57 protein-coding genes (2 of these 57 only partly in view) are annotated in these 55,573 nt (G+C 64.6%); 41 read left to right on the top strand and 16 right to left on the bottom strand.

The window, feature by feature from the left end; translation table 11 throughout:
• Window positions 1-563 carry the 3' portion of an inositol monophosphatase family protein gene (locus ACFOKF_RS01855; protein ID WP_380792618.1) on the top strand. The gene continues 259 nt to the left of window position 1, outside the view, so 563 of the gene's 822 nt are visible here — the last part of the coding sequence; its start codon lies off the left edge, out of view; it ends in the stop codon at window positions 561-563.
• Window positions 564-596: 33 nt separating this feature from the next.
• On the top strand, window positions 597-983 hold the full coding sequence (locus ACFOKF_RS01850; protein ID WP_380792615.1) for a hypothetical protein: 387 nt from the start codon (window positions 597-599) through the stop codon (window positions 981-983).
• Window positions 984-992: 9 nt separating this feature from the next.
• Here the strand turns inward: ACFOKF_RS01850 and ACFOKF_RS01845 are convergent, their stop codons facing one another.
• Window positions 993-1,406 carry a VOC family protein gene (locus tag ACFOKF_RS01845; protein ID WP_380792613.1) on the bottom strand — a complete coding sequence of 138 codons (414 nt, stop codon included), beginning with the start codon at window positions 1,404-1,406 and terminating at the stop codon, window positions 993-995.
• Between the two features lie 206 nt (window positions 1,407-1,612).
• Here ACFOKF_RS01845 and rpmI point away from each other — a divergent pair, with 206 nt between their 5' ends.
• The 3 genes from rpmI to ACFOKF_RS01830 all read left to right on the top strand — a co-directional run bounded on the left by rpmI (window position 1,613) and on the right by ACFOKF_RS01830 (window position 3,007).
• A complete protein-coding gene (rpmI, locus tag ACFOKF_RS01840; protein ID WP_009823219.1) occupies window positions 1,613-1,816 on the top strand; it encodes a 50S ribosomal protein L35 in 204 nt (67 codons plus the stop codon).
• 13 nt (window positions 1,817-1,829) lie between these two features.
• Complete coding sequence (gene rplT, locus ACFOKF_RS01835; RefSeq protein WP_056690489.1) at window positions 1,830-2,192, top strand: 50S ribosomal protein L20; 363 nt, start codon at window positions 1,830-1,832, stop codon at window positions 2,190-2,192.
• Window positions 2,193-2,389: 197 nt separating this feature from the next.
• Window positions 2,390-3,007, top strand: a complete 618-nt coding sequence (locus ACFOKF_RS01830) for a LysE family translocator (RefSeq protein WP_380792609.1) — start codon at window positions 2,390-2,392, stop codon at window positions 3,005-3,007.
• 394 nt (window positions 3,008-3,401) lie between these two features.
• On the opposite strand, the gene pspF is transcribed toward ACFOKF_RS01830, so the two are convergent.
• Window positions 3,402-4,427 carry a phage shock protein operon transcriptional activator gene (gene pspF, locus ACFOKF_RS01825; RefSeq protein ID WP_380792606.1) on the bottom strand — a complete coding sequence of 342 codons (1,026 nt, stop codon included), beginning with the start codon at window positions 4,425-4,427 and terminating at the stop codon, window positions 3,402-3,404.
• 185 nt (window positions 4,428-4,612) lie between these two features.
• Between pspF and ACFOKF_RS01820 the strand changes: the two genes are divergently transcribed.
• From ACFOKF_RS01820 to ACFOKF_RS01785, 8 genes are all read left to right on the top strand, one after another.
• Window positions 4,613-4,786 (top strand): hypothetical protein, encoded by a 174-nt coding sequence (locus ACFOKF_RS01820; protein ID WP_298399922.1) that lies wholly within the window; start codon window positions 4,613-4,615, stop codon window positions 4,784-4,786.
• Window positions 4,787-4,872: 86 nt separating this feature from the next.
• Entirely contained in the window at window positions 4,873-5,541 is a 669-nt protein-coding gene (pspA, locus tag ACFOKF_RS01815) for a phage shock protein PspA (protein WP_298399923.1), read from the top strand.
• 4 nt (window positions 5,542-5,545) lie between these two features.
• Window positions 5,546-5,815: an envelope stress response membrane protein PspB gene (gene pspB / locus ACFOKF_RS01810; RefSeq protein ID WP_298399924.1), complete on the top strand. Its 270-nt coding sequence runs from the start codon at window positions 5,546-5,548 to the stop codon at window positions 5,813-5,815.
• Window position 5,816: 1 nt separating this feature from the next.
• The gene (pspC, locus tag ACFOKF_RS01805) at window positions 5,817-6,197 is read left to right on the top strand and encodes an envelope stress response membrane protein PspC (RefSeq protein ID WP_298399925.1); all 381 of its coding nucleotides are present in this window, start codon (window positions 5,817-5,819) and stop codon (window positions 6,195-6,197) included.
• 36 nt (window positions 6,198-6,233) lie between these two features.
• Window positions 6,234-6,524, top strand: coding sequence for a hypothetical protein (locus ACFOKF_RS01800; RefSeq protein WP_380792601.1), 291 nt, complete (start codon window positions 6,234-6,236; stop codon window positions 6,522-6,524).
• Window positions 6,525-6,552: 28 nt separating this feature from the next.
• Window positions 6,553-6,864, top strand: coding sequence for a hypothetical protein (locus tag ACFOKF_RS01795; protein ID WP_380797610.1), 312 nt, complete (start codon window positions 6,553-6,555; stop codon window positions 6,862-6,864).
• Between the two features lie 54 nt (window positions 6,865-6,918).
• Window positions 6,919-7,170: a hypothetical protein gene (locus ACFOKF_RS01790; RefSeq protein ID WP_298399928.1), complete on the top strand. Its 252-nt coding sequence runs from the start codon at window positions 6,919-6,921 to the stop codon at window positions 7,168-7,170.
• Between the two features lie 28 nt (window positions 7,171-7,198).
• Window positions 7,199-7,438 (top strand): hypothetical protein, encoded by a 240-nt coding sequence (locus tag ACFOKF_RS01785; RefSeq protein WP_380792598.1) that lies wholly within the window; start codon window positions 7,199-7,201, stop codon window positions 7,436-7,438.
• A gap of 92 nt (window positions 7,439-7,530) precedes the next feature.
• Here the strand turns inward: ACFOKF_RS01785 and pheT are convergent, their stop codons facing one another.
• The 3 genes from pheT to ACFOKF_RS01770 form a co-directional block, all read right to left on the bottom strand.
• Window positions 7,531-9,948, bottom strand: coding sequence for a phenylalanine--tRNA ligase subunit beta (gene pheT / locus ACFOKF_RS01780; RefSeq protein ID WP_380792595.1), 2,418 nt, complete (start codon window positions 9,946-9,948; stop codon window positions 7,531-7,533).
• Window positions 9,945-11,036: a phenylalanine--tRNA ligase subunit alpha gene (gene pheS / locus ACFOKF_RS01775; RefSeq protein ID WP_380792592.1), complete on the bottom strand. Its 1,092-nt coding sequence runs from the start codon at window positions 11,034-11,036 to the stop codon at window positions 9,945-9,947. The genes pheT and pheS overlap by 4 nt, the downstream gene beginning before the upstream one ends.
• Before the next feature lie 228 nt (window positions 11,037-11,264).
• Complete coding sequence (locus ACFOKF_RS01770) at window positions 11,265-12,143, bottom strand: 3-hydroxybutyryl-CoA dehydrogenase (protein ID WP_380792589.1); 879 nt, start codon at window positions 12,141-12,143, stop codon at window positions 11,265-11,267.
• A 181-nt stretch (window positions 12,144-12,324) separates the two neighbouring features.
• Here ACFOKF_RS01770 and ACFOKF_RS01765 point away from each other — a divergent pair, with 181 nt between their 5' ends.
• From ACFOKF_RS01765 to ACFOKF_RS01735, 7 genes are all read left to right on the top strand, one after another.
• A complete protein-coding gene (locus ACFOKF_RS01765) occupies window positions 12,325-12,795 on the top strand; it encodes a YbgC/FadM family acyl-CoA thioesterase (protein WP_380792587.1) in 471 nt (156 codons plus the stop codon).
• Window positions 12,792-13,496 (top strand): protein TolQ, encoded by a 705-nt coding sequence (gene tolQ / locus ACFOKF_RS01760; RefSeq protein ID WP_380792585.1) that lies wholly within the window; start codon window positions 12,792-12,794, stop codon window positions 13,494-13,496. Before ACFOKF_RS01765 ends, tolQ begins: the two co-directional genes overlap by 4 nt.
• Before the next feature lie 34 nt (window positions 13,497-13,530).
• Window positions 13,531-14,001: a protein TolR gene (gene tolR / locus ACFOKF_RS01755; RefSeq protein ID WP_380792582.1), complete on the top strand. Its 471-nt coding sequence runs from the start codon at window positions 13,531-13,533 to the stop codon at window positions 13,999-14,001.
• 18 nt (window positions 14,002-14,019) lie between these two features.
• Window positions 14,020-15,036, top strand: a complete 1,017-nt coding sequence (locus ACFOKF_RS01750) for a cell envelope biogenesis protein TolA (protein ID WP_380792579.1) — start codon at window positions 14,020-14,022, stop codon at window positions 15,034-15,036.
• Window positions 15,033-16,367, top strand: a complete 1,335-nt coding sequence (gene tolB / locus ACFOKF_RS01745) for a Tol-Pal system beta propeller repeat protein TolB (protein ID WP_380792576.1) — start codon at window positions 15,033-15,035, stop codon at window positions 16,365-16,367. The genes ACFOKF_RS01750 and tolB overlap by 4 nt, the downstream gene beginning before the upstream one ends.
• A gap of 127 nt (window positions 16,368-16,494) precedes the next feature.
• On the top strand, window positions 16,495-17,007 hold the full coding sequence (pal, locus tag ACFOKF_RS01740; RefSeq protein WP_380792573.1) for a peptidoglycan-associated lipoprotein Pal: 513 nt from the start codon (window positions 16,495-16,497) through the stop codon (window positions 17,005-17,007).
• Window positions 17,008-17,168: 161 nt separating this feature from the next.
• A complete protein-coding gene (locus ACFOKF_RS01735) occupies window positions 17,169-17,957 on the top strand; it encodes an IclR family transcriptional regulator (RefSeq protein ID WP_380792570.1) in 789 nt (262 codons plus the stop codon).
• Between the two features lie 202 nt (window positions 17,958-18,159).
• Here ACFOKF_RS01735 and ACFOKF_RS01730 read toward each other — a convergent pair whose 3' ends face one another.
• Window positions 18,160-21,105 (bottom strand): TonB-dependent receptor, encoded by a 2,946-nt coding sequence (locus ACFOKF_RS01730; RefSeq protein WP_380792567.1) that lies wholly within the window; start codon window positions 21,103-21,105, stop codon window positions 18,160-18,162.
• 347 nt (window positions 21,106-21,452) lie between these two features.
• Between ACFOKF_RS01730 and ACFOKF_RS01725 the strand changes: the two genes are divergently transcribed.
• The 10 genes from ACFOKF_RS01725 to ACFOKF_RS01680 all read left to right on the top strand — a co-directional run bounded on the left by ACFOKF_RS01725 (window position 21,453) and on the right by ACFOKF_RS01680 (window position 36,095).
• Entirely contained in the window at window positions 21,453-22,661 is a 1,209-nt protein-coding gene (locus ACFOKF_RS01725) for a rhamnogalacturonan acetylesterase (RefSeq protein ID WP_380792565.1), read from the top strand.
• 5 nt (window positions 22,662-22,666) lie between these two features.
• Window positions 22,667-24,181, top strand: a complete 1,515-nt coding sequence (locus ACFOKF_RS01720; RefSeq protein ID WP_380792562.1) for a rhamnogalacturonidase — start codon at window positions 22,667-22,669, stop codon at window positions 24,179-24,181.
• Between the two features lie 68 nt (window positions 24,182-24,249).
• Entirely contained in the window at window positions 24,250-24,564 is a 315-nt protein-coding gene (locus tag ACFOKF_RS01715) for an L-rhamnose mutarotase (protein WP_380792559.1), read from the top strand.
• 11 nt (window positions 24,565-24,575) lie between these two features.
• Window positions 24,576-27,584: a beta-galactosidase gene (locus ACFOKF_RS01710; protein ID WP_380792556.1), complete on the top strand. Its 3,009-nt coding sequence runs from the start codon at window positions 24,576-24,578 to the stop codon at window positions 27,582-27,584.
• Window positions 27,585-28,700, top strand: a complete 1,116-nt coding sequence (bglB, locus tag ACFOKF_RS01705) for a beta-galactosidase BglB (protein ID WP_380792553.1) — start codon at window positions 27,585-27,587, stop codon at window positions 28,698-28,700.
• 25 nt (window positions 28,701-28,725) lie between these two features.
• Window positions 28,726-31,218, top strand: coding sequence for a glycosyl hydrolase 115 family protein (locus ACFOKF_RS01700; RefSeq protein WP_380792550.1), 2,493 nt, complete (start codon window positions 28,726-28,728; stop codon window positions 31,216-31,218).
• Between the two features lie 94 nt (window positions 31,219-31,312).
• Window positions 31,313-32,818: an MFS transporter gene (locus tag ACFOKF_RS01695; RefSeq protein WP_380792548.1), complete on the top strand. Its 1,506-nt coding sequence runs from the start codon at window positions 31,313-31,315 to the stop codon at window positions 32,816-32,818.
• An 11-nt stretch (window positions 32,819-32,829) separates the two neighbouring features.
• Window positions 32,830-34,017, top strand: a complete 1,188-nt coding sequence (locus ACFOKF_RS01690; protein WP_380792546.1) for an SGNH/GDSL hydrolase family protein — start codon at window positions 32,830-32,832, stop codon at window positions 34,015-34,017.
• Window positions 34,014-34,994 carry a glycoside hydrolase family 43 gene (locus tag ACFOKF_RS01685; protein ID WP_380792544.1) on the top strand — a complete coding sequence of 327 codons (981 nt, stop codon included), beginning with the start codon at window positions 34,014-34,016 and terminating at the stop codon, window positions 34,992-34,994. The genes ACFOKF_RS01690 and ACFOKF_RS01685 overlap by 4 nt, the downstream gene beginning before the upstream one ends.
• 57 nt (window positions 34,995-35,051) lie before the next feature.
• On the top strand, window positions 35,052-36,095 hold the full coding sequence (locus ACFOKF_RS01680) for a LacI family DNA-binding transcriptional regulator (RefSeq protein ID WP_380792542.1): 1,044 nt from the start codon (window positions 35,052-35,054) through the stop codon (window positions 36,093-36,095).
• A gap of 118 nt (window positions 36,096-36,213) precedes the next feature.
• Here the strand turns inward: ACFOKF_RS01680 and rhaT are convergent, their stop codons facing one another.
• The 5 genes from rhaT to rhmD form a co-directional block, all read right to left on the bottom strand.
• Entirely contained in the window at window positions 36,214-37,278 is a 1,065-nt protein-coding gene (gene rhaT / locus ACFOKF_RS01675; RefSeq protein WP_380792540.1) for an L-rhamnose/proton symporter RhaT, read from the bottom strand.
• Window positions 37,275-38,177, bottom strand: a complete 903-nt coding sequence (locus ACFOKF_RS01670) for an amidohydrolase family protein (RefSeq protein ID WP_380792538.1) — start codon at window positions 38,175-38,177, stop codon at window positions 37,275-37,277. Before ACFOKF_RS01670 ends, rhaT begins: the two co-directional genes overlap by 4 nt.
• Window positions 38,178-38,363: 186 nt before the next feature.
• Window positions 38,364-39,116 carry an SDR family NAD(P)-dependent oxidoreductase gene (locus ACFOKF_RS01665; RefSeq protein ID WP_380792536.1) on the bottom strand — a complete coding sequence of 251 codons (753 nt, stop codon included), beginning with the start codon at window positions 39,114-39,116 and terminating at the stop codon, window positions 38,364-38,366.
• Window positions 39,113-39,970: a fumarylacetoacetate hydrolase family protein gene (locus tag ACFOKF_RS01660; RefSeq protein ID WP_380792534.1), complete on the bottom strand. Its 858-nt coding sequence runs from the start codon at window positions 39,968-39,970 to the stop codon at window positions 39,113-39,115. The genes ACFOKF_RS01665 and ACFOKF_RS01660 overlap by 4 nt, the downstream gene beginning before the upstream one ends.
• A gap of 21 nt (window positions 39,971-39,991) precedes the next feature.
• On the bottom strand, window positions 39,992-41,176 hold the full coding sequence (rhmD, locus tag ACFOKF_RS01655; RefSeq protein WP_380797609.1) for an L-rhamnonate dehydratase: 1,185 nt from the start codon (window positions 41,174-41,176) through the stop codon (window positions 39,992-39,994).
• A 190-nt stretch (window positions 41,177-41,366) separates the two neighbouring features.
• On the opposite strand from rhmD, the gene ACFOKF_RS01650 reads away from it, so the two are divergent.
• From ACFOKF_RS01650 to ACFOKF_RS01600, 11 genes are all read left to right on the top strand, one after another.
• Window positions 41,367-42,194 carry an IclR family transcriptional regulator gene (locus ACFOKF_RS01650; protein WP_380792532.1) on the top strand — a complete coding sequence of 276 codons (828 nt, stop codon included), beginning with the start codon at window positions 41,367-41,369 and terminating at the stop codon, window positions 42,192-42,194.
• A 19-nt stretch (window positions 42,195-42,213) separates the two neighbouring features.
• The gene (locus tag ACFOKF_RS01645; protein WP_380792529.1) at window positions 42,214-42,978 is read left to right on the top strand and encodes an SDR family NAD(P)-dependent oxidoreductase; all 765 of its coding nucleotides are present in this window, start codon (window positions 42,214-42,216) and stop codon (window positions 42,976-42,978) included.
• A 123-nt stretch (window positions 42,979-43,101) separates the two neighbouring features.
• Window positions 43,102-43,908 carry a rhamnogalacturonan acetylesterase gene (locus ACFOKF_RS01640; protein ID WP_380792526.1) on the top strand — a complete coding sequence of 269 codons (807 nt, stop codon included), beginning with the start codon at window positions 43,102-43,104 and terminating at the stop codon, window positions 43,906-43,908.
• Window positions 43,899-44,891 carry an alpha/beta hydrolase gene (locus ACFOKF_RS01635; RefSeq protein WP_380792523.1) on the top strand — a complete coding sequence of 331 codons (993 nt, stop codon included), beginning with the start codon at window positions 43,899-43,901 and terminating at the stop codon, window positions 44,889-44,891. Before ACFOKF_RS01640 ends, ACFOKF_RS01635 begins: the two co-directional genes overlap by 10 nt.
• The gene (locus ACFOKF_RS01630; protein WP_380792520.1) at window positions 44,888-45,643 is read left to right on the top strand and encodes a (Fe-S)-binding protein; all 756 of its coding nucleotides are present in this window, start codon (window positions 44,888-44,890) and stop codon (window positions 45,641-45,643) included. Before ACFOKF_RS01635 ends, ACFOKF_RS01630 begins: the two co-directional genes overlap by 4 nt.
• Window positions 45,640-47,034 carry a lactate utilization protein B gene (locus ACFOKF_RS01625; RefSeq protein WP_380792517.1) on the top strand — a complete coding sequence of 465 codons (1,395 nt, stop codon included), beginning with the start codon at window positions 45,640-45,642 and terminating at the stop codon, window positions 47,032-47,034. The genes ACFOKF_RS01630 and ACFOKF_RS01625 overlap by 4 nt, the downstream gene beginning before the upstream one ends.
• Window positions 47,031-47,642, top strand: a complete 612-nt coding sequence (locus tag ACFOKF_RS01620; RefSeq protein ID WP_380792514.1) for a LutC/YkgG family protein — start codon at window positions 47,031-47,033, stop codon at window positions 47,640-47,642. Before ACFOKF_RS01625 ends, ACFOKF_RS01620 begins: the two co-directional genes overlap by 4 nt.
• A gap of 99 nt (window positions 47,643-47,741) precedes the next feature.
• On the top strand, window positions 47,742-48,581 hold the full coding sequence (gene kduI, locus ACFOKF_RS01615) for a 5-dehydro-4-deoxy-D-glucuronate isomerase (protein ID WP_380792511.1): 840 nt from the start codon (window positions 47,742-47,744) through the stop codon (window positions 48,579-48,581).
• Between the two features lie 90 nt (window positions 48,582-48,671).
• The gene (gene kduD, locus ACFOKF_RS01610; RefSeq protein ID WP_380792508.1) at window positions 48,672-49,427 is read left to right on the top strand and encodes a 2-dehydro-3-deoxy-D-gluconate 5-dehydrogenase KduD; all 756 of its coding nucleotides are present in this window, start codon (window positions 48,672-48,674) and stop codon (window positions 49,425-49,427) included.
• A 193-nt stretch (window positions 49,428-49,620) separates the two neighbouring features.
• Window positions 49,621-50,826, top strand: a complete 1,206-nt coding sequence (locus ACFOKF_RS01605; RefSeq protein ID WP_380792505.1) for a glycosyl hydrolase 53 family protein — start codon at window positions 49,621-49,623, stop codon at window positions 50,824-50,826.
• A complete protein-coding gene (locus tag ACFOKF_RS01600) occupies window positions 50,823-51,767 on the top strand; it encodes a glycoside hydrolase family 43 protein (RefSeq protein ID WP_380792502.1) in 945 nt (314 codons plus the stop codon). The genes ACFOKF_RS01605 and ACFOKF_RS01600 overlap by 4 nt, the downstream gene beginning before the upstream one ends.
• 59 nt (window positions 51,768-51,826) lie before the next feature.
• Here the strand turns inward: ACFOKF_RS01600 and ACFOKF_RS01595 are convergent, their stop codons facing one another.
• The 5 genes from ACFOKF_RS01595 to ruvA all read right to left on the bottom strand — a co-directional run.
• The gene (locus tag ACFOKF_RS01595) at window positions 51,827-53,617 is read right to left on the bottom strand and encodes an AMP-dependent synthetase/ligase (RefSeq protein WP_380792499.1); all 1,791 of its coding nucleotides are present in this window, start codon (window positions 53,615-53,617) and stop codon (window positions 51,827-51,829) included.
• Between the two features lie 105 nt (window positions 53,618-53,722).
• Entirely contained in the window at window positions 53,723-54,742 is a 1,020-nt protein-coding gene (gene ruvB, locus ACFOKF_RS01590; RefSeq protein WP_380792496.1) for a Holliday junction branch migration DNA helicase RuvB, read from the bottom strand.
• A complete protein-coding gene (locus tag ACFOKF_RS01585; RefSeq protein ID WP_380792493.1) occupies window positions 54,739-55,041 on the bottom strand; it encodes a type II toxin-antitoxin system RelE/ParE family toxin in 303 nt (100 codons plus the stop codon). The genes ruvB and ACFOKF_RS01585 overlap by 4 nt, the downstream gene beginning before the upstream one ends.
• A complete protein-coding gene (locus tag ACFOKF_RS01580; RefSeq protein WP_380792490.1) occupies window positions 55,034-55,282 on the bottom strand; it encodes a type II toxin-antitoxin system ParD family antitoxin in 249 nt (82 codons plus the stop codon). Before ACFOKF_RS01580 ends, ACFOKF_RS01585 begins: the two co-directional genes overlap by 8 nt.
• Window positions 55,283-55,321: 39 nt before the next feature.
• Window positions 55,322-55,573: the 3' end of a Holliday junction branch migration protein RuvA gene (gene ruvA / locus ACFOKF_RS01575; RefSeq protein WP_380792487.1), read on the bottom strand. It continues 357 nt past the right edge of the window; 252 of the gene's 609 nt are visible here — the last part of the coding sequence; its start codon lies off the right edge, out of view; the stop codon is at window positions 55,322-55,324.

Here is a 55,573-nt window from a genome sequence, read left to right as displayed (position 1 = left end):
GGACGCGCAGTTTCATCGCCGGGCGGCCGATCTTCGGCACGCTGATCGCGCTGACGCAGGGCGGGTGGCCGACGATCGGCATCATCGACCAGCCGATCGCGCAGGAACGCTGGGCCGGGATGAGCGGACAGCCGACGACCTTCAACGGCAAGCCGGTGCGCACGCGGGCGTGCCGCGCGCTGGAGGGCGCCGGCATCGCCACCACCAGCCCGCATCTCTTCGCGGAAGGCGACGTATCCCATTATATGGCGCTGGTTGCCGCCGTCTCCGGCGGCGCCCCGCGACAGGGGCCGGTCTATGGCGGGGACTGCTATAATTATGGGCTGCTCTCGTCCGGCTTCCTCGACATCGTCATCGAATCGGGCCTGCAAAGCTATGATTTCGCCGCGCTGGTGCCGGTGGTGGAAGGCGCGGGCGGCCTGATGTGCGACTGGAATGGCGAGCCGCTGACGGCCGACAGCGAAGGCCATGTCCTTGCGCTGGGCGATCCCGCACGACTGGAAGATGTGCTGGAGGCGATTCACGGCGCGGGGCATGATCATGGGCATGATCATCACCATTGAGGCGTCCATCAGGTCATCAATAGGCGGTAGCCAATGTTCATCCGGTTCGTAATTGGTGCATTGGATGAAGACTCTGGCCGTCGCCAGGGGCTATTTCAGGCTGGCGAAGCGTTGATGGCGAGCGGCAGAATGGGTTCCGAAGACTTGGAATATCTGGAAGGTTTGTACGCCTGGTTCAAGACGCACTTGCCCGTTCCAAACCGCTTCTCCATTTCTTCAAAGCCTCATGCGAAAGCACTCGCCCTAAGCTGGTTTCGCGACACCGCTGTCGAACAGATTGAACAAATCCGAGAATATCAGCGCATTCTGGAAAATTACGGCCTGTCCGTCACGATGCTTCGCACCAAGCGCCCGGGCTATATTGTGTTTCAAGACACATTTCAGATCGTGGCGCACCCCTTCGCAGACACGCCTTGCTGAATGATCATATTAGCCCGTCATCGGCCCGCCGATCGACCAGACATGGCCGAAGGGGTCGGTCAGCTGGCCGTAACGCTGACCCCAGAATTGATTGTCGAGCGGGAAGCGGATGGTCGCGCCTGCCTCCAGCGCCCTGCTCCACGCCGCATCGGCGTCGTCTGTTTCCAGATGCAGCGTGACCGCTGCGGGGACCGCCGCCGGCGCGCCGCCGCACATTTCGGGGAAATGGTCGTTCAGCATCAACGCGCCGCCATGGATGGTGAGGTGCGCGTGCATGATGCGGGCGCCGTCTTCCTCCAGATGGCGGCTTTGTTCGGTCGCGCCGAATGCGGCCTTGTAAAAATCGATGGCGTCGGCGGCCTTGCCATCGCCGATGGTGAGATGCGGGGTGACGCCCGGCATGCTGGATACTGTATCGCTCATTGATCTTCTTCCTGATCCCCGAGTCGTGGACAAGGCAGGATAGAATGGCGCGCGCCCGGTCAGAAGAGGCGTTTATCGCGCCGAATCGCTTGCCTTTTGCGGCGCAGCCCACTAAGGGCCGCCCTTCGCGATATTCGGTAAGACCGCCCGGCTAACTAGGGCTGCCGTGGCTGTCTGTAATCGTCGCGCTGAACAAGGAGACGAAAATGCCCAAGATGAAGACCAAGAGCGGTGTGAAGAAGCGCTTCAAGTTCACCGCTACCGGCAAGGTCAAGCACGGCGTCGCTGGCAAGCGTCACCGCCTGATCAGCCATAACGCCAAATATATTCGCCAGAACCGCGGCACCAGCGTGCTGTCGGATTCGGATGCCGGTCACGTGCGCCTGTGGGCGCCGTACGGCCTGAAGTAAGGAGGCCTGACCCATGGCACGTGTCAAGCGTGGTGTAACCACGAAGGCGAAGCATAAGCGGATTCTGGATCAGGCGAAGGGCTATTATGGCCGTCGCAAGAATACGATCCGTGTCGCCCGTCAGGCTGTCGAAAAGGCCGGTCAATATGCGTATCGCGACCGTAAGGTTAAGAAGCGCACCTTCCGCGGCCTGTGGATTCAGCGCATCAACGCGGGTGTCCGCGCTGAAGGCCTGACCTATTCGCAGTTCATGCATGGCCTGAAGCTGGCCGGTGTCGAACTGGACCGCAAGGTTCTGGCCGACATTGCGATGCACGAAGGCGAAGCGTTCAGCGCCATCATCGCCCAGGCGAAGGCTGCGCTGCCCGCAGCCTGACGCTGATCGATCGCAAGATCGTCAAAGGGGCGCCGGGGCAGATGCCTTCGGCGCCCTTTTTGTTTTTCTGCCATTTCGATCCCGTTCGGGCTGAGCTTGTCGAAGCCCTGCACTTTCTTGAAGAGAAGAGCAGCCCTTCGACAGGCTCAGGGCGAACGGAATGTCTTTGTGAGCCTGCGACTTGAGGGGCCAATCCCATGTCGCTGCATCTCTGGTGGATTTACGTCACGGCGGTTTTCCTGATTTCGGCCACGCCGGGGCCGAACATGCTGCATGTGATGACGCAGAGCATCGCCCATGGCCCGCGCAAGGCGCTGAGCACGATGGCGGGACTGATGAGCGCGGTGCTGCTGTGCCTGATTGCCTCCGCACTGGGGCTGGGGGCGCTGCTGAAAGCGTCGCCGCGCCTGTTCGACGTGCTGCGCTATGCCGGCGTCGCCTATTTGCTCTGGCTGGGGATCAAGGCGTGGCGGGCGCCGGTGGGCGGTGACGCGGCGAGCGCGACCAACGCCCGGTCCGCCCGCGCCCTTTATGGCGCCGGCCTGCTGACCGGCCTGGCCAATCCCAAGCTGATCATCTTTGCCGCCGCCCTTTTCCCCCAGTTCATCGATCTGGAGCGCCCCTTCTGGCTGCAACTGTCGATCCTGATCGCTAGCTTCGTGGTGATCGAGAGCTTCTGGTATGGCGTCTATGCGCTGGGCGGCGCACGGCTGGCCCGCTGGCTGGCGCCGACCAACCGGCAGAGGCTGTTCAATCGCGGCACCGGCCTGCTGTTCATCGGCTTTGGCGGGGCGCTGCTGGGCGCGCGGGCCTAGAGCATAATCCGTTCATACTGAATCCGCCCCATCAAATGCCGGGACTAAACACTTAGAACCCGCCCTTCCGCTTGCAGCGATCCCTCGCTGTGCAGGATTTGGCAGACTCACGGCGAAGGGATCATGCGCAAAGCCTGACAGGCTCGATGCCTCCCAATATTCTGGCCGCATCCCGATCGCCTGGAATCTGGCGATAAAGCGACAAAAGCACCGCAAAATGCATGTGGAATTGTCGCCTTATGTCGCTTTTGCCATGCCAGCATGGCGTGATGTGCCGCGCATCTTTTACCGACAATCGAAAGAACCGGCCACACTATGGGAAAGGTCGATCCTGTAGGACAGACCATCACCAGATCACGCCGCCATGCGGGTCGCCAGCAAGTGTGCGAACCGCCTAACCCGCGCTCAGCCCGTGCTTCTTCATGCAGTGGCGCAACTGGTCGTAGGTGAGGCCCAGCCCCTTGGCGGTGGCGCGCTGGTTGTAGCGGAACCGGTCGAGAGCGGCGCGGATAATCGCCGCCTCATGCGCGTCCACCGCGGCGCGCAGGTCGCTGACGTCGGCATGAGCCGCTGACGGCGCAGCAGCGGCGGCAACCGGCGCATCGCACGGCGCGGTGTCCGCCCTGGGCATCATCGGCCGCGGCTTCCATGGCGAGGCGAAGGGGTCGAAGGTGAGGCGGCTGATCGGCCGCGCCGGTTCATCCCAGCGATACACGGCGCGCTCCACCACATTGCGCAGTTCACGCACATTGCCCGGCCAGCCATAGCCTTCCAGTTCCGCCTGCGTCGCGGCGGCGAAGCCGGGCCATTGCGGCCAGTTGAGTTCGGCCGCCATGCGCCGCCCGAAATGATCGGCCAGCACCGCCACATCCCCTTCGCGCGCGCGCAGCGGCGGCAAGGTGATGACCTCGAAACTCAATCGATCGAGCAGATCGGGTCGAAACCGCCCCGCCTCCGCCGCAGCGGGCAGATCCTCATTGGTCGCCGCGACGATGCGCACATCCACCGTCACCGGCCGCGATGCGCCGATCCGCGTCACCTCCCCATATTCGATCACGCGCAGCAGCCGTTCCTGCGCCGCCATCGACAGCGTGCCAAGTTCGTCCAGAAACAGCGTGCCGCCGTCGGCCTCCTCGAACCGGCCCGGCCGCGCCTTGGTCGCGCCGGTGAAGGCGCCCTGTTCATGGCCGAACAGCTCCGCCTCGATCAAGGTTTCAGGCAGCGCGGCGCAGTTCATGACGATCAGCGGTTCGCCCCAACGCGGCGACAGGCGGTGGAGACGCTCGGCAACCAGTTCCTTGCCGGTGCCGCGTTCGCCGATCACTAGGATCGGGCGGTTGAGTTCGGCCGCGCGCCCCGCCTGCTCGACTGCGTCGAGAAAAGCGAAGCTCTGGCCAACGAACTGCGTATTTTTCTCCATGCGCCAACTTATGGTGAAATTTCCCACCTCTTGGCAAGCAGGATATTGGCATGATGCATCTCAATGAACGGAAAAGGGCGGAAATCCGCCCTTTCTTCAAACTGGCACGCCTTCTGCAAAGCTAAAGGCAATCCGCAACGACATGCGGAACCCACATGAAGGCCAAGGTTCAGGGAGTGCATAATATGGAAAAGACCACCCACAGCGTTCGCGAAATCGGCCAGCTGATGTCGGTCGCCATCGTCGCCGTCCTGTTCGGATCGACCATGATCCTTTCGGCGGTCGGCCCGGCCCGCGCCAGCGAAGCCCCGATCCTCGCGACGCAGGACAGCCCCGCGACCTTGCGCTATCTTGCGTAAGGATCGCATGCCCCCGGCCGGGGCGGGAAGCCCCCTCTCGCCCGCCCCGGCACCTGAAACAAGATACGACCAGGAGTGACGTTAAAATGGGTATTTTCTCCCGCACCCGCGACATCATCGCCGCCAATGTGACCGACCTGCTCGACAAGGCGGAAGACCCCGCGAAGATGATCCGCATGATCATCCTCGAAATGGAGGAAACGCTGGTGGAGGTCCGCGCGTCGGCCGCCCGCACCATCGCCGACCAGAAGGAAATGCGCCGCCACATCGCCAAGCTGACCGCATTGCAGGACAGCTGGACCGAAAAGGCGCAGCTGGCGCTGAGCAAGGATCGCGAAGACCTGGCCAAGGCGGCTCTGGTCGAACGGCAGAAGGCGGCCGACATGGCCGAGCATCTCAATCATGAGATCGAGACGCTGGACGATGCGCTGCGCGCGTCGGAAGAAGACATCGCCAAGCTGCAAGGCAAGCTGCGCGAGGCGCGCACCCGCCAGAACAGCCTGGCCACGCGGATGCAGAGCGCCGAAAACCGCCTGCGGGTGCGCGAAGCCTATGCCGGCGAGAAGGTCAATGACGCCTTTGCCCGTTTCGACATGCTGGAACGCCGCGTGGACATGGCCGAAGGTCGCGCCGATGCGATGAGCCTGGGCAGCCAGCCCAAGACGCTGGAGGAAGAGATTGCCGAGCTGAAGTCCGCAGACAAGGTGGACGCCGAACTCGCCGCTCTGAAGGCCAGCATGAATAAGGGAGTCTGACGCCATGGAAGACGTCTTTCTGCCGATCATGGTCTGCGGCATGCTGTTCATCGGCATGCCCTGGCTGATCTTCCACTATGTCACCAAGTGGAAGCAGGCGCCCAAGATCACCGACGAGGATGAGAAGCTGCTGGACGAACTCCATCTTCTCGCCCGTCGCCTCGAAGAACGGCTCCAGACGGTCGAACGGATCGTCGCCGCCGACAACCCCGATTTCCGCCCGCAGCGCCCGGCCCAGGAGCCGGACGACTATAGCTTTGACCGGAGGAACTGACATGACCGCCCGCCGCACCAAATTCTACCTCGACAAGCAGAATGGCAAATGGATGGGCGTATGCGCCGGCATCGCCGACTATACCGGGATCGACGTGGTCTGGGTGCGGGTCGCCGCGGTGCTGATCACCCTGATGGGCGCATTCCCCTGGACGCTGGTCGCCTATTTCGCCGCCGTCTATTTCGCGGACAACAAGCCGTCGGGCCTCTATGCCGACCGCGACGACCAGAAATTCTGGCAGGGCGTGCGCACCAACCCGACCCGCTCCACCCGCGACGTCCGCTCCAAGTTCCGCGACATTGATCGCCGGCTGGCCGACATCGAAATCTACTATACCAGCCGCAACACGCGCCTGGCCGACGAGATTGACAGCCTGCGCTAAGCCGCGATCCGGGGCAGATAACAGGGAGAGACAATCATGCATTTCGCTGGTCCCACCTTCGTCCTCGCCATCATCGCCATGTCGACGCTGGGCTGGATGTTCACCACATGGATTCGCGCCCGCCATGGCTATCCGGTGGAAAATGAATGGTCGGGCGTCGCTCATCGAACCGACGCCGACGCCGGTCGAAAAATCGACCTCTTATCAAGCGAAAACGAAAAGCTGACGGGCCGTATCAGCCGCCTGGAGGAGCGCATCGCCGTGCTGGAGAGGATCGCCACCGATCCCGCCGCCCGCACTGCGCGCGCCATCGAGGAACTGCGCTGATGCGCGGCCGAGCAAGGGAGTAGAGATGATGTTTCCATTTGAAGCCTTTGCGCCGGTCGCGGCAGGACTGGGCATGCTGGCAATCGGCGGCTGGATTTTCACCACCTGGTTGCGGATCAAGAATGGCTATCCGCTGGAAAATAGCTGGGGGAAGGCGGTCTATCCGCAGAAGAATGAGGAAATGGTCGAGCGCATCAAGCTGCTGAGCCAGGAAAATGCCCAGCTGCGCGCCGAAATCGGATCGATGAAGGATCGGCTGGCCGTGGTCGAACGCATCGTCACCGACGAAAGCCATCAGCTCAATCGCGAAATCGAACGGCTGCGCAGCCCCGCCAACTGACACCCTTTCGGGAAAATCAGGGCCGGCCAGCGCGCCATCAGGGAGTGAGAGATTATGAACCCGTTTGAAATGGTCGTCGCCATCGTCGCGATCACCGCCATCGCCAGCGTGGTGCGCGCCAAATATGGCGTCGTGCGCCGGGGCAAGGGCGAAGACTTCATCCAGCGCGGCCCGGACCCGGAGGCCGAACGCCTCCGCGCCGAGGTGAAGGCGCTCAAGGATCGCGTGGCTGTGCTGGAACGGCTGGCGACGGACGGCTCCACCGCGCTGGAGCGGGAATTTGAAAAGCTGCGGGACCGCGATTGATCCGGTTTCGCCCGACAGGGAGGCTCTGATGCAAGACCCCTATCTTTACATGACCTTGGCGGCGACCAGCCTGGCCGGTCTGGCCATCATCGCGGTCGCCACACTGCGCGGCTGGAATGGCTGGCTGGAACTCAAGCGCGCCGAACTGGTGCGTTATGGCCAGAGCGACAGCGCGCCGCCGCCCAGCGCCGCCGCGCGGATCGAGGTCGCCGACCTCAAGGAACGCATCCGCAAGCTGGAAGCGATTGCGGCGGGCGTGGATTTGTAATCTGTATGCCGTTCGTTCCGAACGGGCGGAAGATACGAAAAAGGGCGCGGTGTTGATGCACCGCGCCCTTTTTCATGTTCATCGAAGGCGGATCAGCCGCGCAGCGACGCGCCCAGCTTCTGCGCGCCCTTGACCACGGCGGCGCTGATCGCCTCCAGCTCGTCCTGACTGAAGCTCTTGTCGCCCGGCTGGAGCGTCACTTCGATCGCCAGCGACTTATGGCCTTCCTCCACGCCCTGCCCGACGAAGACGTCGAACAGGCGGGCGTCGACGATCGCCTTCTTGTCCGCGCCCTTGACCGCGCGGACCAGCGCGTCGGCCTCGACCGTTTCGGGGACAAGGAAGGCGAAGTCGCGCTTCACCGCCTGTAGCGCGGGCGGCGCATAGGGCGCGCGCATGAAGCCGCTCTTGCGCTTGCCCGGAATGGCGTCGAGGAAGATTTCGCCCGCGACGACCGTGCCGCTCAACCCGAACTGCTTGGCCAGCGACGGGTGCAGTACGCCATATTCGGCCAGCACCGCCTTTGGCCCCAAGCGCAGCGTGCCCGATTGCCCCGGATGATAAGCGGCGGAGGCTTCCCCGAAATTCTGGAGATTGGCGACCGGCGCACCGGCGGCGGCCAGTAGCGCGATCACTTCGGCCTTGGCGTCGAACGCGTCGAAGAACTGCGCCTTGCCGCTCTGCCAGTTGCGGGCGATCTTTTCACCGGCCAGCACGAAGCCGACGGTGGCGCGTTCGCCCTGCTTGAAATAGCGACGGCCCAGTTCGAACAGACGAACGCTGGTGGCGCTGCGATCGACATTGCGCTTCGTCGCCGACAGCAGGCCGGGCAGCAGCGAAGGCCGCATGACCTTCAGATCCTCCGAGATCGGATTGGCCAGCGTCCAGTCGCCCCCGCCCACGGCAGCGGCTTCCTTTTCGGACAGAAAGGACCAGTTGATCGCTTCGGCCAGCCCCCGCGCGGCAGCGGTGCGGCGCACGCGGCGCTCCACCAGCTGTTCGGGCGTCGCGGTCGGGCGGGCGACGCCCGGCACGCGCGGCAAGGGGGTGGAGGGCACATGGTCGAGACCGACGATGCGCACCACTTCCTCGACAATGTCGGGCCAGCTGTCGACGTCACGGCGCCAGCTCGGCACGGTGATGGTCCAGCTGGCGGGGACAGAGACGGGCATGCCGTCCTGATATTCAACGCCGCCGCCGGTTGCGCTGACGACGAAGCCCAGACTTTCGAGGATGCGCTGCTGTTCATCAGCGGGCACATCCACGCCCGCCAGCGACAGGCACTGGTCGGGGGTATAGGCCACCATCTTCGGCGTGGAGGGCGGCGTGCCGGCGCGGGTGGCCTCGCTGGGGGTGCCGCCGCACAGGGTCATGACCAGACTGGTGGCGATCGACAGGCCATCGTCCAGGAAAGCGGGATCGACGCCGCGTTCGAACCGGCCACGCGCGTCCGACGTCAGGGTCAGCTTCTGGCCCGTCACGGCAATACGTTCCGGCGTGAAATAGGCGCATTCGATCAGCACGTCGGTCGTGCCATCCTGCGCGCCCGAATGTTCGCCGCCCATGATGCCGCCAATATCGTGCACGGCTTCGTCATCGGCGATGACGGTCATCGTCTCATCGACGGTGTAGGTCTTGCCGTTCAGCGCCAGCACCTGCTCGCCGGCCTTACCCTTGCGAGCGACGAGGCCACCCTTCAGCGTCGCCATGTCATAGACGTGCAGCGGTCGGCCAAGGTCGAACATGATATAGTTGGTGATGTCCACCAGAGCGCTGATCGGCTTTTGCCCGATCGCCTTCAGCCGGCGGGCCATCCATTCGGGCGACGTGCCGTTGGTGACGCCGCGCACGGTGCGCGCGAAGAAGGCGGGACAGCCATCCGCATCGTCCGTGCGCACATCCGGGCCGGGACCGACGCCCTCGATCTTGGGCGCGATGATGGCGTTGAGCGTGCCCAGGCCAGCGGCGGCGAGATCGCGCGCGATGCCGCGCACGCCCATGCAGTCCTGCCGGTTGGGCGTGATCGACACATCGATGACCGGATCGTTGAGGCCGGCATAATCGGCATAGACCTGCCCGACCGGCGCGTCCTGGGCCAGTTCTATGATCCCGTCATGATCCTCGCCCAGCTCCAGTTCGCGGAAGCTGCACATCATGCCGTTGGATTCGACGCCACGGATCGCGGTTTTCTTCAGCACCATGCCATTGACCGGCACCACCGCGCCTTCCGTGCCGAACACGCCGATCAGGCCAGCGCGCGCATTGGGGGCGCCGCACACGACCTGAAGCGGGTTTCCATCGCCATGATCGACGGTCAGCACCTGCAACTTGTCCGCCTGCGGATGGCGATCGGCGGTCAGCACCCTGGCGATCCTGAACGCGCCCAGCTTTTCGGCCGGGTTTTCGACATCCTCGACCTCCAGCCCGATGGCGTTCAGCGTTTTCAGGATCGTCGCAAGGTCGGCATCGGTGTCGAGATGCGTCTTGAGCCAGCTGAGAGTGAACTTCATGCGCCGACTCCTCCGCTCAGCGTGGGCACATCGAGCGCCGAGAATCCATAATGTTTCAGCCAGCGCAGATCGCCGTCGAAGAAGGCGCGCAAATCATTCATCCCATATTTGAGCATGGCGAGGCGATCGACGCCGGTGCCAAAGGCGAAGCCCTGCCATTCGTCGGGGTCAAGGCCGCACGCCTCGATCACGCGGCGGTTGACCATGCCGCTGCCCAGCACTTCCAGCCAGCCGCCGCCCGGTGCGTCGCCGTCGCCGCCGATCACGCGCTGGCCATTGGTCAGCGTGTAGCCGACGTCCACTTCAACCGAGGGTTCAGTGAAGGGGAAGTAGCTGGGGCGCAGGCGCAGGACGATGTCCTCGCGCTCGAAAAAAGCCTTGAGGAAGGTTTCCAGCGTCCATTTGAGATGGCCAAGGGTGATGCCCTTGTCGATCACCAGCCCTTCAATCTGGTGGAACATCGGCGTGTGGGTCGCATCGGAATCGCTGCGATAAACGCGGCCGGGCGCAATGATGCGGATCGGCGGCTCCTGCGTCATCATCGTACGAATCTGCACCGGCGATGTGTGGGTGCGCAGCAGCATCTTCTTCTGTCCCTCTTCATCGGGGAAATAGAAGGTGTCGTGCATCGCGCGCGCCGGATGGGTTTCGGGAATGTTGAGCGCGGTGAAATTATGCCAGTCGTCCTCGATCTCCGGCCCGGTGGCGACCGAAAAGCCCAGGTCCGCGAAGATTTCGGCCAGTTCGTCCATCACCTGAGACACGGCATGGACGCTGCCCTGCGCACCCGGATCGGCGGGCAAAGTCATGTCGACCTTTTCCGACGCCAGCTTTGCGTCTAGCGCCGCCTGTTCCAGCGCGGCCTTCCGGTCGGCCAGCGCTACGGTCACGCTTTCGCGCAAATCCTGGATCGGCGGGCCTTTTTCCAGCCGCTCGTCGGGCGACATGGCGCCCAGCGTCTTGAGCAGGCCGGTGACGACCCCGCTCTTGCCCATGGCGCCCACGCGGAGCGCTTCCAGCGCGGCCGGCGTGTCGGCGGCGTCGATGTCGGCGATCAGGCCGGCTTTCAGGGCGCTTATTTCGGTCATGCGTTCTGGTCCATCACTCTATCGTCTTTCCATCCGCCGGCATCCGGCCCGACGTGGATCGGCCCCGTTCCACACGCCCGATCCACGGAGGATGCGACAGGTGGTTCGGGCCAGATCCTTACGCCTGACGCCGTAGTCGTTGGGTTGGGCTTCGATCAAGCCGTTTCGACGCGATCGGACCATCTTCCCCGCCCAAACCACGGGGCAGGGAAGCGGAACGCGACCGGATCAGCGCGTGGGCACGGGTTCCGGCCCGCTATAGTCATAGAAGCCCCGGCCGGTCTTGCGGCCATACCAGCCCGCCTCGACATATTTGACCAGCAGCGGCGCAGGGCGATATTTGGGATCGCCAGTGGTGCTGAGGAAGATGTTGAGGATTTCCAGCGCGGTATCGAGCCCGACAAAATCGAGCAGGGTCAGCGGTCCCATCGGGTGGTTGAGGCCCAGCTTGCAGCCCTGATCGATGTCCGTAACGCTGCCCACGCCCTCGCCCAGCACAAACACCGCCTCGTTGAGCATCGGCAGCAGGATGCGGTTCACCACAAAGCCCGGCGCGTCGAAGGCATGGACGGTGGTCTTGCCCAGCTTGCTGGCGAAGGCTTCGACCGTGGCGACCGTTTCCGGGCTGGTGGCAAGGCCGCGAATGACCTCCACCAGCGCCATGACCGGGACCGGATTGAAGAAATGGACGCCCACAAAACGACCGGCATCCGGCGCTGCCTGCGCCAGACGGGTGATGGGAATGGAGGAAGTGTTGGTCGCCAGGATCGCGTCCGCCGCCAGAACCGCGCCGACATTGGCGAAGATGGCGCGCTTGATCTCTTCGCGCTCGGTCGCCGCCTCAATCACCAACTGCGCACCGGCGAGCGGCGCGATGTCGCCCACAGGGGTAATGCGGGCGAGCGTGGCGTCGGCTTCGGCGGCGCTGATCTTTTCCTTTTCCACCGCGCGGGCGAGCAGCTTGGCGATGCCGGCGACGCCCTTTTCGGCGCGGGCCTGGTCGATGTCCGAAAGAATGACGTCAAAGCCAGCCTGCGCCGCGACCTGGGCGATCCCCGCGCCCATCTGCCCCGCGCCAATCACGCCCACCGTGCGAATATCCGTCATGCTTCAAACTCTCCCTCTTGAATCATCGCCTCCCCCATAACCGGCGCTCCTGCCGACGGCCAGTGGCGACGCGCCGGAATATCGCCCGAACGACAAGTTGAGGCGGCAGGCAGGACATATTGCGCACCGCCCCCGCATTTCCGGCTTTGCGCGGCGCGGCGGCCATGGTTAAAAGCCCGCCATGCCTGTTCCCGATTTGATGCCAGCGCCGGCGACCGGACGCTTCGCCGCCGCCGCGCATCATTTTCCGCTGCGCATCTATTTTGAGGATACCGACCTGTCGGGGCTGGTCTATCACGCCAACTATCTACGCTATATGGAGCGCGCCCGATCCGACATGCTGCGCATCGCCGGCATCGATCAGCGCGCAAACCATGAAGGCGGCGCGGGCGTCTATGCCGTGACCGACCTCAATATCCGCTATCGCCGCCCGGCGCGACTGGACGATGATCTGCTGGTGGTCAGCCGCGTTGCCGATGTGCGCGCGGCCAGCTGCGTCATTCATCAGTCAGTCATGCGCGGCGAGGAAGAATTGACCAACGCCACCGTCACCGTCGCCTGGCTGACGGCGCAGGGCCGCCCCCAGCGGCAGCCCAAAGCCTGGACCGACATTTTCAATCGCCTGCTCCAAGGGGAAGACATCCACCCATGACGCTCAACCTGCCCGCCGGCGCGATGACCGACGCCGCGACCATCTCTCCCCTCACCCTGTTCCTTCAGGCCGACATCGTCGTCAAAGGGGTGATGATCGGCCTGTTGCTGGCCAGCATCTGGACCTGGGCGATGATCATCGGCTTCAGCGTTACGCTGCGCAAGGCGAGCAAGGAAAGCCGCAAGTTCGAAGCGGATTTCTGGAAGGCGGAGGATATTGACCGCTTCTATGAATCGCGCGGCAAGGTGGAATTCCCCGCCGCAAAGGTCATGGCGGCCGGCGTCACCGAATGGCGCCGCTCCACCGCGCAGCGAGTGATCGACCGCGACGGTACGCGCGATCGCCTGTCCACCGCCATGTCGAGCGCGATCGCGGCCGAGATTGATCGCCTGTCCGATCGGCTGAACATATTGGCGACAATCGGGTCTGTCGCCCCCTTCGTCGGCCTGTTCGGCACGGTGTGGGGCATCATGCGCGCCTTTACGTCGATCGCGGCGGAGCAGAATAGTTCGCTCGCCGTGGTTGCGCCGGGCATCGCCGAAGCTCTGTTCGCCACCGCCATCGGCCTGTTCGCGGCGATCCCGGCGGTCATCGCCTACAACCGCTTTTCGCATGGCATCAACCGTCTGGAATCGGGCCTGACGCGCTTTGCCGATGGTTTCTATTCGACGCTGAGCCGTGAACTGGAGGCGCAGCGATGAGCTTGCGCATGGCGGCAAAAGCGGGAGCGCGCTGATGGCGATGTCCGGTCCTCCCTCCGGCCGGCGCGGGCGCGGGCGCGCGCCCATGGCCGACATCAACGTGACGCCGCTGGTCGACGTCATGCTGGTGCTGCTGATCATCTTCATGGTCACGGCCCCGCTGCTGGTGACGGGCGTGCCGGTGAACCTGCCCGAAACCCGCGCCAAGGGGCTGGATCAGGACGCCAAGCCGACGGTGGTGTCGATCGACCGGGACGGCGGCTTGTTCATCAATGAGGATCAGGTCAGCGACGCCGACCTGCCCGATCGCTTTGCCGAAATCGCGTCGGCCCATGCCGGTCAGCCCGAACCGCCGCAAATCTTCCTGCGGGCGGACACCGCGCTGGATTATGGCCGGGTGATGCGGGTGATGGGCGAGCTTAATCGCGCGGGCCTGAACAAGGTATCGCTGGTCAGCACCGACGCCGGATCCGGCGACGGCGCGGACAGCCGCGGTTCACAATAGGGGCCATAGGTCAACCATATGAACCGTGCGGAAAAGATCGGCCTTGGCGTCGCGACGGCGGGACATGTCCTGCTGTTCGGACTGCTGTCGGCCGGTTTCCTGGCCACCCCCAACCCGCTGAAGCTGAAATCGCCGCCAATGGACGTCAGTCTGGTGGACGAGGTGGCGCTGCAATCGACCGCGCCGCAAGTTTCGACCCAGCCGCCCCCGCCCAGCGTTGCGCCGGAAGAAGGGCCGACGGAGGACGCCAAGCCTGCGCCCGAACCGGAGCCGCAGCCTGAACCCACGCCTGCGCCGCCCCAGCCGCAGCCCAGGCCGAAACCGACCCCTGCCCCGCCGCCCAAGCCGGTGGTGAAGGAGCAGCCGCCAAAGCCGAAGGACAAGCCGGCTCCGCCCAAGAAGGCGGTCGCCAAGACCCCGGCGAAGCCCAAGCCCGCCCCGGAAAAGCCCGCGCCCAAGGCGAAGCCCGCGCCGGAGAAGCCGGCGGCCAAGGCCAAGCCGACGCCCGAAAAGCCCAAGGCGGCCGCGACCGCGCCGTCCAAGCCGGCCAAGAGCGACGCCAAGGCGAAGACCAGCGCGCCCGCGCGGGCTTCGGGTCAGGGCAAGGCGGACAAGCCCAGGGGATCGTTGCTGGGCAAAGATTTCCTGAAAGGCATCGACACCAAGGCCGATGCGCCACGCACGCCTGCGCCGCCGCCGGCCGCCGCCATGGGTCCGCAGCAAAAGGCCGCGCTGGACGCCGAAATCCGGCGGCAGTTGAAACCCCATTGGCGCGCGCCGTCGGGCGCGGACGCGGACAAGCTGGTGACGTTGCTGGAGGTTCGGCTCGACAAGAATGGCGCGCTGATCGGCACGCCCGAAGTGATCGACCAGTTGGGCGTGACCGCCAGCAACCAGCCGCAGGCCAAGCTGCATGCGGAGCGCGCGATCCAGGCGGTGAAACTTGCAGCGCCCTTCAGGAATTTACCGCCCGAATATTATGACCAATGGAAGTGGCTGCGGCCGCTCCGCTTTGACGCGAGGCTGAACCGATGAAGACCACCCTCCTCCGCCGCCTGACGATGGCGACCGTTGCGCTGGCCGCCATCCTGTCGGCGCCGGCCATGGCGCAATTGTCGGTCGACGTGACCGGCGAAATCGACAGCAATCTGAAGATCGCCGTCCCCGCCCTCCCCGCGCAACAGGATGTCGCAACCCCCGCCGGCACCGCTAGCGAACTGGGCCGCAAGATCGCCGAAGTGATCGCGTCGGACCTCAAAGGGTCCGGCCTGTTCGATCCGTCCGGGCCGGACGGGATGCCGGCCATCGCCTTCCCCGAAGTGACCAACCCGGTCTATGACAAATGGAACGCCTATCAGGCGCTGGTGCAGGGTTTTGTCCGCACCACCGGCGGAGAGGCGGACATTACCGTGGGCTGCTACCTCTATGATGTGGCATTGCATCAGGAGCTGACGCGGCAGGGCTATGTCGTCGCCCCGCGCGACTGGCGGCGCGCCGCGCATAAATGCGCCGACGCCATCTATGCCCGGCTGTCGGGCGAAAGCCCCTTCTTCGACAGCCGCATCGCCTATATCGCCGAAAGCGGACCCAAGGGGAATCGCGTCAAGCGTCTGGCGATCATGGACAGCGACGGCGCCAATCACCGCTTCATCACCAATGGCCAGTCGATCGCGCTGACCCCGCGCTTCTCGCCCGATTACAAGTCGATCGTCTATGTGAGCTACCTCAACAGCCGGGTGCGCATCTATATCTACGACATCGGCAGCGGGCAGCAGAAGCTGGTGACGGAAAGCAATAATGCGACCTTCGCCCCGCGCTGGTCGCCCGATGGCCGCAACATCCTGTTTTCCATGGCGGTGGCGGGCAATACCGACATTTACCGCGTGTCGGCCAATGGCGGCGCGCCGGTGCGCCTGACCACATCGCCCGGCATTGACGTGGGCGGCAGCTATTCGCCCGACGGCCGGCAGATCGTGTTCGAAAGCGACCGGTCGGGCGGGCAACAAATCTATGTGATGAACGCCGACGGATCGAACCAGCGGCGCATCAGCCATGGCGGCGGCCGCTATGCCACGCCCGAATGGTCGCCGCGCGGCGACCTGATCGCCTTCACCAAGCTGTCGGGCGACTTCAAGGTCGCGGTGATGACGCCCAGCGGCGACAATGAGCGCATCCTGACCAATGGCTGGCAGGACGAACAGCCGACCTGGTCGCCCAATGGCCGCGTGCTGCAATTTTTCCGCACGACGCCCGGCAAGCAGGGCAGCAGCCAGGTGTGGCAGGTCGATCTGACGGGCGTGAACGAGCGGCGCATTCCCACGCCGCTCAGCGGTTCCGACCCGGCATGGGGACCGTTGCTGCCCTGAGCCCCGCCCCGATTCATCGTCAGGACAGGTTCAGGCAAGGGAACCTAATCGTCTTGACAGCGTAACGAACTTCACGGACCCTGTCGCCGTTCCTGCGAGCGACGCACAGCGCAAAAAGGAGACACCCATGAAATTGTCCCGGACCGTGGTCATGGCCACCGCCATCATCGCGCTTGCCGCCTGCTCGAAGAAGCCGCCGGCCGAACTGCCCCCCGCCCCCGGCGGCACCGGCACCACCGTGCCGACCGGCCCGACGACCCCCGCCGGCCCGCGCAAGGGCAGCCAGGAGGACTTCATGGCCTCCGTCGCGTCGGACCGCATCTTCTTTGGCCTCGACCAATATGATGTCGATGCGGAAGATCAGGCGACGCTCCAGAGCCAGGCCGCCTGGTTGCAGCAGAACCCGTCCGTGCGCGTGACGATCGAGGGTCATGCCGACGAACGCGGCACCCGCGACTATAATATCGCGCTGGGCGAACGCCGCGCCAATGCGGCGAAAAATTATCTGGCCTCGCTGGGCATCGATCCGGGCCGCATCACCACCGTCAGCTATGGCAAGGAACGCCCGGCTGCGCTGGGATCGGACGAAGCGGCATGGGCGCAGAACCGCCGCGCCGTGACCGTCACCATCCAATATTGAGGGTTATGCCCTGAAAGCTTTGAAAGGCCCGCCGGTTTAGCGACCGGCGGGCCTTTTTGCTGGTCGCAACAAAGAGGCTGACAAATGGTCCCATTGGGCCGATATGCTTTCCTCTATATGGAACGGCCCGACATAGGGGACGACAGCAGGGCGAGAGCAGCATGCAGAATAGCGACGAACGGCAGCAAAAGGACGGGCAGGATATGGTGAAGGGCACGCAGACGCTGATGCGCGCGCTCGACATCATGGACGAAGTGATTGACGGGCCGATCCGCGCTGCCGATCTGGCCCGCAAGCTGGGCATGAGCAAGACCACCGCCCATCGTCTGGTGCAGGCGCTCAAATCCCGCAGCTATCTGGCGGTGACGCGCGATGGGTTTGCGCTGGGGCCAAAGCTACTGCAACTGGGCGTGCTGGCGACCGAGCAGATCGATTATGTCCGCGTCGCCCGGCCGTTCATGGAATTGCTGTCGGAACGCACCGGCTTTTGCGTGTTCATCGGCAAGCGGGAAGGCGACTGGTCGCGCCATCTGGACCGGGTGACGGGCACGCAGCGGTTGCGCGTCGCGACCGCGCCGGGCGACCGGCGGCCGATCGCCGAAACGGGGCTGGGCAAGGCGCTGTTGCTGGATGAAGAGGAAGCCAACTGGGAGCGCCTCTATGTCGAGGCGAAGGACGGCAAGGCCACGCCCCAGCAGATCGGCGCCTATGTCGAGGAAATGCGCGGGCACAAGGCGCGGGGCGAAGTGCTGCACGACAGCGAACTGGGCGACGGCGTGCGGTCGATCGCGGTGCCGGTGCGCGACGCCAAGGGGCAGATCTGCGTCGCCATATCGATCGCCAGCGCGGCCCATTATCTGACCGACGACGTCCGCCCGGCGCTGGCCGAGCAGGTCATGCGATCGGCCGAACAGATCAGCGCCGCCGTGGGCTATGGCGGCCCGCGCTGATCGCGCGACACGGGCTTAACTTCGCATATTTCCCGCAAAACTGGACATTTTCAAACAAGGTTCGGACATTATCCTGCGCGGCAGGCCGGAGCCATGGCGCAAGCAACATCTTATGCCCATCCCCCCAAATAGGACAGGCTGACACAAAAAGGGCGCGGCTCCGGCGAGGAACCGCGCCCTTCAGTTGGGGGAGAAACTATCCTTACATCCGATAGGTCACGCCGAAGGTGAAGGTGCGGCCGATGCGCGTTTCGAACAGCGTGTCCTGCCGCGTGCTGTCGATATAGAGGCGGTTCTGCTCATCGGTCAGATTGGTCGCCTCCACGATGACCTTCAGCCGGTCGGTGATGTTATAGCTGGCCGACGCATCCATGAAGAAGGTCTTGGCATTGCCCTGAAGGTCGCTGCCGGGCGAAGCGGGGATGCCGCGGATGAACTTGTCGCGGAAATTGCCCGTGGTGCGGATGCTGAACTTTTCATCCTCATAGTAGAGCGTCGCCGACGCCGTATTCTTCGACAGGCCGACCAGATCCGCCGTGGTCGTGACGGTGGGCGTGCCGTTCACGCTGGCCAGGATATATTCGATCTTGGACGTGACATGGGTGAAGTTGGCCAGCAGGCCGAAATTGCCCAGAAAACCGTCGAAGAAGGTGAAGGGAATCTGGGCGTTGAGTTCGATGCCCTTGAGCGGGCCGCCGGGCGTGTTGAACGGCTGCGACACGGTGAACAGTTCATCAGGCGAGGTATTGCTGTTTTCCAGCAAGGCATTGGGCAGACCCAGCTGGTTGAACGGGATCTGGCTGTTCACGCTCTGGATGAAGCTCTTGATGTCCTTGTAGAAGAAAGCCGCCGAGAGCAGCGAGCCGGGGCGGAAATACCATTCCAGCGCGACGTCGAATGTCTTGGCCCGGATCGGATCGAGGAAGGGATTATTGACGTTCCCAACGCGCGTCACCGGATTGACCCCGCTGGTCGGGGTCAGCAGCCCCAGTTCGGGCCGCGCCAGCACCTTGGCGCCCGACAGGCGGAGCAGCACATTGTCGATCGGCTCCACCACGATATTCGCCGAGGGCAGCCAGTCGTCATAATTGTTGCGGGCGGCGGCGAACTGGCCGGTCAGGCCGGTCGGCGAAGCGGCGCTGGCGACCGCGATATAGCCCGAGGAGAGCATGTCGGTCTTGACGTAGCGCACGCCCACATCGCCGCGCACGCCAAAGCCGATCGCATTTTCTAGGTCGAAATTGGCCATCAGATAGGCGCTGGTGACTTCTTCCCGCACGCGGCTGCGACCGCCGCCACATTCGACGCCGCAATAGCGGACGGAATCGAAGCCGAAGGTGCTGGCCCATTTGTCGGGATCGATCGCCACCCAGCTGGACGGCGCGCCATTGCCCCACAATTTGTCCACGCCGCTGATCGTGCGGGTGATGTCGGCCAGCGTCGTGCCGGCCGGCAGCGCGCGCACGACCGTATCGGCATTATAGGGGCGCAGGAAGGTGGAGAGGAAATTGCTGCGCCGATACTGGCCGCCCGCCTTGATGGTCAGGGCATCGCTGAGCGTCCATTTGACATTGGCTTCGGCGGTCATGTTGTCGGTGGTGTTCTTCGACGGCTTGCCCTGGAAGCTGAAGCCGCCCAGCACCGTGCCGTCCGCCCGGCCGGGACCATAGTTGAAGCTGGCCGGATCATTGACGTCGACGCCGAAGCCCAGCACCGGGGTGGAGCCGCCGTCGCGATAATCGATCGAAAAGCCGTCGGTATCGATCGCATCCATGAAGGTCTGAAGCCGCTTCTTGCCATCCCAGACGGACTGGTTGAAGCCGACGATGCCGCTGATCTCCAGATTGTCGCTCAGCTGGCGCTTGAAGTTGAGGTTCGCCTGCTTGAAGGTCGACACGAAATGGTCGACCAGCCCTTCGGACCGCACATCGACGCCGTCGAACATGCCGTAGAGCAACGATCCATTGTCATCAAATTCGATGTCGCGCACCGATGTCATCGGCTGGCCATTATTGGCGGCCGAGCGGGCGAAGGAGACGGCGGCGATATAATTGTCGCGCCGGGTGACGTCGAACCGGGAATAGAGGAAGTCGAGCGAGATGTCGGTCGCATCGTCAGGCTTGAACTGCAAGGTCAGCGACCCGCCGATCCGTTCCTGATCCTGTTCGCTGTTGAGATAGCGGGGCAGGCGCGGCAGGAAAGCGCCGCTGCCCGCTACGCCGGCCAGATCGTCGCGGCGCAGATCCAGTATCTTCTGATAGGCGGCGGCATTGCTGGTGCGCGGATTGCCGGTGGAGCAGTTGAGCGCATCGGCCCCCTTTGCCGCATTGTCGGCCGGATTTTGCGGGGTGAAGCCGACGGGCGAGCAGAAGCCGCCATTGGTGTTGGCCGACAGGATGTCGACCGCCGAATAGCCGACTTCGCGAATGTGCCGCTTCTGATAGGCGACCGAGGCGAGGATGCCGAAGCCGCTGTCGCCAAACTGCTTGGAGATGAGCAGCGAGGCGCGCGGATCGACCTTCTTCGACAGTTCATTATAGACGCCGCGCGCGGTCATCGCGAGGACGAAGTCGTCCTTCTGATCCATCGGCTTGGGCGCGGACAGATCGACCGTGGCGCCGAGCGATCCTTCCTCCACATCGGCCGAGGGCGTCTTGCGCACCGACAGGGCGGAGAAGATTTCGGTCGGGAAGACGTTGAAGTCGAAGCTGCGGCCATTATTGCCCGCGCCGTAAATGTCGGACGATCCGGTCTGGGCCGTGCCCTCCATACCGTTGATGCGGACGCGGGTGAAGCCCGCGCCCAGGCCGCGGACCGAGATATTGCGCCCTTCGCCGCCGTCGCCGCGGGCCAGCGCCACGCCCGGCACGCGCTGCATCGATTCCGCCAGGTTGGAATCGGGGAATTTGCCAATGTCTTCCGCCACGATCGAATCGATGGCGGCGGCTTCCTGCCGCTTCATGCCCAGCGCGCTGTTGAGCGATGCGCGAAAGCCGGTGACGACAATGTCAGCGACACCCGGATCGGCGGGCTGATCGGCGGCGGCAACGGGCTGATCCTGCGCCAGAGCCGGCGCGGCGATCAGCAGCGTGGATGCGATCGCGATGGCCGAACTGCGACGGGCGAACGCGGAACGTACAGACACCATATATCCTCCCCTTTTTCCAGCCACGCCCCTTTGCGGGGATGGCCAACAGGTTCCACTATGTGAACTCTGGTGTCATTCTATATCCCTGGTCGGACAATTGAAAGAAAAATCATCATGTGATTTTTGATTTCACTATATGGAACATTTTGCGGAACGGTTCCACCCGCAGGACGCGGGCCAAGCTCTGACCGCCGACCGGATCGCGCATTGACGGCCAATTTATCCCGATATATGGATCAATAATCTATTTAACGGGATTTAATGTCGAACGCCTCTGCACGGGCGTCGATCTGGGGAGCGTTGCGACGCCGTGGCGCTCCCCTTTCTTCTACCCGATAGGATGTCCCATGCCGCTGACCGCCGCTCTTGCGCTGATGTTGACCCCCGCGCCGCTTTCCGTCCCCCGCAGCTTCGATCTGCGCGCCGGATCGGTTGATCGGCGGATCATCCGGGACGGATCAGACCATGGCGTGGAGCCGGGCAAAACCGGGCAGGGCTTTCTCTATTCGGTGACGCTGCCGGAAGGCGATTATCGCGTCACGCTGCGGCTGGGTGACGCCCGACAGGCCGGCGACACCAGTGTGAAGGCGGAAGCCCGGCGCCTGATGCTGAACCATGTCGCAACCCGGCCCGGCGAAACAATCGAGCGCCGCTTTCTGGTCACGATCCGCACGCCCGCGCTGCCGCCGCCGCCCGCCAATGCGCCGGGGGGCGCAGCGGTGCGGATCGACGCGCGCGATGCCCAGGAATTCACCTGGGACAACAAGCTGACGCTGGAATTTCTGGGCCGGCCAATGGTCCGGTCGATGCGGATCGAGCCGGTATCGGCGCCGACCGTCTTTTTGGCCGGCGATTCGACCGTGACCGATCAATATGCCGAACCGGCCGCCAGCTGGGGCCAGATGCTGCCGGCGATGCTGGACGACGGGGTGATCGTCGCCAACCACGCCAAGTCGGGCGCGACGCTCAAATCCTTCCTGACCGACCTGCGCTTCGACAAGCTGCTGGCGGCGGTGAAGCCGGGCGACTGGCTGTTCATCCAGTTCGGCCATAATGACCAGAAACAGGAATGGCCGCAGACCTATGCCGATGCGGCCTTCACCTACCCCGCCTATCTGCGCGCCTATATCGCCGAAGCGCGGCGGCGCGGCGCGCAGCCGGTGCTGGTGACGTCGCCCGAACGGCGCAATTTCGATGCGCAGGGCAGGATCCGGGAGACGCTGGGCGCCTATGCCGATGCGGTGCGCAAGGTGGCGGCGCAGGAGAAGGTCGCGCTGATCGACCTGCATGCCGACAGCCGGGCCATCTATGAGGCCTTGGGGCCGCAGGTTGCGCCGACCGCCTTCAATGACGGGGGCAGGGACAAGACCCATCATAATGATTATGGCGCCTGGCTGCTGGCGAGCGCCGTAGCCGAACGCGTACGCGCGCAGGTGCCGGATCTGGCGGCGCATGTGACGACGCCCGCCTTTGTCCCGGCCCGCCCGCCCGCCGCCAGCGCGGTCGCGATTGCCCCCAGCCTGATCCGCAGCGACCTGCGGCCGGCAGGCAATTGATGGAGATGAGCCGGCGAGACGCAGCCATGGGGCTGGGCGCTATGCTGCTGCTTCCCTTCCCGGCCCATGCCATGCGCCATTTCGATGTCCGCGATCATGGCGCACGGGGCGACGGCGTGGCGATCGACAGCGGCGCGATCAACGCCGCGATCATGGCGGCGTCGCGCGCGGGGGGCGGAACGGTCATCCTGCCGCGCGGTCGCTATCTGAGCTTTTCGATCCGGCTGAAGAGCCGCGTCACCCTGTTGCTGAGCGAAGGCGCGGTGATCGAGGCGGCCGACCCGGCGCGCCATGCCGGCCAATATGACCTGCCGGAAGCAGGCGTGGAGCAACTATATCAGGATTTCGGCCATAGCCATTGGCATAACAGCCTGATCTGGGGCGAGGATGTGGAGCAGGTCGCCATCATCGGGCGCGGCCTGATCCATGGCGTGGGCCTGACCCGCGACGGGCCGGGCGCGCGATGGAAGAAACAGGCGGGCGAGCGGCCCTTGTCGATGCAGGGCATGAGCGCGGCGGAGATCGGCCATCTGGAGCCGGACGCCGCCGCGATGCAGGGGCTGGGCAACAAGGCAATCGCGCTGAAGAACGGCCGTGACATCAGATTATCCGGCTTCACCATCCTGAAGGGCGGGCATTTCGCCATTCTGGCGACAGGCACGCGCGGGCTGCGGATCGAGGGGCTGACCATCGACACGGACCGCGACGGCATCGACCTGGACTGCGTGCGGGACGTGGTGGTGGAGCGTTGCCGGGTCAATTCGCCCAATGATGACGGCATCGTCGTCAAGAGCAGCCATGCGCTGGGCCGCGCGATCGCGGCGGAGGATATTCTGATCCGCGACTGCGATGTGTCAGGCTATGACATGGGATCGCTGGTCGAGGGGACGAAGCGGACGACCCAGGAGATCGCGCCGGACCGCGACCGGGTGACGGGGCGGATCAAGCTGGGCACCGAGAGCAATGGCGGTTATCGCAATGTGCGGATCGAGAATTGCCGTTTCACCCGATGCCGGGGACTGGCGCTGGAGACGGTGGACGGCGGCGTCATGGAGCATATCGTCGCGCGTGGACTGACCTTGCGAGACGTGACGACCGCGCCGCTGTTCCTGCGGCTGGGCGACCGGCGGAGAGGGCCGGAGGGGACCGGGATCGGCGCGATCCGCCATGTCGACATCAGCGAGGTGGATGCGCGCGGCATCGACCATCGTTTCCCCGCCACGATCGCCGGATTGCCGGGCCATCCGGTCCGCGATGTGACGCTGCGCGACATTCATCTGGCCTATCGCGGCGGGGGCAGCGCGGCGGATGCGGCGCGCACGCCGGCGGAACTGGCCGATGCCTATCCCGAACCCAGCATGTTCGGCGTGCTGCCGGCCTGGGCCTTGTGGGCGCGCCATGCAGAGCGGCTGACGATCGACCGCTTCCACGCCGAAACAGCGATGCCCGACGCGCGCCAGCCCATAGGGATGGAGGATGTGACCCAGCTTTCGGTGCGGGGCTGCCCGCTCTGGCGTTGACGATGTTTTGGGACAGTGCTACCAAATATCGGAAATAAGTTCCACAATATGGCCCATGAGGAGAGCGCATGTCCATCCACGCCTTCAAGATGCAGCTCAAACCCGGCGTGGTGGCGGAATATCGCAAGCGGCATGACGCAATATGGCCGGAATTGTCCGCGCTGCTGAGCGAGGCCGGCATCTTCGACTATTCGATCTTTCTGGACGAAGAGACGCTGAGCCTGTTCGCGGTGCTGAAGCTGCGCGACGACAATCGCCGTGACACGCTGCCCGACCATCCGGTGATGCAGCGCTGGTGGGACTATATGGCCCCGCTGATGGAGGTGCAGCCGGGCAACCAGCCCAGAGAATGGCCGCTCCCCCTGCTGTTCCACATGGATTGAGCCGGCACCCGATGCGCAGCTTCATCGCCGCCCTGACCATCGGCACCATGCTGGCCCCTCCTGCGCTCGCGCAGGAAGCCAGACCGACGGCCAACCTGTCCGCGCCGGTCAGGACGTTCGGCCGCGTGTCCTATGACGCGCGATCGCTGATGATCGATGGCAAGCGGATGGTGATCTGGTCGTCGGAATTTCATCATTTCCGCCTGCCCTCGCCCGATCTGTGGCGCGACATTCTCCAGAAGATGAAGGCCAGCGGCTTCAACAGCGTCGCCGTCTATTTCGACTGGGGATTCCACAGCCCGAAACAGGGCGTGTATGACTTTAGCGGCATCCGCGACATCGACCGGCTGCTGACGATGGCGGAGGAGGAAGGCCTCTATGTCATCACCCGCGCCGGTCCCTATGTGAATGCGGAACTGTCGCGCGGCGGCTTTCCCGGCTGGCTGGTCAACCAGCGCGCCCGCGCCCGCACTGACGATCCCGATTATCTGGCGGCGGCCGACGAATGGCTGAGCCGGATCAATGCGATCATTGCGAAGCATCAGATCAACAGCGACCCCAGACGCAAATATGGCGTCATCCTGCACCAGATCGAAAACGAACTGGCGATGACGACGCCGGCGCAGCGCCGCTATATGGACCATCTCCATGCCAAGGCGCGGGCCGACGGCATCACCGTGCCGCTGTTCCACAATGATCAGGGCCGCAATGGCTATTGGGCGCCGGAGAGCAGCAAGGTGGATAAGGTCGTCCATGGCCCGAACGACCTCTATGCGTTCGACGGCTATCCTGGCGGCACCTGCACCGTAGAGGGCCAGCCGACGCGCGGCGTCGCGGCGCCCGACTGGGGCTATTATGGTCCGGGCGGGGCCAAGGGCGGCGCATCCGCTTCACCCGATACGCCCGGATTCCTGGCCGAATTCGGTGGCGGCTGGTTCGACTATTGGGGATCGAACGGCGGCTATGAGTGCAACGCGGTCCAGCGCGGCAAGCGGTTCCAGCGGGTCTTTTACGGCACCAATCTGGCCAATGGCATCGGCATCCAGAGCTTCTACATGGGCTATGGCGGCACCAGCTGGGGCTGGCTGCCCGCGCCGGTGGTGTTCAGCAGCTATGATTATGGCGCCGCCATTTCCGAGCCGCGCGCGGTGCGCGAAAAGGCGCTGGAGATGAAGCAGTTGGGCGGGCTGATCGCCTCCGTCCCCGACATGGCGGGGATGGTTCCGGCCGGAACGCCGCAGATCAGTTCACCCAATATCCAGATTTATCATAATAAAAGCCCGGAAACGGACGCACGCTTCCTGATGGTGACGCACAGACCGTCCAATGGGCAGACGAACGACGCTTTCAGCTTTACCGCCGACCTGCCCGACGGCCGTTACACCGTGCCGATGCAGCTCAATGGCTTTGACGCCAAATGGCTGGTCGCGGGCGTGACGCTGGGCGGGCAGCGGCTGGTCTATTCGACATCCGAACTCCAGTCCGCGCAGCAGATCGACGGCCATGACCTGATCCTGCTCTATGGTCGCGCCGGGGAGCCGGGCGAGACGGTGCTGCGCTATATGTCCGCGCCGAAGGTGACAGTGCTGGAAGGCCAGGCGCGCATCGCCTTCGATGCGGCCAAGGGCGACCTGAAGCTCCGCTACACCCATCAGGGCCGCGCCGTGGTGCGGATCGAGGGCGGCGGGCGTCCGTCGCTGACCCTGATCCTGGCCGATGAGGCCGAGGGCGTACGCTACTGGCGCGTGCAGGACATGCTGGTGCGCGGGCCGGCACTGGTGCGCAGCGGCGTTGCCAGGGGCGGCGCGCTGATGCTGACGGGAGATACGGCTGAGGCCAGCCCGCTTGAAATCTGGGCGCCCAAGACTGTCCGATCCATCAGCTGGAACGGGGCGAAGGTGACGACCAAGGCAACCGCCATCGGCAGCATCGCAGCGGTGCAGTCCCTCGCCGGCCCGGCCGACATGACGCTGCCGGCGCTGACCGACTGGCGCATGGCGCAGGGTTCGCCGGAGGCGCAGCCGGGCTTTGACGATAATGGCTGGCAGGCGATCTACAATCGATCCTATGCCAGCATCACCGCCCGGCCGGATGGCCAGCCGAACATGAGCATGGACGCCTATGGCTTTCATGACGGCGATGTCTGGTATCGCGGCCGCTTCACCGGATCGCCCGAGGCGAAGGCGCTCTCGCTCTATTATGGGGCGGGCGGTTCGGGGCTGGTGCAGGCATGGGTCGACGGCGTGTTTCTGGGCGAAAGCGAAACGCCCGGCGGCCTGCCCCGGCCGATCACCACCGGCACGGCGCGCTTTGCCCTGCCGGAGCGAGCGCAGGCGGCGGGCGAGCATGTCGTCTCCGTCATGGTCCGCAACAATGGCCATAACTGGGATCTGGACAGCGACGATTTCCACAAGGAAGCGCGCGGCCTGATCTCCGCATCGCTGGAGGGCGGTCCGAGTGGACGCAGCTTTACAGCGCCGGTCCGCTGGAAAATCCAGGGCAAGCAGGGCGGCGAGGTTCTGCCTGATGTCGCCCGTGGCCCGGCGAATAATGGCGGCCTGTATGGCGAGCGGATGGGCTGGCACCTGCCCGGCTTCGACGACAGCGCATGGAGCAAGGGCAGCGTGCCCGCGACCCAGGCGGCGGCCGGCACCAGCTGGTATCGCACCCGCTTTGCCCTCAATGTCCCCAGGGGGCAGGACGCGACCATTGGCCTGAGCTTCGGCGATGCCGCCAAGCCGCGTTCGCCGGTCCGTTATCGGGTGCTGATCTTCGTCAATGGCTGGAACATGGGGCAGTTCATCGCCCATGTCGGGCCGCAGCGCACCTTCCCCATTCCCGAAGGCATCCTGAACCACAGGGGCCGGAACCATGTCGCGCTGGCCGTCACGTCCGACGGTCAGCCGGGCGATGCGCTCGAAAGCGTGCGCCTCGTCACCCTGCGCAATGTGAAAGGCGGTCTGCCGGTGCAGATGGTGACCGCGCCAAACGCACCTTCAGACCTCAAGGAGACCAAGTAAGTGGCCGCTCTCACTCATGATGTTCCGCGCCAGCAGGTCGTCGACTCCATCGACCGGCTGATGGACAATCTCGTCAATATCAAGGACGAGACGGGCGAATTCCTGCTCCATCTGGACGATGGCCGCATCATCGACACCAAGGGTTGGGCCGGATGGGAATGGACCCATGGCGTCGGCCTGTTCGGCATGTGGCGCTATTTCGAGCAGACCGGCGACAGCAAGGCGCTGACCATCATCAAGCAGTGGTTCGAGGATCGCTTTGCCGAAGGCACGCCGACCAAGAATATCAATACGATGGCCCCGTTCATCACGCTGGCCTATCTGTATGAATATGAGCCTGATCCGCGCTACATTCCCTATCTGGACGTCTGGGCCGAATGGCTGATGGCGGCCGACGGCCTGCCCAAGACGCAGGAAGGCGGGTTCCAGCATATCGTCTATAATGACGAGAATCCCGGCGAAATGTGGGACGACACGCTGATGATGTCAGTGCTGCCGCTGGCCAAGATCGGCCTGTTGCTGAACCGCCCGGCCTATGTCGAGGAAGCCAAGCGCCAGTTCCTGGTCCATATCAAATATCTCTATGATACCAAGACCGGCCTGTGGTTCCATGGCTGGGACTTTAACGGTCGCCATAATTTCGCCGGGGCGCTGTGGGCGCGCGGTAATTGCTGGGTGACGATCGCCATCCCCGAGATCATCGAGATTCTCGACCTGAAGGAAGGCGATTTCTTCCGCACCTTCCTGATCGACACCCTTGCCGCGCAGGTGAAGACGCTGGCGGAGACGCAGGACGCGGACACCGGCCTGTGGCACACGCTGATCGTCGATCCGAGCAGCTATCTGGAGGCATCGGCCACCGCCGGATTTGCCTATGGCATATTGAAGGCCGTGCGTAAGGGCTATCTGCCGCGCCATTATGAAGCGGTCGGCATCAAGGCGGTGCGCGGCGTGCTGGCCAATATCGACGAGGCGGGCGAGTTGCAGCAGGTGAGCTTCGGCACGGCGATGGGCGATACGATGCAGTTCTACAAGGACATCGCGCTCACCTCCATGCCCTATGGCCAGAGCCTGGCCATGTGCGCGCTCGGCGAATTTCTGCGCACCTATATCTGAGAGAGGCAGGACGGGAGGCGAGGAAATGGAAGGACTGCGCCTCTTGTCCCTGCTGACCAGACATGCCGCCGGCCTGATCGGGCTGGCGGCATTTTTGCTGGGCGCGCCGCCGGCATGGGCGGCGGACTGGGTGCGGTCGGTGGCGCAGCGGGGCGATTTCCCGCTGGTGGCGCGGGGGCAGGCGGCAAGGATCGTCACCGATCCGGGCGATGCAGCCGTGGTGCAGATCGCCGCCGACGACCTGAAGCGGGATATTGGCCGCGTTACCGGCGCGGCTGAGGGTGGCGCGGCGCAGGTCTGGATCGGCACGCTGGGGCATCATGCCGCGATCGACCGGCTGGTGGCGGACAGGCGGATCGACGTCGCGACGCTGAAGGGCGCGTGGGAGAGTTTCCTGATCCTGCCGGTCGAGCGCCCCGCGCCCGGCGTGGCGCGCACGCTGCTGATCATCGGCAGCGACCGGCGCGGCGCGGCTTACGGCGCCTATGAACTATCGCGCGCGATCGGCGTATCGCCCTGGCACTGGTGGGCGGATGTGACGCCATTGCACCGGGACGCGCTTTATGTGGCGAAGGATGCCCGGCGCTTCGGGCCGCCATCGGTCCAATATCGCGGCATATTTTTGAATGACGAGGATTGGGGGCTGGCGCCCTGGGCGGCAGGCACGCATGCGCCCGACGAAAAGCCGTTGGGACCGAAAACCTATGCGCAGGTGTTCGAGCTGCTGCTGCGGCTGAAGGCCAATCTGCTGTGGCCGGCGATGCACAAGGTTTCGACGCCGTTCAACGCCGATCCGGTCCATGCGGCGCTGGCCGACCGATACGCCATCATCATGGGATCCAGCCATGCCGAACCGATGCTGCGCAACAATGTGGGCGAATGGACCGCGCCGGCCGAAGATTTCGACTATCTGAAGAATCCCGATGGCGTGCGGCGCTATTGGCAGGAGCGGGTGCAGAGCAATGCCCGCTATGAAAGCATCTGGACGCTGGGGATGCGGGGCATCCATGATAGCGGCATGGTGGGGCCGAAAACGGTTGAGGAACGGCGCGCTACGTTGGAGCGGATCTTTGCCGACCAGCGGGCGATGCTGGCTGACGCGGGCATGCCGCAGGCGCCGCAGGTCTTCACCCCGTACAAGGAAGTGCTGGACGTCTATCGCGCGGGGCTGAAGGTGCCGGACGATGTGACGCTGATCTGGCCGGACGATAATTTCGGCTATATCCGCCACTTCCCCGACGCCGCCGAACGCGCGCGCAAGGGCGGATCGGGCGTCTATTATCATCTGTCCTATCTGGGCGCGCCGCTGTCCTACCTCTGGCTGTCCACAACCCCGCCGGCGCTGATCCGGCAGGAAATGGGGCGCGCCTGGGATGCGGGGGCACGGCAGGTCTGGGTCGCGAATGTCGGCGACATCAAGCCGGCGGAGCTGGCGACCGACTATTTTCTGAGCCTTGCCTGGGATGTGGATAAGCTGCGGGCAAAGCCTGTGGATAAATTTGTGGAAATATGGGCGGCGGAAAATGTCGATGCTGCGCAGGCGCCCGCCATTGCGGGGATTTTACGTGATTATCACCGGCTGAATTTTGCCCGGCGCCCCGAGCATCTGCAATGGAATCTGCCTGTGGATAAATATCGGCAAAGCCCGCTGACGATTGACGCGGCGGACGAACGGCTGGCCGCCTTTGCCGCGATGGAGGCGGCGCTGGCGAAGATGGAGCCGGCGATCCCGGCCGGGCGGCGCGACGCCTTTTACGAATTGCTCGCCTATCCGGTGCGCGCTTCGGCGGCGGCCAACCGGCGCTTCTTCGCGGCGGAGGCGCATGACCGGCTGCGCGATCTGGACCTGGCGGAAGCGACCCGGCGGGCGGCGATGGCGCACGCGGCGGACGAGACGCTGCGCACGCTGACCTGGCATTACAATCGAGGAATCGCAGGCGGCAAATGGCGCGGCATGATGGCGGTCGAGCCGGCGGACGGGCAATGGCGCAGCTATCGCCTGACGCCGCCAATCCTGCCTGCCGCCGATGCCGCGACGCCAGAGGCTGCGCCAGGTCCGGCGACACGGGAGACAGCGAAGGAGACAGTTGTTGCGCCACGCGACTTTGTCCATGGCCGGGGGTGGCGTCTGATCGACGGGCTGGGACGGCAGGGCCAGTTGCTGGCGGTCAATGGGCAGGGAAATACCGCCGGGGCCGATGCGGCGCGGGCCAGCATCATCCTGCCCGCCGGCCGCTGGCGCATGCTGGTCGACCTGCTGCCCGCTTATGCCGACCGGGATGGCGATCCGCTGCGCCTGACCGTGCATCTGGACGGCAGGGAGGAGAAGCTGGAGGCGCGGCGCGAGACAGGCGACAGGGACTGGGCCAATGGCGTGCTGGACAATCGGCTGAGCCTGCCCCTGCCCGGCGCAGTCGCCGGTGGAGCGCACGATATTGCGATCCAGGCGCGCGACGGCGGGGTCGCGATCGAGGCTATCCGTTTCGTGCCGATGGCGACCGATCACGCCTTGCATTAATTTCATATTGCGTGATAGCTGTTCACTATATGGCATATCATGCCGCGCCAGACCATAAGATAGCGGCGCAACCCAGGTGAGGAACAAGCTGAACGTGCATCCGACCCCCCGCCCCGTCCGCCTGCAAAATTATCTGGCCTATGGATCGAACGACGTGCTGGGCGCGGGTTCGATGGCGGTCATTTCCGGCTGGGTGCTGATCTTCTACACCCAATTTTGCGGGCTGACGGCGGGACAGGCGGCGACCATCTTTGCCGTCGCGCGCATCCTGGACGCCTTCGCATCGCCCATGATCGGCTATATTTCCGATCATTTCGGCACGACATGGCTGGGGCGGAAATTCGGGCGGCGGCGTTTCTTCATCCTGGCCGCCATTCCCCTGTTGCCCAGTTTCGCGCTGATGTGGCTGCCGGGGCAGGGATTTTATTATTATCTGGTCAGCTATGTGCTGTTCGAACTGGTCTATGCGATGGAGATCATTCCGTTCGAGACGCTGGCGGCCGAAATGTCGACCGACTATCGCACCAAGGCGAAGTTCGCCGGATCGCGCATCCTGTTCGGGCAGGCCGCCGCCATCCTCGCCGGCTTCCTGCCGCTCTGGCTGATCAACGCGCTGGGCCGTGACAGCGCCGACACCTTCTTTTACATGGGGCTGATCTTCGCCGCGCTGTTCATGGTGACGGCCGGGCTGCTCTATCTGTTCAGTTGGGAACGGCATATGCCCGGATCGGCAGAGGCCGTGCCGGAACGCATGGAGGGGAGCGGCGCGGGACAGGCGCTTCGGGCGCTGTACCGCAATCTCTTTTCGACCATGCGCATCCGCGCCTTCCGACTGCATCTGGGCATGTATCTGGGCGGCTATATCAGCCAGGACATTTTCAACGCCGCCTTCACCTTCTTCGTGATTTTCGCGCTGGCCGGCTCCACCGCCATCGCGTCCGGCCTGCTGGGCACCATGTATATCGTCCAGTTCGTGGCGGTGATCATCGCCATCAACCTGGCGCTGCGCGCATCGCCGTCCAAGGCCTATCAGGTCGCCGCCGCCGACTTTGCCGTGGGCGTGGTCGCGCTCATTGCCCTGTGGCTGCTGGGCGTGCCGGCGACGTCGCCCTGGATATGGCTGCCGATCATCCTGACCGGCCTTGGCCGGGGGGCGCTCAACTATATCCCTTGGGCGACCTATAATTATATGGCCGATGTCGATGAGATCGTGACCGGCCAGCGGCGCGAAGGCAGCTTTGCCGGGGTCATGACCTTCGTGCGCAAGGCGACGCAGGCCGCCGCCGTCGCGGGCGTGGGCTTCATCATGCAGGCGGGCGGATTCCTATCGGGCGCGCAAAGCCAGAGCGCGGGCGCGATCCTGACCATGGCGCTGCTGCTGGGCGTCGGCACGGTCGGCTGTCTGGCCTTCGGCATCGTCATTTCGACCCGCTTTCGCCTGAGCCCGGCCACCCATGACATATTGATGCGCGAGATCGAGCATCTGCGCAGCGGCGCCACGACCCCAACGTCGCCTGCGGCGGCGATGGTGGTCGAGGATCTGTCCGGCTGGCGCTATGACCAGCTGTGGGGCAATAACCCGGTCGCCCGGTCGGCCTGAAGGAGACGTAGATGCGCGCGCTGTTGCTTTGCCCTGCCCTGCTGTTCGTGATCGCCACGCCGCCCGCTCTGGCGCAACACTGGTCGCGCAGCTGGATGGCCGCGCCGCTGGTGTCGAAGACGCCGCCCGAAAAGCGCCCGGACCTGAGCGACCGCACCGTGCGGCAGGTCGTGCGCATCAGCAGCGGCGGCCAGCGCATCCGCCTGCGCCTGTCCAACGAAATGTCGACCCAGCCGCTGCTGCTGGGCGCGGTGCATGTCGCGCTGGCGGGGGAGAATGGCGAGACGCTGGCGGGCAGCGACCATGTCGTCACCTTCAACCGGGCGCAGGGCGCAACCATTCCCGCCCGCGCGCCATTGCTGAGCGACCCGATCGTAATGGAGGTGAAGCCGCTGACGCGCCTGACCATCAGCATCCACCTGCCCCAAGGGGCGGCCGATGCGACCGTGCACGCTTATTCCGCCGCCACCGGCTGGACCGCGCCCGGCGATCAGACGGCTGCCCCCCGCCTGTCGGACGCGACGACGATCGGCCCGCGCATCATCCTGTCCGGGGTTGAGGTGGAAAGCCGGAAGCCGGGCGCCACCATCGTCACGCTGGGCGATTCCATCACCGACGGGGTGCGCGCCACGCCCGACAGCAATCGCCGCTGGCCCGACCTGCTGGCAGAACGGCTGCAAAAGGCGGGGCGCAAGACCATTGGCGTCGCCAATGCCGGCATCAGCGCCAACCGGCTATTGTCCGAAGGGGATGGCTATAATGCGCTGGCGCGGTTCGACAGCGATGTGCTGGCCGTGCCGGGCGTGAGCCATGTCGTCATTCTGGAGGGGGTGAACGACATTGGTTCGGCCTTTGCCCAGCAGCGCGCCATTCCGACGGCGGACGATCTGATCGGCGCCTATCGCCAGATGATCGCGCGCGCGCATGACCGGGGCGTGAAGGTCATCCTTGCCACCATCCTGCCCTATAAGGGGGCGGGTTACTGGAGCGCGGAGGGCGAGACGGTGCGGATCGCCGTCAATGCATGGATCCGCACGACGAAGGAAAGCGACGGCATGATCGACCTGGACAAGGCGGTCGCCGATCCGGCCGACCCGGCGCGCATGGCGAAGGCCTATGATGTGGGCGATGCGCTGCACCCCAATGACGACGGGTTCCGCGCCATGGCCGCCGCCGTCGACCTGGCATTGCTGCGATGATCGCTTCGCTGTTGCTGATCGCCGCCGCCGCGACTGCGCCGGTTGCGCCCAAGCCGCTGTTTCGCGATCCGGTGCATGATGGCGCGGCCGACGCGTCGACCGTTCATGATCCCAAAAGCGGCGAATGGGTGATGTTCTACACCAATCGCCGCGCCGACCTGCCCATGGAGGACGGAAAGGATGTGCGCTGGGTCCATGGCACCGCGATCGGCGTCGCCCGATCGAAGGATGGCGCCCGCTGGCGCTATGACGGGACGGCGACCATTCCCAAAAGCTGCACCGGCGACACGCTCTGGGCGCCCGAAGTGCAATGGCTGAAGGGCCAGTGGCATATGTGGCTGACGGTGGTGCCGGGCGTGTATCGCGACTGGAACGCGCCGCGCTTCATCGTCCACCTGACCAGCCCGGATCTCACCAACTGGACTTGCGGCGAGCGGCTAGACCTTGGGTCCGACCGGGTGATCGACGCGAGCGTGCTGGCCTTGCCCCCAAAAGGAAAGAAACCCGGCGGCTATCGGCTGTTCTTCAATGACGAACGGCAGAACAAGGCGATCGTCACCGCCGACAGCAGCGACCTCATTCACTGGACGGTCGGGAAGCGGCTGACGCAGACGCCGGGCGAAGGGCCAAAAGCGTTCCACTGGAAAGGACGCACCTGGCTGATTTCCGACGCGTGGAAGGGATTGCTGGTCATGCGGTCCGACGATGGCGTGCAATGGACGACCCAGCCGGGCCATATCCTCGCCACCCCCGGCGCGCAGGCGACCGACCGGGCCAAGGGCCAGCATCCCGACATCATCGTTGCCGGCGACCGCGCCTACATCCTCTATTTCGTCCATCAGGAAGGCGAAGTCGAGGCGAAGGCCGACCCCCAATATCATCGCCGCACCGTGCTCCAGATCGCCGAACTCAAGGAGAAGGACGGGATCATCAGCGTCGACCGCGATGCCCCGGTTGCGGTTCGCCTGAAACCCTGACCAGATTCCCCGAACCGGCCGATTTTCCTGCCGCGCAAAAGCGGCTAGGACCGGGGCATGAAAAGCCAGAAAAAGAAGCCGCCCACGATCAAGGAGGTTGCCGCCCGCGCCGGCGTGTCGATCATGACCGCATCGCGCGCCATCAACGGCAAGGCGCTGGTCAGCGCCAAGGCGCAGAAAGCGGTGGAGCAGGCGGTCAAGGATCTGGGCTATATTCCCAATGCGTCCGCCCGCGCGCTGGCCGGCAGCGCCGACCGCCGGGTCGCGCTGCTCCACAGCAACAGCACCACATCGGCCTATCTGGGCGAATTGCTGCTGGGCGCGCTGGGGGAAGCGCCGCAGCGGCATCTGCATCTGGTGGTCGAACAATGTGCGCAGGGCGCGTTTGCGCAGGAAATCGTCGAACAGGTCGCGCAGGCGCATGTCGCCGGCGTGATCCTGCCGCCGCCGCTGTGCGACTGGGCCGAGCTGATCGACGGATTGCAGGCGCGCGACATCGCCATCGTCGCGATCGCGCCGGACCGGGACGGACCGGACATGCTGACCGTAGGCACCGACGACCGGCACGCCGCCTATGACCTGACCCGGCACCTTATTGAACTGGGGCATCAGCGCATCGGCTTCATCGAGGGCAATCCGCGCCACCGATCAAGCGCGCGGCGATTGCAGGGCTTTCGCGACGCGCTGGCGCAGCATGGGCTGGACGTGGACGAACGGCTGATCGTGCCGGGCGACTATAGCTATCGGTCCGGGCTGGATGCGGCCGAGCAGCTGATGGCGCTGGAGGCGCGCCCGACCGCGATCTTCGCCTGCAATGACGATATGGCGGCCGCAGCCATCACCGTGGCGCACCAGCGGCGGATCAACGTGCCGGCCGAAATCAGCATATGCGGGTTTGACGATACGCCGCTGGCCAGCGCGATCTGGCCGGCGCTCACCACCATCCGCCAGCCGATCCGCGACATGAGCCGGGAGGCGATCGGCCTGCTGGCGATGCGGTTCCGCACCCAGGATGAAGGCACGGCCGGCATTATCGGCAAGGTGAAGCTGGATTATCAGCTGATCCGCCGCCAGTCGGACGCGGTGCTGGCGCGGCATTAGAGCATTTTCAAAGCAGATGGCATCTGCTGCTGACTCGGAAAATGCGGAAAAAAAAGGAGAAATAGAGCATTATCCGATCCAAATTGATCGGATAATGCTCTAGACCCGCGCCAGACGATCACACCGCCAGCCGGTTGCCATAGCCGATGATGATGGTGGCGAAGACCAGCAGGCCGACGCCCGTCCACACCATGCGGCGGACGGCGGGGGCGGCATCCTTCCACTCGCGGAAGGCAAAGCCCCAGAGGGTGCCGAAGATGATGATCGAGGCCATGTGGAGCGTCCAGCTGGAAAAGCCAAAGCGGCCCATCTGGCTTTCCCCCATCGTGTAGAAGAAGAACTGGAAATACCAGGCGGTGCCGGCGAGCGCGCAGAGCAGGAAGTTGGGCAGCAGCTTCGGACGCTGGCCCGATGCGTCGGGGGCGCCCAGCCACTGGCCGGCCGATTTGTTCTTCACGATCAGCCAGCCGCACCAGAGCGCGTTGGTGACAAGGCCGCCGAACATGACGAGGCACAAGGCGGGCAGGCCGACCCAGAGCGGGCCAGTGCCAGCCGCGCGGCTGAGTTCATTGACCGGCTGTCCCGCCGCCAGACCAAAGGCGAAGCAACTGGACATGATGCCGGAGAAGATGGCGACGGCGATGCCCTTCTTGAAATCAAACTCGGCGACGGCGGCGGCCTTTTGCGCGGGGCTGAGCGCTTCATCCTTGCGCGCGCCGGCGCGGGCGACGACGATGATGCCAAGCAGCGTGACGGCAAGGCCGAGCAGGACGATCCGGCCATGGGTCGTGCCGGCGATCTCCGTCATGAAGGTGCCGTCGAAGATCGGCGGGATCAGCGTACCGAAGACGGTGCAGAGGCCCAGCACCACCGCCATGCCGAGCGACAGGCCGAGATAGCGCATGGTGAGGCCATAGGTCAGGCCGCCAAAACCCCAGAGGACGCCGAAGAAGACGCACCAGCCAACCACCGAGGACGGCGCCTGGCGCATCACGCCCATCAGGTCTTGAGTCTGGACCGACGCGAAGAACCAGGGCGCGACCACCCAGGAGAAGATGCCGCCGGTGATCCAGAAAATCTCCCAGTTCCAGCGTTTGACGCCCCGGAAGGGGACATAGAAACTGGCCGAGGCAAGGCCACCCAGCCAGTGGAACAGCACGCCGAGCAGAGGATTGGCGATCATAGGGCAAGTCCCAGACGATAGAGGCGGTTGGCATTGCCGGCGAAGAGGGCGCGGCGATCAGCTTCGGGGAAATCCGCGACGATGGCGTGATAGGCTTCCATATAGCGGTCGATGGGGCCGAACAGCTTGTCGGTCGGCGTGTCGCTGGCGAAGGCGCAGCGCTCCACGCCGAACAGGTCGATCGCCTCGCGGACCAGCGGTTCGATCGTCTCGCGGGTCCAGTCGCGGCGGATGAAGCCCATGCCTGACAGCTTGACCGCGACATGGGGCAGGGCGGCGAGCGCCTTCATGCCCCGGCGCCAGTCATCAAGGCCGTCGGGATCGGTCAGCACCGGCATGCCCATATGGTTGATGATCACCAGGATGTCGGGATGGCGGGCGATCAGCGCGGCGAGGCCCGGCATCTGGCCAGGATAGCATTGCAGGTCGAAGGACAGGCCGTGCTTGGCGAGCAGGGCGTAGCCGGCCTGCCATTGCGGATCGACGGTCAGGTCGGCGGGCGTGTAGGTGCGCTTCGGGTCGGGATGCCAGTTGACGATATGGCGGATGCCCTTGACGCGGGGATGGGCCGCCTGTGCGGCGAGCAGGGCGTCGACGTCCGGATCATTGAGCGCGGCGAAGGCGACGAAGCCGGTGGGCAGGCCCTCAATCCGGGCGAGGCCATCGAGCCACTGGGTTTCGCGCAGGGCGCTGTCCGCCGCAGCGCCGGCGTCGACATGGACCGCGCCCACGACATTCCAGCGGGCAAGGTCGGCGCGATAGTGGGCGACGCCATAATCATGGGCGATCGGCTCAACACTGCCGTTCGGCCCGTCATCCGAAAAGGGCGGGCTGAGCCAGTCGTAGCGGATATGCTTGAGATCCCATAAATGGATATGGGCATCGACAAAGGGGATCATGGCTATCCACTCCTGTAAAATGGTTCAGCCCCCTTCCGTTCCGGCTGAGCGAAGTCGAAGCCCCTTGCCTGAGCGCAGTGAAGGCTTCGACTTCGCTCAGCCTGCCCTTCGACAGGCTCAGGGCGAACGGAGAGAGAAGGAAGGCGCTCCGGCTCTTTTGGCCGGTCGCGCCGCGCAACTTTGACTTTAGAAGGTGGTGCGGCCGCCCGACGTGTCGAAGGTCGACGCGGTGGTGAAGCTGCATTCCTCGCTGGCCATGAAGCAGACCATGGCGGCCGATTCCTCGACCAGACCGAGCCGGCCCATCGGGATTTTCGAACGCATATAATCGACCTGGCTCTGGGGAAGCTGGGCCAGGATCGGGCTTTCGAAGGTGGCGGGGGTCAGCGCGTTGGCGATGACGCCCTTGCCGGCCAGTTCCTTGCCAAGCGACTTGGTGAAGCCTATCACGCCCGCCTTGCTGGCCGAATAGGCGCTGGCGTTGGGGTTGCCTTCCTTGCCTGCGACCGAGGCCAGGTTGACGATCCGGCCATAGCTGTTCTGGAGCATGAACGGCACCACTGCACGGTTGCAGTAGAAAAGGCCGTTCAAGTTGATGTCGATCACCCGCTGCCAGCTGTCGACGGGATAGTCCCAGACGGTAGCCGTTGCGCCGGTGATGCCGGCCGAACAGACCAGCACGTCGATGCGGGTGCCCAGAACATGGAAGCTTTCCGCCGCGGCCCTTTCGACCGCCGCCTGATCCGAAATGTCGAGGGCGATGGTGTGGGTTGCCGCGACTTCCACCTTCGCGGCCGCAAGCGCTTCCGCGTTCAGATCCCACAACACCACGTCACCGCCTTCGGCGACGATGCGTTTGGCGACCAGACGGCCAAGCCCGGACGCGCCGCCGGTGATGACCGCCGTCTGGCCTTCAAATCGTCCCGACCAGACGCTCATCCCAGCACCTCATCGCCAAGGTGACGCCATTCGGAGACATTCTGCGTCTGGACGCCCAGCTTTTCGATGCCCAGTTCCATGACGTCGCCGGCCTTGAGATAGATGGCATTAGGCTTCTTGCCCTCACCCACGCCCGGCGGGGTGCCGGTGATCATCAGGTCACCCGGATAGAGGGTGATATATTCGCTGACATAGGAGATGAGCTGGGCGACGTTGAAGATCATCGTCTTCGTGTTGCCGGTCTGCATCCGCTCGCCATTGACGTTCAGATACATATCGAGATTCTGCGGATCGCCCACTTCGTCCGCCGTCACCAGCCAGGGGCCGACCGGGCAGAAGGTGTCATGGCCCTTGCCCTTGGACCACTGGGTGCCGCGCTGCTTCTGGTTGAAGCGTTCGGACACGTCGTTGACGAGGACATAGCCCGCGACCTTCGACAGGGCGTCTTCTTCGCTGACGAAGCGGCAGGTTTCGCCGATGACGACGCCCAGTTCGACTTCCCAGTCGCCATGGGTGCTGTTCTTCGGCAGCACGACTTCGTCATTGGGGCCGTTCAGCGAGGACAGCGCTTTCATGAACATCATCGGTTCGGTCGGGATCGGCAGGTTCGATTCGATCGCATGATCCTCATAATTGAGGCCGATGGCGACGATCTTGCCGATGCCCTTGACCGGCACGCCATAGCGCGGTTCGCCCTCCACGACGGGGAGCGATGCGATGTCGGCGGCCTTGGCGGCGGCGAGGCTTTCGACGGTCAGATCGGACACGACGCCCGACAGGTCGCGGATATTGCCGTCACTGTCGATGACGCCGGGCTTTTCCTGGCCACGCTGGCCGAAACGAACGAATTTCATGGGGTCAGTCTCTCTGTCAGATCAGTGGGTATAGGGGCGGTGCATGGTGATGTCGGGGTTGAGGTCGACGCCGAAGCCCGGCTTGTCGAGCGCGGTCACTTTCAGGCGGCCATTTTCCGGCACCGGCTCGCCCAGCAACTGCGGGTGGAACATCGGCACCACCTCCGTCGGTCCGGGGTGCATCATCAGGAACTCGGCGAAGGGCGAGTTGTGGCGGGTGATGACGAAATGATAGCTGTAGACCGACGAGCCATGCGGCACGACCATCTTGCCATGGGCGTCAGCGAGCGCGCTGATCTTCAGCAATTCGGTCACGCCGCCGCACCAGCCGACATCGGGCTGGATGATGTCGCAGCAGTCCATTTCCATCAGCATGCGGAAGCCCCAGCGGGTCGCTTCATGCTCGCCGGTGGTGACCAGCATGCCCCTGGGCACGTTGCGCTTGAGCGCGGCATAGCCCCAATAATCGTCGGGGCTGATCGCTTCCTCGATCCATTTGAGGCCGAGGTCATGCGCCGCGATGGCAAGGCGGGTGGCATAGTCGACGTCGAGCGCCATCCAGCAGTCCCACATCAGCCAGAAATCATCGCCGACCTTTGACCGCATGTCGGCCAGTTCGGCGATGTTCTTCTTCAGGCCCTCGACACCCTCGGCCGGGCCGTGGTGCAGCGCCATCTTGCCGCCGATGAAGCCAAATTCCTTCGCCTTGTCCGGCCGTGCGCCAGTGGCGTAGAATTGCAGTTCGTCACGCACGGCGCCGCCGAGCAGATGATAGACCGGCTCCTGCCGCAGCTTGCCGAGCAAGTCCCAGAGCGCGAGGTCGACGCCGGAAATGGCGTTGATGACCAGCCCCTTGCGCCCATAATATTGGGTCGAGAAGTACATCTGGTCCCAGATTTTCTCATAGTCGGTCGGCGAGCGGCCTTCGAGGAAGCGGGCGAGATGCTTTTCCACGATATAGGCGGCCGGTTCGCCGCCGGTCGTCACCGCGAAACCGACGGTGCCGTCCTCCGCCTCGATCTCCACGACCAAAGTGCCCAGCACATTGATGCCGAAGCTCTGCCGCGACTGGCGATATTCGGGATATTTGGACATGGGCGTGGCGATATGATCGTCGATCCAGTGGCCTTCGCCCTGGTCATGATAGTCGGCGCCCCCGCCGCGCACGGTGAAGGCGCGGACATGCTTGATCTTCGGCAACGTCACGATCGGCACGCGAAAACTCCCCGGATCATGGCAGTCGTCCAAAATATGGGACGATCTGACCAAAACTTCCAACATATGGCCAAAATGGGCATAAAGCCGGGCGATGGGGAGATTGGACCGATCCGAAGAATCATATCCGGCCTCTCCTTGACCCTTGTTTTTCTCATTTTGTGGGATAGAGTATTAGAAGATGATACAGAATGCGTCAAACCCGGAATCGGGAGAGCGAGAGGAAAAGTCGAAAGTGCAGGGATCGCAGACCCTGCAACGCGGACTGGACCTGCTCGATCAGGTCATCGACGGGCCGATCAAGCTCGCCGACCTGTCGACACGCATGGGGCTGACGCGGTCGACCACGCATCGTCTGGCCAATGCGCTGGTGGAGCGCGGTTTCCTGATCTTCCTGCCGCGCGAAGGCTATCAATTGGGGCCAAAGCTGTTGCAGCTGGGATTTCTGGCGCAGAGTCAGGCGGATCTGGTGCAGATTGCGCGGCCGCATCTGGAGGCGCTGGCCGCCAGCAGCGAGGATGTGGTGCATCTGGGGCGGTTGGATGGCGATCAGGCGCTGTATCTGGACAAAATACCCGGCCGCCGCCGTGTGGAAATATCCAGCCGCATCGGCGACCGGCACCCGCTGACCTCCACGGGGCTGGGCAAGGCGCTCATGCTGGACGATCCCGAAGCCAAATGGACGCGCCTGCTGGACGCGGAGCGCGAAGCGGGCACGCATGATGCCGACGCCGCCGCATGGCTGGAGCGGATGCGCGGCTATGTGGCCGAGGGCCGATCCTTCGATCTGGAGGAGAATGAGGATCAGATACGCTGCGTCGCCGCCCCCGTGCGCGATGCGTCCGGCACGATCGTCGCCGCCATCAGCCTGTCGAGCGCGGCGCAATATATGGACGACGAGCGCATGGCCGCCCTGAGCGGCGAGGTGCGCGACACCGCACAAAAGATCAGCGCGGACCTGGGCTGGACCCCGGCCGTCAAACCATCCCGCCGCTCCGCGCGGCGATAGTGTAAGGAATATCAACCCCATGAAGCTGCTTGAAGGCAAGACCGTCCTCGTCACCGGCGCATCCACCGGCATCGGCCGCGCCGCCGCCATCGGCGCGGCGCAGCATGGCGCCGATGTCGCGATCAACTATGCCCATAGCGACGGCCCGGCCCTTAGCTGCGTGGCGGAGATCGAGGCGCTGGGCCAGCGGGCGATCGCGGTGAAGGGTGACGTCGCCGACCCGCAGACCGCGCAGGATTTGGTGGGCAAGGCGGTCGAGGCGTTCGGCAAGGTGGATGTGATGGTCAGCAATGCGGGTATCTGCCCGTTCCACGCCTTCCTCGACATGCCGGTCGACGTGGTGGAGCGGACGTTCAAGGTGAACCTGCATGGCGCCTATTTCATGGTGCAGGCGGCCGCGCAGCAGATGGTTCGCCAAGGCCATGGCGGGTCGATCGTCGCGGTATCCTCCATCTCGGCGCTGGTCGGCGGGGAATATCAGACCCATTACACCCCGACCAAGGCGGGGGTGCATTCGCTGATGCAGTCCACGGCGATCGCACTGGGCAAGCATGGCATTCGCTGCAACAGCGTGCTGCCCGGCACCATCCTGACCGAGATCAACAAGGATGATCTGGCCGATGTCGAGAAACGCCAATATATGGAGGCGCGCACGCCGCTCGGCCGGCTGGGGCAGCCGGAGGATCTGGCCGGGCCGATCGTGTTCCTGGCGTCCGACATGGCGGCCTATGTCACCGGCGCCGCACTGCTGGTGGACGGCGGCATGTATGTGAATTTGCAGTAGGCATAAGGGCATTCCCTCCCATTCAGGCTGATCTTGCCGAAGCCCTCCCTTTTCCAGGGAAGAACGGCCCTTCGACAGGTTCAGGGCGAACGGGTTGAATATGTCGAGCATGGGACATCGCCGATGAAGGTCGTCGCCAAAGCCATCGTTGCACTTGCCCTGCTGGCCGGGCCGTTGCCTGCCCATGCCACGCGGCCGGGCGACACGATCCTGATCGCCAGCGATTCCACCGCTGCCAGCTATGCGCCGGACCGCTATCCGCAGACCGGATGGGGGCAGATGCTGGCTTGCGGGTTGCAGGCGGACGTGCGGGTGATCAATCATGCGATGGGTGGGCGATCGACCCGCAGCTTTCTGGCGGAAGGGCGATGGGACAGGTTGCTGGCCGATATGATGCCGGGCGACACGGTGCTGATCCAGTTCGGCCATAATGATCAGGCGCGGGGCAAGCCCGAACGCTGGGCGCCGGCGCAGACCGACTATCGCAACAACCTGATGCGCTTCATCTGGGATGTGCGGACGGCGGGCGGGGTTCCGGTGCTGGTGACGCCGGTCGCGCGGCGCAACTTCGGCGCCGATGGCAAGGCTGTCGCCGACTATCCGGCATGGTCGGGCGTGATGCGCGATCTGGCGGCGACCCTGCATGTGCCGCTGATCGACCTGGAGGCGCGGTCGCGGGCCTGGCTCGACCGGGCGGGGCCGGACGCGTCGAAGGCGCTCTACCTCCATTATCGGGCGCAGGACGGGATCGCCGCCTTCCCCAAGGGGATAGACGATGACACCCATTTCAGCGAAACGGGCGCGCGGCAGGTGGCGAATCTGGTGGCGCAGGGCCTGTCGACGGTGGACCTGCCGATTTCGCGCAAAGTGCTGGCGCAGCGGCCGGACCTGACCCGCAATACGCCATTGGGAAAGACGACATGCCGATGATCGATCGCCGCAGCCTGATCGCCGGAACGGTGGCGAGCGCCGCCATGGCTGGCCCTGTTCTGGGGCAGACGGTGAGCAGCGCCCCCTTCCCCCTGCCCGCCGGGTTCGAGCGCTTCCCGATCTGGCCGGGCAAGGCGCCGGGCGGCGAGCATGTGACCGTGCAGGAGGTGGAGACGCTGCGCCGCGCGGACAGTGGGCCGGACGATGGCGTCTTCGCCCATGTGGTGACGCCGACGCTGACGCTGTTGCGCCCGGCATCGGTGGGGGCGAGGCCCAATGGCGCAGCGATGCTGCTGATCCCCGGCGGCGGCTATAGCCGGGTCGCCATCGGCCATGAGGGCTATAGTGTCGCCCGGCGGCTGGCGGCGGCGGGCTATGCCTGTTTTTCGCTGCTCTATCGCCTGCCCGGCGATGGCTGGGCAGCGGGCGCAGAAGCGCCGTTGCAGGATGCGCAGCGGGCGTTGCGGCTGGTCCGTGCCCTCGCCCCGCGCGAACATTATGATGCGAGCCGGGTGGGTGTGATGGGCTTTTCGGCGGGTGGGCATCTGGCCGCATGGCTGACCAGCCGCGCGCCGGTGGAAGCCTATCAACCGATCGATGCGGCCGACCGGGAGCCGATCAAAGCAGCGGTCGCGGCCTATCTTTATCCGGTGATCCAGATGGAGGGGCCGTTTGTCCATGCCGGATCGCGCACCCAGTTGCTGGGGCCAAATCCCACGGCGGAGCGGATGCGTGCTTATTCGCTGGATCAGGATGTGAGCGCGGAAACGCCGCCGGTCTTTCTGGCCCATGCGATCGACGATCTCGCAGTGCCGGTCGACAATAGTCTGGCGATGCTGGCCGCGCTGCGCGCGCGCCGGATCCCGGCCGAATGCCATCTGTTCGAAAATGGCGGTCATGGTTTCGGGCTGGTGGCGCCGCCCGCCGCGCCCGCGCCCTGGCCTGACCTGTTCCTCCAATTTGCGAAACGCCATATAGCATGACCAAGACTGTCGCCCTGTTCGTTACCTGCCTGGTCGATATGATGCGGCCGCGCATCGGCTTCGCCGCGATCCGCGCATTGGAGGCGGCGGGGTGCGAGGTGGTCGTACCGGAGGGCCAGACCTGTTGCGGCCAGCCTGCGCTCAACAGCGGCGACCGGGACCATGCGATGATGCTGGCGAAGCAGACGATCGTAGCGCTGGAACCCTATGAAGCGGTGGTCGTGCCGTCGGGATCGTGCGCGGGGACGATCCGTTGCCATTATCCAGAGATTTTCGAGGATAACCCGGCATGGCTGGCCCGCGCGCAGGCGGTGGCGGGCAAGACGTTCGAGATCATGGCCTATCTGGACGAAATATGCGGCTGGCGGCCCGAAGATGTCAGTATGGATGCCAAGGCGACCTATCATGACAGTTGTTCGGGCCTGCGCGAACTGGGCATCAAGGCGCAGCCGCGCCGGTTGCTGAAGGCGATTGACGGGCTGACCTTTGCATCATTGCAGGGGGAAGAGACGTGCTGCGGCTTTGGCGGCACCTTCTGCGTCAAATATCCCGCCATCTCCAACGCGATCGTCGGCGAGAAGGCGGATGCGATCGACGCGACCGGCGCGGACCTGTTGCTGGCGGGCGATCTGGGATGCCTGATGAACATGGCGGGCAAGCTCAATCGCAAGGGCAGCAAGGTGCGCGCCTATCATGCGATCGAACTGATCGCCGGCATGGGCGACGGCCCGGCGATCGGGGAAGAGGCATGAGCGGCTTCAAAGAACGGGCCGACACGGCGCTGGCTGATCGCATATTGAAGGTGGCGGTCGAGCGGACGGCGGGAACGGCGGAAGCCAAGCGGGCAGTCGCAGTCGACGCCTTCCCGGATTTCGAGGCTGCGCGGGATCGGGCGGCGGCGATCAAGGATCATGTCGTCGCGCATCTCGGCCATTATCTGGAGGAGTTTGAGGCGAACGCGATTGCCGCCGGGGCGCAAGTGCATTGGGCCAGTACCGCCGACGAAGCCTGCCGGATCGTGATCGACATCTGCAAGGCGGCAGGCGCGAAGAGCGTGGCGCGGTCCAAATCGATGCTGGGCGAGGAGATCGGCCTGCCCCATGCGCTGGCCGAAGCCGGGATCGGCCGGGTCGAGACGGATCTGGCCGAACATATCATCCAGCTGGCCGACGAGCGGCCGTCGCACATCATCTGGCCCGCCATGCACAAGACGCGCGAGCAGGTGTCGGCGCTGTTCAGGGCGAAGCATCGCAGCCCGCATGAGGAAGAAACGATCGCCGCCATGGCGGAAAGCGCGCGGCGGGAATTGCGCACGCAGATGCTGGGCGCGGACGTCGGCATATCGGGCGCCAATTTCCTGATCGCCGACACCGGCGCGGTCTGCACCGTGACCAATGAAGGCAATGCCGAATTGTCGCTGGTGCCGCCGCGCGTCCATATCGTGACGGCGGGGATCGAGAAGATCGTGCCGAGCATGCCGCACGCCATCCATATGTTGCGGATGCTGGCGCGATCCGCCACCGGCGCGGCGCTGACCCAATATACGACCTTCTATACCGGGCCGAAGCGGGCGGGCGACCGGGACGGGCCGGAAGAGATGCACATCGTGCTGGTCGACAATGGCCGCACGAAGATGCGCGAGGAAGGGCTGGCCGAGATGCTGCGCTGCATCCGCTGCGGCGCCTGCATGAATCACTGCGTGGTGTTTCGCCAGATTGGCGGCCATGCCTATGGCGGCACCTATCCGGGGCCGATGGGGTCGGTGCTGACGCCCGCTTTCGACGGGCTGAAGCAGAGCCGCGATCTGGCCCATGCCTGCACGCTCAATGGCAAATGTCAGGAGGTTTGCCCGGTGCGGATTCCGCTGCCGACCCTGCTGAGAGGCTGGCGCGAGAAGAGCTGGCGCGAAGGGCTGGAGCCGAAGACGATGCGGTTCGGGCTGGGGCTATGGGCCTGGGTTGCGCGCCGGCCCGCTCTCTATCGACTGGGCACCGGCATGGCGGTGCGTGCGATGCGGTTGCTGGGACGCAAGGGCTGGATCGACAAGCTGCCGCTGGCAGGCGGATGGACCCGTTATCGCGACATGCCCAAACCTGCGCCGCAGACCTTCATGGAGCAATATAGGAAGGAGCGCCGCCCATGAGCGCCCGCGATACGATCTTCGCCCGATTGAAGGGGGATGCGCCCAGCAAGACGGAAGCCGACGCCCTGCTGATCGCGCCGGAACGGCCGAGAGTGGACGAGGCGGCGCTGGAGGCGGAGTTTCTGGCCCGCCTTGCCCTGCCCAGCGTCAATGCCAGCCATGACGTCATTGCCGACATGACGGACCTGCCCGCCGCCATCGCCCGCTATCTGGACGAACAGGGCGAAGCGCGCACCCTGTGCCTGCCGCCCGACCCGCGTCTGGCGATCTGCGACTGGAGCGGCTTCACCCTGCATGCGTCCGCAGCGCCCGACGAAAGCGCCGCCATCGCCATTGCGCGCAAGGGGATAGCCGAAACCGGATCGCTGGTGTTCGAAACATCGCCCGAAGCGCCGATGCTCCCCAATTTCCTGGCGCTGCATCATATCGTGTTGCTGCGCGTGGGCGACATCATGCCCTATCTGGAGGATGCCCCCCTGCCCGGCATGCAGCCGCGCGCCCATTACTGGATCACCGGCGTGTCGGGCACGACCGATATTGAAGGCACCTATGTCCGCGGTGCCCATGGTCCGCGCTTCCTGCATGTCCTGTTGCTGCGGCAACATTGACCGCATTTAGGAACATTAGTCCACATTACGGCAAAATAGGCTTACATTCGATCCGCGCTCCGGTATAAGCTGCGGCAAAAGCGGCTACGGAGACGCCTGATGTTCGAGAAGACCTATTATGCGACGCATCCCGATATGATGGAGTGCGTGTCGAACGAGGAGTTGCGGGATCGCTATCTGATCGGGGGCCTGTTCCGCGACGGCGAGTGCGTGCTGAACTATACCCATGCCGAGCGGTTCGTGATCGGCGGCGTGGCGGTGGTGGACGCGCCGGTGGCGCTGCCCGCGCAGACCGAGCCGGCTTCGGCGGCGGGCCATCCCTTTCTGGAGCGGCGCGAACTGGCGGTCGTCAATGTATCGGGCGTGGAAGGCACGGTCACGGTCGATGGCGAAGTCTTCACGCTTGGGAACAAGGATTGCCTCTATGTGACGATGGGGGCGAAGGAGGTGCTGTTCGCCGGGGCCGGTGCGCGCTTCTATCTGGCCTCCTGCCCGGCGCATAAGGGATTCCAGACCCGCAAGCTGGGGATTGCCGACGCCAACGCGCTGGAGCGGGGTTCGCTGGAAGAGTCGAACGAGCGCACCATTTATCAGCTGGTGATCCCCGGCGTGTGCGACAGCGCGCAACTGGTGATGGGCCTGACGGTGCTGAAGCCCGGTTCGGTGTGGAACACCATGCCCCCGCATATCCACGAACGGCGCAGCGAGATTTATTTCTATTTCGAGCTGGATGGCCCGGCCGACCGCGTCTTCCACTATATGGGTGAGGGCGAGGCGATGCGGCATATCATCATGGCCAATGAGGAAGCCGTGATCTCTCCGCCATGGTCGGTGCATATGGGGTCGGGCACCAAGGCCTATGCCTTCATCTGGGCGATGGCGGGCGAGAATCAGGATTATACCGACATGAATGTGCTGGACATCTGCCAACTGGCTTGATGTCGGACGGGGAAGAGGCTGCCCATGCCCCCTCCCCTCACATGCCCTCCCCTGACCCCTCCCTGAAGGGAGGGGGACATGGAGTTTCATATGACCAATATCTTCGATCTGACCGGCAAGGTGGCGATCGTCACTGGGGCCAATACGGGCATCGGGCAGGCGATCGCGCTGTCGCTGGCTCAGGCTGGCGCCGACATTGCAGCGGTGGGCCGTACCCCGGCGCAGGAGACTGTCGAGAAGGTGCGGGCGCTGGGCCGCAAGGCTGAGATCGTTTCAGCCGACCTCAGTAGCATCGAGCCGGTGCAGCGGGTTGTAGACGAGACGATCGCCAAGCTGGGCGGTCTCGACATATTGATCAACAATGCCGGGATCATCCGCCGGGCCGACAGCGTGGACTTCAGCGAGGCGGACTGGGATGCGGTGATCGACACCAATTTGAAATCCACCTTCTTCCTGGCGCAGGCGGCGGGCCGGCATATGCTGGCCCAGGGTAGTGGCAAGATCGTCAATATCGCATCCTTGCTATCCTTTCAGGGAGGGATTCGCGTGCCGAGCTATACCGCGTCGAAGAGCGGGGTAGCGGGGCTGACCAAGCTGCTGGCGAATGAATGGGCGGCCAAAGGCGTGAACGTCAACGCGATCGCGCCGGGCTATATCGCGACCAACAACACCGCTGCGCTGCAAGCCGACGAAACGCGCAACCGCCAGATACAGGAGCGCATCCCGGCCGGGCGCTGGGGCGAGGCCAGCGACATTGGCGGGGCGGCGGTGTTCCTGTCTTCCCCGGCTGCACATTACATCCATGGCCATGTTCTGGCGGTCGATGGCGGATGGCTCGCGCGGTGAGATGAATACACTGCGCTCCTGCTTTCGCAGGAGCACCGATATTCGAGAGGAGGACATAGAGCATAATCCGTTCTTACTGAATCGGATCATGCTTTATTTCTCTTTTGTTTTCCGCATTTTCCGAGCCAGCAGATGATGCCATCTGCTTCGAAAATGCTCTAGCCTCCCGCAACACATCAACAGGAGAGGTTGCATGCCTGACAGACGCACCTTGCTTCGATCGACCGGGCTGGCGGCCCTTGGGCTGGCGCTGCCGGCCGGGGCGGCCACCCATAAGGGCGCGCGGCCCGGCCCCTATCTGATCGGCGCGGACATCAGCTGGGTGCCGGAGGATGAGGCGGCGGGCGCGCGCTATTTCGTGAAGGGCGAGCCCAGGGATCCGATCCTGCTGCTGCGCGAGGCAGGCTTCAACGCCATCCGCCTGCGCATCTTCGTCGATCCGGCCAGGGGCTATTCCCGCCAGGAACCCGACAAGGCCTGGGCAGGCCTTGACCAGACGATCCGACTGGGGCGGCGCATTCGGGAGGCGGGCCTCTATCTGGTGCTGAGCTTCCACTATAGCGACATATGGGCCGACCCGGAGCATCAGGGCGTGCCCGCCGCCTGGGCCGGTTACGACCTGCCCCGACTGGCAAAGGCGGTGGAGGCCCACACCCATGACACGCTGGTCGCGATGCGCGCGGGCGGCGCGCCGGTCGACATGGCGGTGATCGGCAATGAAACCAGCTTCGGCATGCTCTGGCCTTATGGCCGGGTGAAGCTTTCCACCCCGACCGGCAATCCCGTCACCGACGCCAATCATGCAAAGGTCGGCGCGGTGGGCGGCTTTGACGGCTTCGCCAGCCTGCTGCGCGCCGGCATTGCGGGCGCGCGCCGCGCTGAACCGGCCATCGTCATCCAGTTGCACAATCATCTGGGCCGGCACTGGCCGATCGTGCGGGAGTGGACCGATGCGCTGATTGCGCGCAAGGTCGATTTCGACGTGATCGGCTTTTCCTGCTATCAGCAGCGCGCGCAGGGCGACTGGGAGACATGCTTCAACGAATTTGTGAAGCGCTATCCCGACAAGGGGCTGCTGGTCGCCGAATATTCCAGCCGCAAACGCTATATCAACGATCTGGTCCATGCCCTGCCCGGCAAACATGGGTGGGGGACATTCATCTGGGAGCCGTTCCGCCATCAGGAGGCGATCTTTGATCTTGACGGCAAGAATGCGGGCGGCGGCCCCAAGCCCGACCTGATTTCCCAGGGCCTCAACAGCGCCGAAGCGCCCGGCGGCCTTGCCGCCGAGCAGAGCGCGCCCAGGCCCGAACCGACCGGCCCGATGGGCCATGGCGGCGACTATGTCGCCAATCCCCTGCTCGATCTCTATGGCCAGATGGCGAAGGATTATCCGTGAGGCGCCGTGATTTCAGTCTGGGGCTGGGCGCGATCGCCCTTGCCGCCTGCGCCACCGGCCGCCCCGCACGACGGGATGATCCGTTCCTCTTCGCCTATTTCACCACCGGCAGGAAGGGGGAGGCCGACGGCCTGAAACTGGCCGTCAGCGACGATGGCTTCGCCTTCCGACCGCTGGCTGGTGGGCGCAGCCTGCTGGTCCCGGACGTCGGCGAAAAGAAGCTGCTGCGCGATCCCTTCCTCTTCCATGACGGCCGGACCTACCATCTGCTCTGGACCACGGCGTGGGAAGGCGTGACCATCGGCCATGCGACCAGCCGCGACCTGATCCACTGGTCCGCGCAGAGGGCGATTCCGGTGATGCAGGGCGTAGCGGGCACGCGCAATTGCTGGGCCCCCGAAGCGATCCGCGATCCCCGAACGGGTCATTATGAGATTTTCTGGTCCAGCACCGTCACCGGCCGCTTCACCGGGACGGCAGGCACATCGGAATCCGCCTATAATCATCGTCTCTGGCGATGCAGCACCGCCGATTTCGAGACATTCTCGACGCCCGAGCCGCTTTATGATCCCGGTTTCAGCGTGATCGACGGCACCTTCGCCCATGGACCCGACAGGCAACTCTACCTGATCGTCAAGGACGAGACGGTCGAACCGCCGCGCAAATGGCTCCAGGTCGCGAAGGCCGACAGCGCCACTGGCCCGTTCGGCCCCTTGTCCCGTCCCTTCTCTCCCGCCTGGGTGGAAGGGCCGATGACCGCGCAGGTCGGCGACGCGCTGATCTGCTATTATGACGTCTATAAGGAAGGACGCTGGGGCGCGGCGATGACCCGCGACATGGCGACATGGGAAGATGTCAGCGCGCGGCTATCCATGCCGCCGGGCGCGCGCCACGGCTCCATCCTGCAGGTGCCGCGCGCGCTGGTGCAGGCAATTGCCTGAAGTCGGATGGAATCGGCTGACGGGAGAATGCGGAACAACAAAAGGACCACAGGCCCGCTTCACCCCTTGTACAGCGCGTCCAGCCTTTCGGCGTAGCGTTTACGCAGGACATGGCGGCGAATCTTCATCGACGGCGTCATTTCCTCATTCTCGATTCCGAACGGCTCGTCCGCCAGGATGAAGCGGCGGACCCGTTCGATCACCGACAGATCGTCATTCACCCGGTCGACCGCCGCGCGCAGCGCCGCCTGATATGCGGGATTTGTGTCCACGCTGTCCAGCGCCACGCCCTGCCCGATCGCCCAGTCGCGGGTCCATTCGGCGTCCGGCACGATCAGGCCGACCAGATGGGGGCGCCGGTCGCCATAGACCATCGCCTGCCCGATTTCGGGCTGAAGCGTCAGCATCCCCTCCACCTTCTGCGGGGAGACATTGTCGCCCTTGTCATTGACGATCAGGTCTTTCTTGCGATCGGTGATGCGGATGCGGCCCTTGGCATCGATCTCGCCAATGTCGCCGGTGTGGAGCCAGCCATCCCTGAGCACCTTCTCGGTTTCCACCGGGTTGCGCCAATAGCCATGCATGACCAGTTCGCCGCGCACCAATATCTCGCCATCCTCGGCGATCTTCACCTCCACCCCGTCGAGAGGCGGGCCGACCGTGTCCATGGCGATGCCCGCGCGCGGCCGGTTGCAACTGATCACCGGCCCCGCTTCGGTCTGGCCATAGCCCTGCAACAAGGTGAGGCCCATGGCGTGGAAGAACAGGCCAACGTCCGGGTTGAGCGGTGCGCCGCCCGACACCAATGCCTTCATCCGCCCGCCAAAGCGCGCGCGAATCTTGGGAACCAGCGTGCGGGCCAGCAGCGTCTTCATCGGCAGGTCCAGGATCGATCCCCTGCCCGCCTGTTCCCTGGCCGCGATGCGCAGCGCCTGCGCCAGCAAATAGGTCGGGAATTTGCCCTGCTTTTCGATCGACTTGATGATGCGGGTGCGCAGCACTTCGAACAGGCGGGGGACGACGACCATGATGGTCGGCCGCGCTTCCTCGATATTGGAGGCGAGCTTTTCCAGCCCTTCCGCATAATAGATTTGCCCGGCCAGCAGCATCGGCAGGAACTGGCCGCCGCTATGCTCATAGGCATGGGATAGCGGCAGGAAGGACAGGAACACCTCGTCCCCCCAACCGAAATCCTCGGCCACGACCTTGGCCGCGCCCTCCACATTGGCCAGGATCGCGCCATGATGCTGCATCACCCCGCGCGGCGCGCCGCCGGTGCCGCTGGTGTAGATGATGCACGCCTGATCGTTGCGCGCCGCGCTCTGGCCGGCGGCGACGGCGTCCACGGCCGCCGCCGGGTCGCTGGCATGGGCGGCGATCAGGTCGCTCCACACATGGCAGACGCATGTGCCCTGCGCGCCGCGCAGCGGCTCCATGCCGATGACGAAGCTGGCCTGCGACCGGACTACGGCGGGCATCAGCGCCTGCGCCAGCTTGGCGGTCGACACGATCACGGCGCGCGCGCCGCTGTCGGTCAATATATGCTGGTGATCGCGCGTGGTGTTGGTGGTGTAGGTCGGCACGGTGACGCATCCCGCCGCCATGATGGCAAGGTCCGCGATGCAGAATTCCGGGCGATTTTCGCTGACCAGCATCACCGGATCGCCGGGCTTCAACCCCTGCGCCTTCAGCGCGGCGGCGAGCGCGGCGACCTGACGCGCGACCTCGGCCCAGCTTTGCGATTGCCACTGGCCGCCGCTCTTGCGCCACAGGAAGGGCGCGTCGCCCTTCTCCTGCGCGCGCACGAAGAACATGGTGACGAGGTTGGGAAATGTCTCGATGGCCCTCAAGGCTCGACTCCTGCGAATTTTCAGCGCGTCTGACGCGCGCCTGTTGCGTGGGCAAGGCTATAATCAAGCCTTGCCGTAACGACCATGACTTTCGGTTGGTTGCGTTTAATCGAAAAGACCGTCTTGCGATCCAGCCGGCGGATTGAGGCCCAGATGCTTCCAACCCGGCCCGTTGAGGCAGCGGCCCCGCGCGGTGCGGGCGATGAGGCCCAGTTGAATGAGATAGGGTTCGACCACTTCCTCGATCGTGTCGCGCGCCTCGGAAAGGCCCGCCGCCAGCGTCTCCACGCCGACCGGACCGCCGCGATAGATGTCGGCAATCATCATCAGATAGCGCCGGTCCATCAGGTCCAGGCCCAACTGGTCGACCTCCAGCCGGCGGAGCGATGCGTCGGCGACCTTGGCATCGACGGTCGGCGCACCCGCCACATTGGCGAAGTCGCGCACCCGGCGCAGCAACCGCCCGGCGATGCGTGGCGTTCCCCGCGACCGGCGGGCGATCTCGATCGCGCCGTCCGGGGTAATGGGCAGGTCCAGCAGCCGCGCGGCGCGACGCACCACCAGTTCCAGTTCCTCGACCGTGTAGAATTGCAGCCGCACCGGAATGCCGAAGCGATCGCGCAGCGGCGTGGTGAGCAGGCCCTGCCGCGTCGTCGCGCCAACCAGCGTGAAGCGCGGCAGATCGATCCGCACCGATCGCGCCGACGGCCCCTCCCCGATCATCAGGTCGAGCGCGCGATCCTCCATCGCAGGATAGAGAACTTCCTCGACCGCCGGATTGAGGCGATGGATTTCGTCCACGAACAGCACGTCGCCTTCATCCAGATTGGTGAGCAACGCAGCCAGATCGCCCGACTTGGCAATGACCGGACCGGATGTTGCACGGAAGCCCACGCCCATTTCCTTGGCCACGATCTGCGCCAGCGTGGTCTTCCCCAGCCCCGGCGGGCCAAAGAACAGCACATGGTCCAGCGCATCGCCGCGCGACTTGGCCGCCTGAATGAAGATGCGCAGATTTTCCCGCGCGGCCTGCTGCCCGACGAACTCGTCCAGCGATTTGGGCCGCAGCGCCGCGTCGACATCTTCCGGCCGGCGCGACGGGGTGAGGAGACGGTCGTCCGTCATGGGCGATGCCTCATGGCGGCGGCGGCATCCATCGCGGCATGAAGAACGCGCACGATCAAAATCTCTCTTTCTCCGACATGATAGAAAATCCGGTGCGGCCGATGAGAAAACACGCGGATGCTATCTCCATAATCAGGCCGAGCTTCACCGATTGCCGGATGCGTACGCAATAAGGCGAAAATCCGGTTGAAACCCTGCATGTGCCGCCGAACTGCTGCCAGGCCAAACGCTTCCAGCCCTCTGTCCTGAATGTCATCGAGATCCTGTCGTGCGGCGACCGAAAGCCTGATCCTAGGCATCAGGCAGACGCGCCATGATCTCTCGCAGGACATCTTCAGGTTCTGCGTCGATCACGCCGGAGGCAAACCCTTCGGCCAGCCGTTCGCGAACCCATTGCCGTTCGGCCTCATCGGCCTCTTGATCTCGACGGATCAGGTCACGAACATAGTCTGCCGCATCCGCGTAGCGCCCTTCCGCCAGTCGGCTATCGACCCATTGTTCAAGTGCTGGCGGCATGGAGATGTTCAGATTTGCCATCATCCGATCATAAGCCTTTCGCAATGCTAATCCAATATTCCTTCACTTCGCTGCCTTCCGCAGCGCGAGGCGCACCAGCGCGTCGAGGCTGGCGCCGTCGCCCAGTTCCTCTTCGGCCGCAGCGACGGCGCTGCTGGCTTCGGCGGGCTTGAAGCCCAGATTCTGGAGCGCGGACAGCGCGTCCGCCGCGAAGCTGCCGGTCGGCATCACCGCCGCGCCGCCCATGCCGATCGGGCCGCCGGTCGCAACCGCGCCGATCTTGTCCTTCAGTTCATTGACGATGCGCTGGGCGAG

It is taken from the genome of Sphingobium rhizovicinum (assembly GCF_042647625.1).
Lineage (GTDB): Bacteria > Pseudomonadota > Alphaproteobacteria > Sphingomonadales > Sphingomonadaceae > Sphingobium > Sphingobium rhizovicinum.
The sequence above is the reverse complement of the archived record's forward strand: the minus strand, read 5'-3'. Positions and strand labels throughout refer to the sequence as shown.

Coding starts and splice junctions, on each gene's coding strand:
- ACFOKF_RS01850 (WP_380792615.1), top strand. CDS start 597: ATGTTCATCCGGTTCGTAATTGGTGCATTGGATGAAGACTCTGGCCGT.
- ACFOKF_RS01845 (WP_380792613.1), bottom strand. CDS start 1,406: ATGAGCGATACAGTATCCAGCATGCCGGGCGTCACCCCGCATCTCACC.
- rpmI (WP_009823219.1), top strand. CDS start 1,613: ATGCCCAAGATGAAGACCAAGAGCGGTGTGAAGAAGCGCTTCAAGTTC.
- rplT (WP_056690489.1), top strand. CDS start 1,830: ATGGCACGTGTCAAGCGTGGTGTAACCACGAAGGCGAAGCATAAGCGG.
- ACFOKF_RS01830 (WP_380792609.1), top strand. CDS start 2,390: ATGTCGCTGCATCTCTGGTGGATTTACGTCACGGCGGTTTTCCTGATT.
- pspF (WP_380792606.1), bottom strand. CDS start 4,427: ATGGAGAAAAATACGCAGTTCGTTGGCCAGAGCTTCGCTTTTCTCGAC.
- ACFOKF_RS01820 (WP_298399922.1), top strand. CDS start 4,613: ATGGAAAAGACCACCCACAGCGTTCGCGAAATCGGCCAGCTGATGTCG.
- pspA (WP_298399923.1), top strand. CDS start 4,873: ATGGGTATTTTCTCCCGCACCCGCGACATCATCGCCGCCAATGTGACC.
- pspB (WP_298399924.1), top strand. CDS start 5,546: ATGGAAGACGTCTTTCTGCCGATCATGGTCTGCGGCATGCTGTTCATC.
- pspC (WP_298399925.1), top strand. CDS start 5,817: ATGACCGCCCGCCGCACCAAATTCTACCTCGACAAGCAGAATGGCAAA.
- ACFOKF_RS01800 (WP_380792601.1), top strand. CDS start 6,234: ATGCATTTCGCTGGTCCCACCTTCGTCCTCGCCATCATCGCCATGTCG.
- ACFOKF_RS01795 (WP_380797610.1), top strand. CDS start 6,553: ATGTTTCCATTTGAAGCCTTTGCGCCGGTCGCGGCAGGACTGGGCATG.
- ACFOKF_RS01790 (WP_298399928.1), top strand. CDS start 6,919: ATGAACCCGTTTGAAATGGTCGTCGCCATCGTCGCGATCACCGCCATC.
- ACFOKF_RS01785 (WP_380792598.1), top strand. CDS start 7,199: ATGCAAGACCCCTATCTTTACATGACCTTGGCGGCGACCAGCCTGGCC.
- pheT (WP_380792595.1), bottom strand. CDS start 9,948: ATGAAGTTCACTCTCAGCTGGCTCAAGACGCATCTCGACACCGATGCC.
- pheS (WP_380792592.1), bottom strand. CDS start 11,036: ATGACCGAAATAAGCGCCCTGAAAGCCGGCCTGATCGCCGACATCGAC.
- ACFOKF_RS01770 (WP_380792589.1), bottom strand. CDS start 12,143: ATGACGGATATTCGCACGGTGGGCGTGATTGGCGCGGGGCAGATGGGC.
- ACFOKF_RS01765 (WP_380792587.1), top strand. CDS start 12,325: ATGCCTGTTCCCGATTTGATGCCAGCGCCGGCGACCGGACGCTTCGCC.
- tolQ (WP_380792585.1), top strand. CDS start 12,792: ATGACGCTCAACCTGCCCGCCGGCGCGATGACCGACGCCGCGACCATC.
- tolR (WP_380792582.1), top strand. CDS start 13,531: ATGGCGATGTCCGGTCCTCCCTCCGGCCGGCGCGGGCGCGGGCGCGCG.
- ACFOKF_RS01750 (WP_380792579.1), top strand. CDS start 14,020: ATGAACCGTGCGGAAAAGATCGGCCTTGGCGTCGCGACGGCGGGACAT.
- tolB (WP_380792576.1), top strand. CDS start 15,033: ATGAAGACCACCCTCCTCCGCCGCCTGACGATGGCGACCGTTGCGCTG.
- pal (WP_380792573.1), top strand. CDS start 16,495: ATGAAATTGTCCCGGACCGTGGTCATGGCCACCGCCATCATCGCGCTT.
- ACFOKF_RS01735 (WP_380792570.1), top strand. CDS start 17,169: ATGCAGAATAGCGACGAACGGCAGCAAAAGGACGGGCAGGATATGGTG.
- ACFOKF_RS01730 (WP_380792567.1), bottom strand. CDS start 21,105: ATGGTGTCTGTACGTTCCGCGTTCGCCCGTCGCAGTTCGGCCATCGCG.
- ACFOKF_RS01725 (WP_380792565.1), top strand. CDS start 21,453: ATGCCGCTGACCGCCGCTCTTGCGCTGATGTTGACCCCCGCGCCGCTT.
- ACFOKF_RS01720 (WP_380792562.1), top strand. CDS start 22,667: ATGAGCCGGCGAGACGCAGCCATGGGGCTGGGCGCTATGCTGCTGCTT.
- ACFOKF_RS01715 (WP_380792559.1), top strand. CDS start 24,250: ATGTCCATCCACGCCTTCAAGATGCAGCTCAAACCCGGCGTGGTGGCG.
- ACFOKF_RS01710 (WP_380792556.1), top strand. CDS start 24,576: ATGCGCAGCTTCATCGCCGCCCTGACCATCGGCACCATGCTGGCCCCT.
- ACFOKF_RS01700 (WP_380792550.1), top strand. CDS start 28,726: ATGGAAGGACTGCGCCTCTTGTCCCTGCTGACCAGACATGCCGCCGGC.
- ACFOKF_RS01690 (WP_380792546.1), top strand. CDS start 32,830: ATGCGCGCGCTGTTGCTTTGCCCTGCCCTGCTGTTCGTGATCGCCACG.
- ACFOKF_RS01685 (WP_380792544.1), top strand. CDS start 34,014: ATGATCGCTTCGCTGTTGCTGATCGCCGCCGCCGCGACTGCGCCGGTT.
- ACFOKF_RS01680 (WP_380792542.1), top strand. CDS start 35,052: ATGAAAAGCCAGAAAAAGAAGCCGCCCACGATCAAGGAGGTTGCCGCC.
- rhaT (WP_380792540.1), bottom strand. CDS start 37,278: ATGATCGCCAATCCTCTGCTCGGCGTGCTGTTCCACTGGCTGGGTGGC.
- ACFOKF_RS01670 (WP_380792538.1), bottom strand. CDS start 38,177: ATGATCCCCTTTGTCGATGCCCATATCCATTTATGGGATCTCAAGCAT.
- ACFOKF_RS01665 (WP_380792536.1), bottom strand. CDS start 39,116: ATGAGCGTCTGGTCGGGACGATTTGAAGGCCAGACGGCGGTCATCACC.
- ACFOKF_RS01660 (WP_380792534.1), bottom strand. CDS start 39,970: ATGAAATTCGTTCGTTTCGGCCAGCGTGGCCAGGAAAAGCCCGGCGTC.
- ACFOKF_RS01650 (WP_380792532.1), top strand. CDS start 41,367: ATGATACAGAATGCGTCAAACCCGGAATCGGGAGAGCGAGAGGAAAAG.
- ACFOKF_RS01645 (WP_380792529.1), top strand. CDS start 42,214: ATGAAGCTGCTTGAAGGCAAGACCGTCCTCGTCACCGGCGCATCCACC.
- ACFOKF_RS01640 (WP_380792526.1), top strand. CDS start 43,102: ATGAAGGTCGTCGCCAAAGCCATCGTTGCACTTGCCCTGCTGGCCGGG.
- ACFOKF_RS01635 (WP_380792523.1), top strand. CDS start 43,899: ATGCCGATGATCGATCGCCGCAGCCTGATCGCCGGAACGGTGGCGAGC.
- ACFOKF_RS01630 (WP_380792520.1), top strand. CDS start 44,888: ATGACCAAGACTGTCGCCCTGTTCGTTACCTGCCTGGTCGATATGATG.
- ACFOKF_RS01625 (WP_380792517.1), top strand. CDS start 45,640: ATGAGCGGCTTCAAAGAACGGGCCGACACGGCGCTGGCTGATCGCATA.
- ACFOKF_RS01620 (WP_380792514.1), top strand. CDS start 47,031: ATGAGCGCCCGCGATACGATCTTCGCCCGATTGAAGGGGGATGCGCCC.
- kduI (WP_380792511.1), top strand. CDS start 47,742: ATGTTCGAGAAGACCTATTATGCGACGCATCCCGATATGATGGAGTGC.
- kduD (WP_380792508.1), top strand. CDS start 48,672: ATGACCAATATCTTCGATCTGACCGGCAAGGTGGCGATCGTCACTGGG.
- ACFOKF_RS01605 (WP_380792505.1), top strand. CDS start 49,621: ATGCCTGACAGACGCACCTTGCTTCGATCGACCGGGCTGGCGGCCCTT.
- ruvB (WP_380792496.1), bottom strand. CDS start 54,742: ATGACGGACGACCGTCTCCTCACCCCGTCGCGCCGGCCGGAAGATGTC.
- ACFOKF_RS01585 (WP_380792493.1), bottom strand. CDS start 55,041: ATGCCTAGGATCAGGCTTTCGGTCGCCGCACGACAGGATCTCGATGAC.
- ACFOKF_RS01580 (WP_380792490.1), bottom strand. CDS start 55,282: ATGATGGCAAATCTGAACATCTCCATGCCGCCAGCACTTGAACAATGG.